This is a genomic window from Bradyrhizobium sp. 521_C7_N1_3 (assembly GCF_052075975.1).
GTDB lineage: Bacteria > Pseudomonadota > Alphaproteobacteria > Rhizobiales > Xanthobacteraceae > Bradyrhizobium > Bradyrhizobium japonicum.
This window is the reverse complement of the sequence record NZ_CP197232.1, coordinates 7,029,086-7,085,244: the sequence shown is the minus strand read 5'-3', so window position 1 is coordinate 7,085,244 and position 56,159 is coordinate 7,029,086. Positions and strand designations below refer to the sequence as shown.

General features: G+C 64.8%; 52 protein-coding genes and 1 pseudogene (2 of these 53 running past the window's edge). 36 read left to right on the top strand and 17 right to left on the bottom strand.

All coding sequences use genetic code 11. From position 1 onward, the window contains the following. Together AB7008_RS33550 and AB7008_RS33545 are read right to left on the bottom strand one after the other, a co-directional pair. On the bottom strand, positions 1–230 hold the 5' portion of the coding sequence (locus tag AB7008_RS33550; RefSeq protein WP_028148535.1) for a universal stress protein. It extends 196 nt beyond the left edge of the window; the window shows 230 of its 426 coding nt (coding positions 1–230); it begins with the start codon at positions 228–230; the stop codon falls past the left edge of the window. 59 nt (positions 231–289) lie between these two features. Further along, positions 290–826 (bottom strand): SixA phosphatase family protein, encoded by a 537-nt coding sequence (locus tag AB7008_RS33545; RefSeq protein ID WP_038956013.1) that lies wholly within the window; start codon positions 824–826, stop codon positions 290–292. 93 nt (positions 827–919) lie between these two features. Between AB7008_RS33545 and AB7008_RS33540 the strand changes: the two genes are divergently transcribed. The 9 genes from AB7008_RS33540 (at position 920) to AB7008_RS33500 (ending at position 14,600) form a co-directional block, all read left to right on the top strand. After that, on the top strand, positions 920–2,377 hold the full coding sequence (locus tag AB7008_RS33540; RefSeq protein WP_441260171.1) for an NAD(P)/FAD-dependent oxidoreductase: 1,458 nt from the start codon (positions 920–922) through the stop codon (positions 2,375–2,377). Between the two features lie 86 nt (positions 2,378–2,463). Then, on the top strand, positions 2,464–2,976 hold the full coding sequence (msrB, locus tag AB7008_RS33535; protein WP_028148532.1) for a peptide-methionine (R)-S-oxide reductase MsrB: 513 nt from the start codon (positions 2,464–2,466) through the stop codon (positions 2,974–2,976). A gap of 290 nt (positions 2,977–3,266) precedes the next feature. Continuing rightward, positions 3,267–5,543, top strand: coding sequence for a flagellar hook-basal body complex protein (locus AB7008_RS33530; RefSeq protein ID WP_028158305.1), 2,277 nt, complete (start codon positions 3,267–3,269; stop codon positions 5,541–5,543). Between the two features lie 34 nt (positions 5,544–5,577). Then, positions 5,578–7,461: a flagellar hook-associated protein FlgK gene (flgK, locus tag AB7008_RS33525; RefSeq protein ID WP_441260170.1), complete on the top strand. Its 1,884-nt coding sequence runs from the start codon at positions 5,578–5,580 to the stop codon at positions 7,459–7,461. A gap of 20 nt (positions 7,462–7,481) precedes the next feature. Then, positions 7,482–9,356, top strand: coding sequence for a flagellar protein (locus AB7008_RS33520; protein ID WP_028158307.1), 1,875 nt, complete (start codon positions 7,482–7,484; stop codon positions 9,354–9,356). Positions 9,357–9,427: 71 nt separating this feature from the next. Beyond that, entirely contained in the window at positions 9,428–10,210 is a 783-nt protein-coding gene (locus tag AB7008_RS33515) for a hypothetical protein (protein WP_304490554.1), read from the top strand. Beyond that, complete coding sequence (locus AB7008_RS33510) at positions 10,200–11,849, top strand: hypothetical protein (RefSeq protein ID WP_304490553.1); 1,650 nt, start codon at positions 10,200–10,202, stop codon at positions 11,847–11,849. The genes AB7008_RS33515 and AB7008_RS33510 overlap by 11 nt, the downstream gene beginning before the upstream one ends. Position 11,850: 1 nt before the next feature. Then, positions 11,851–13,104 carry an ATP-grasp domain-containing protein gene (locus AB7008_RS33505; RefSeq protein WP_441260169.1) on the top strand — a complete coding sequence of 418 codons (1,254 nt, stop codon included), beginning with the start codon at positions 11,851–11,853 and terminating at the stop codon, positions 13,102–13,104. Next, a complete protein-coding gene (locus AB7008_RS33500; protein WP_441260168.1) occupies positions 13,101–14,600 on the top strand; it encodes a pyridoxal phosphate-dependent decarboxylase family protein in 1,500 nt (499 codons plus the stop codon). Before AB7008_RS33505 ends, AB7008_RS33500 begins: the two co-directional genes overlap by 4 nt. 79 nt (positions 14,601–14,679) lie before the next feature. Here AB7008_RS33500 and flbT read toward each other — a convergent pair whose 3' ends face one another. After that, positions 14,680–15,105, bottom strand: a complete 426-nt coding sequence (gene flbT, locus AB7008_RS33495) for a flagellar biosynthesis repressor FlbT (protein ID WP_014493988.1) — start codon at positions 15,103–15,105, stop codon at positions 14,680–14,682. A 323-nt stretch (positions 15,106–15,428) separates the two neighbouring features. Here flbT and AB7008_RS33490 point away from each other — a divergent pair, with 323 nt between their 5' ends. The 3 genes from AB7008_RS33490 (at position 15,429) to flaF (ending at position 19,543) form a co-directional block, all read left to right on the top strand. Next, positions 15,429–17,033, top strand: coding sequence for a flagellin N-terminal helical domain-containing protein (locus AB7008_RS33490; RefSeq protein ID WP_041954714.1), 1,605 nt, complete (start codon positions 15,429–15,431; stop codon positions 17,031–17,033). A gap of 243 nt (positions 17,034–17,276) precedes the next feature. Continuing rightward, positions 17,277–18,884 (top strand): flagellin N-terminal helical domain-containing protein, encoded by a 1,608-nt coding sequence (locus tag AB7008_RS33485; RefSeq protein WP_028158313.1) that lies wholly within the window; start codon positions 17,277–17,279, stop codon positions 18,882–18,884. A gap of 290 nt (positions 18,885–19,174) precedes the next feature. Further along, positions 19,175–19,543, top strand: a complete 369-nt coding sequence (gene flaF / locus AB7008_RS33480) for a flagellar biosynthesis regulator FlaF (protein WP_014493991.1) — start codon at positions 19,175–19,177, stop codon at positions 19,541–19,543. A gap of 53 nt (positions 19,544–19,596) precedes the next feature. Here flaF and AB7008_RS33475 read toward each other — a convergent pair whose 3' ends face one another. The 4 genes from AB7008_RS33475 to AB7008_RS33460 all read right to left on the bottom strand — a co-directional run bounded on the left by AB7008_RS33475 (position 19,597) and on the right by AB7008_RS33460 (position 22,120). Next, a complete protein-coding gene (locus AB7008_RS33475) occupies positions 19,597–19,959 on the bottom strand; it encodes a hypothetical protein (protein WP_028148520.1) in 363 nt (120 codons plus the stop codon). 159 nt (positions 19,960–20,118) lie between these two features. After that, on the bottom strand, positions 20,119–20,616 hold the full coding sequence (locus tag AB7008_RS33470; RefSeq protein ID WP_304490550.1) for a hypothetical protein: 498 nt from the start codon (positions 20,614–20,616) through the stop codon (positions 20,119–20,121). 11 nt (positions 20,617–20,627) lie between these two features. Then, positions 20,628–20,996: a flagellar assembly peptidoglycan hydrolase FlgJ gene (flgJ, locus tag AB7008_RS33465; protein WP_041954719.1), complete on the bottom strand. Its 369-nt coding sequence runs from the start codon at positions 20,994–20,996 to the stop codon at positions 20,628–20,630. After that, positions 20,996–22,120, bottom strand: a complete 1,125-nt coding sequence (locus AB7008_RS33460; RefSeq protein ID WP_028158318.1) for a flagellar basal body P-ring protein FlgI — start codon at positions 22,118–22,120, stop codon at positions 20,996–20,998. The genes flgJ and AB7008_RS33460 overlap by 1 nt, the downstream gene beginning before the upstream one ends. 270 nt (positions 22,121–22,390) lie before the next feature. Between AB7008_RS33460 and AB7008_RS33455 the strand changes: the two genes are divergently transcribed. Next, complete coding sequence (locus AB7008_RS33455; protein ID WP_248878730.1) at positions 22,391–22,804, top strand: flagellar assembly protein FliX; 414 nt, start codon at positions 22,391–22,393, stop codon at positions 22,802–22,804. A 157-nt stretch (positions 22,805–22,961) separates the two neighbouring features. Here AB7008_RS33455 and AB7008_RS33450 read toward each other — a convergent pair whose 3' ends face one another. Continuing rightward, positions 22,962–23,333, bottom strand: coding sequence for a winged helix-turn-helix transcriptional regulator (locus AB7008_RS33450; RefSeq protein ID WP_027518927.1), 372 nt, complete (start codon positions 23,331–23,333; stop codon positions 22,962–22,964). A 164-nt stretch (positions 23,334–23,497) separates the two neighbouring features. Here AB7008_RS33450 and AB7008_RS33445 point away from each other — a divergent pair, with 164 nt between their 5' ends. Both AB7008_RS33445 and dksA read left to right on the top strand, forming a co-directional pair. Next, complete coding sequence (locus AB7008_RS33445) at positions 23,498–24,109, top strand: NAD(P)-dependent oxidoreductase (protein ID WP_304490549.1); 612 nt, start codon at positions 23,498–23,500, stop codon at positions 24,107–24,109. A gap of 213 nt (positions 24,110–24,322) precedes the next feature. Next, on the top strand, positions 24,323–24,688 hold the full coding sequence (dksA, locus tag AB7008_RS33440; protein WP_008554760.1) for an RNA polymerase-binding protein DksA: 366 nt from the start codon (positions 24,323–24,325) through the stop codon (positions 24,686–24,688). Between the two features lie 295 nt (positions 24,689–24,983). On the opposite strand, the gene AB7008_RS33435 is transcribed toward dksA, so the two are convergent. Further along, entirely contained in the window at positions 24,984–25,382 is a 399-nt protein-coding gene (locus AB7008_RS33435) for a winged helix-turn-helix transcriptional regulator (protein WP_200889985.1), read from the bottom strand. Between the two features lie 97 nt (positions 25,383–25,479). On the opposite strand from AB7008_RS33435, the pseudogene AB7008_RS33430 reads away from it, so the two are divergent. Both AB7008_RS33430 and AB7008_RS33425 read left to right on the top strand, forming a co-directional pair. Beyond that, positions 25,480–26,507: pseudogene (locus AB7008_RS33430) on the top strand (SDR family oxidoreductase). Positions 26,508–26,603: 96 nt separating this feature from the next. Beyond that, positions 26,604–27,383 carry a 2-keto-4-pentenoate hydratase gene (locus AB7008_RS33425; RefSeq protein WP_304490547.1) on the top strand — a complete coding sequence of 260 codons (780 nt, stop codon included), beginning with the start codon at positions 26,604–26,606 and terminating at the stop codon, positions 27,381–27,383. A gap of 147 nt (positions 27,384–27,530) precedes the next feature. Here AB7008_RS33425 and flgH read toward each other — a convergent pair whose 3' ends face one another. From flgH to flgF, 4 genes are read right to left on the bottom strand one after another with little or no spacing between them, the layout of a single operon-like run. Continuing rightward, positions 27,531–28,295, bottom strand: a complete 765-nt coding sequence (flgH, locus tag AB7008_RS33420) for a flagellar basal body L-ring protein FlgH (RefSeq protein ID WP_014494002.1) — start codon at positions 28,293–28,295, stop codon at positions 27,531–27,533. A 3-nt stretch (positions 28,296–28,298) separates the two neighbouring features. Next, complete coding sequence (gene flgA / locus AB7008_RS33415) at positions 28,299–29,438, bottom strand: flagellar basal body P-ring formation chaperone FlgA (RefSeq protein WP_441260167.1); 1,140 nt, start codon at positions 29,436–29,438, stop codon at positions 28,299–28,301. 10 nt (positions 29,439–29,448) lie between these two features. Then, positions 29,449–30,237 carry a flagellar basal-body rod protein FlgG gene (gene flgG / locus AB7008_RS33410; protein WP_028158324.1) on the bottom strand — a complete coding sequence of 263 codons (789 nt, stop codon included), beginning with the start codon at positions 30,235–30,237 and terminating at the stop codon, positions 29,449–29,451. A gap of 16 nt (positions 30,238–30,253) precedes the next feature. After that, positions 30,254–31,015 (bottom strand): flagellar basal-body rod protein FlgF, encoded by a 762-nt coding sequence (gene flgF / locus AB7008_RS33405; protein ID WP_041954734.1) that lies wholly within the window; start codon positions 31,013–31,015, stop codon positions 30,254–30,256. A 381-nt stretch (positions 31,016–31,396) separates the two neighbouring features. Here flgF and fliL point away from each other — a divergent pair, with 381 nt between their 5' ends. From fliL to AB7008_RS33380, 5 genes are all read left to right on the top strand, one after another. Continuing rightward, positions 31,397–31,897, top strand: a complete 501-nt coding sequence (gene fliL, locus AB7008_RS33400; protein WP_441260166.1) for a flagellar basal body-associated protein FliL — start codon at positions 31,397–31,399, stop codon at positions 31,895–31,897. Positions 31,898–31,916: 19 nt separating this feature from the next. Next, a complete protein-coding gene (fliM, locus tag AB7008_RS33395; RefSeq protein WP_014494007.1) occupies positions 31,917–33,119 on the top strand; it encodes a flagellar motor switch protein FliM in 1,203 nt (400 codons plus the stop codon). Further along, positions 33,116–33,562: a DUF6468 domain-containing protein gene (locus tag AB7008_RS33390; protein ID WP_014494008.1), complete on the top strand. Its 447-nt coding sequence runs from the start codon at positions 33,116–33,118 to the stop codon at positions 33,560–33,562. The genes fliM and AB7008_RS33390 overlap by 4 nt, the downstream gene beginning before the upstream one ends. 9 nt (positions 33,563–33,571) lie before the next feature. Next, positions 33,572–34,333 carry a MotE family protein gene (locus tag AB7008_RS33385; RefSeq protein ID WP_014494009.1) on the top strand — a complete coding sequence of 254 codons (762 nt, stop codon included), beginning with the start codon at positions 33,572–33,574 and terminating at the stop codon, positions 34,331–34,333. Positions 34,334–34,996: 663 nt separating this feature from the next. Next, positions 34,997–35,194 carry a hypothetical protein gene (locus AB7008_RS33380; RefSeq protein ID WP_441260165.1) on the top strand — a complete coding sequence of 66 codons (198 nt, stop codon included), beginning with the start codon at positions 34,997–34,999 and terminating at the stop codon, positions 35,192–35,194. A 22-nt stretch (positions 35,195–35,216) separates the two neighbouring features. Here the strand turns inward: AB7008_RS33380 and AB7008_RS33375 are convergent, their stop codons facing one another. Next, entirely contained in the window at positions 35,217–38,594 is a 3,378-nt protein-coding gene (locus tag AB7008_RS33375) for a VCBS domain-containing protein (RefSeq protein WP_441260164.1), read from the bottom strand. A 75-nt stretch (positions 38,595–38,669) separates the two neighbouring features. Further along, positions 38,670–38,924, bottom strand: a complete 255-nt coding sequence (locus AB7008_RS33370) for a hypothetical protein (protein WP_248878720.1) — start codon at positions 38,922–38,924, stop codon at positions 38,670–38,672. Between the two features lie 41 nt (positions 38,925–38,965). Between AB7008_RS33370 and AB7008_RS33365 the strand changes: the two genes are divergently transcribed. The 5 genes from AB7008_RS33365 to AB7008_RS33345 all read left to right on the top strand — a co-directional run bounded on the left by AB7008_RS33365 (position 38,966) and on the right by AB7008_RS33345 (position 45,090). Beyond that, the gene (locus AB7008_RS33365; RefSeq protein WP_248878718.1) at positions 38,966–39,658 is read left to right on the top strand and encodes a FecR family protein; all 693 of its coding nucleotides are present in this window, start codon (positions 38,966–38,968) and stop codon (positions 39,656–39,658) included. Between the two features lie 105 nt (positions 39,659–39,763). Then, a complete protein-coding gene (locus AB7008_RS33360; protein ID WP_441260163.1) occupies positions 39,764–40,576 on the top strand; it encodes a tetratricopeptide repeat protein in 813 nt (270 codons plus the stop codon). A gap of 36 nt (positions 40,577–40,612) precedes the next feature. Continuing rightward, positions 40,613–40,807, top strand: coding sequence for a hypothetical protein (locus tag AB7008_RS33355; RefSeq protein WP_041954745.1), 195 nt, complete (start codon positions 40,613–40,615; stop codon positions 40,805–40,807). A 230-nt stretch (positions 40,808–41,037) separates the two neighbouring features. Then, the gene (locus tag AB7008_RS33350) at positions 41,038–44,772 is read left to right on the top strand and encodes a tetratricopeptide repeat protein (protein ID WP_441260162.1); all 3,735 of its coding nucleotides are present in this window, start codon (positions 41,038–41,040) and stop codon (positions 44,770–44,772) included. 81 nt (positions 44,773–44,853) lie between these two features. Further along, positions 44,854–45,090, top strand: a complete 237-nt coding sequence (locus AB7008_RS33345; protein WP_041954750.1) for a hypothetical protein — start codon at positions 44,854–44,856, stop codon at positions 45,088–45,090. Between the two features lie 211 nt (positions 45,091–45,301). Here AB7008_RS33345 and fliP read toward each other — a convergent pair whose 3' ends face one another. Both fliP and AB7008_RS33335 read right to left on the bottom strand, forming a co-directional pair. After that, entirely contained in the window at positions 45,302–46,060 is a 759-nt protein-coding gene (gene fliP / locus AB7008_RS33340; RefSeq protein ID WP_028158333.1) for a flagellar type III secretion system pore protein FliP, read from the bottom strand. Further along, positions 46,057–47,037, bottom strand: a complete 981-nt coding sequence (locus AB7008_RS33335) for a flagellar biosynthetic protein FliO (RefSeq protein ID WP_441260161.1) — start codon at positions 47,035–47,037, stop codon at positions 46,057–46,059. The genes fliP and AB7008_RS33335 overlap by 4 nt, the downstream gene beginning before the upstream one ends. Before the next feature lie 351 nt (positions 47,038–47,388). On the opposite strand from AB7008_RS33335, the gene flgB reads away from it, so the two are divergent. The 9 genes from flgB to atzF all read left to right on the top strand — a co-directional run. Continuing rightward, positions 47,389–47,793, top strand: coding sequence for a flagellar basal body rod protein FlgB (gene flgB, locus AB7008_RS33330; RefSeq protein ID WP_014494019.1), 405 nt, complete (start codon positions 47,389–47,391; stop codon positions 47,791–47,793). Between the two features lie 94 nt (positions 47,794–47,887). Next, on the top strand, positions 47,888–48,313 hold the full coding sequence (gene flgC, locus AB7008_RS33325; RefSeq protein ID WP_441260160.1) for a flagellar basal body rod protein FlgC: 426 nt from the start codon (positions 47,888–47,890) through the stop codon (positions 48,311–48,313). 16 nt (positions 48,314–48,329) lie between these two features. After that, positions 48,330–48,638, top strand: a complete 309-nt coding sequence (fliE, locus tag AB7008_RS33320; RefSeq protein WP_008142413.1) for a flagellar hook-basal body complex protein FliE — start codon at positions 48,330–48,332, stop codon at positions 48,636–48,638. Positions 48,639–48,778: 140 nt separating this feature from the next. Further along, complete coding sequence (gene fliQ, locus AB7008_RS33315; RefSeq protein WP_014494021.1) at positions 48,779–49,042, top strand: flagellar biosynthesis protein FliQ; 264 nt, start codon at positions 48,779–48,781, stop codon at positions 49,040–49,042. Positions 49,043–49,059: 17 nt separating this feature from the next. Further along, the gene (gene fliR, locus AB7008_RS33310; protein WP_304490537.1) at positions 49,060–49,830 is read left to right on the top strand and encodes a flagellar biosynthetic protein FliR; all 771 of its coding nucleotides are present in this window, start codon (positions 49,060–49,062) and stop codon (positions 49,828–49,830) included. Positions 49,831–49,837: 7 nt separating this feature from the next. Beyond that, positions 49,838–50,917, top strand: a complete 1,080-nt coding sequence (gene flhB, locus AB7008_RS33305) for a flagellar biosynthesis protein FlhB (protein ID WP_028158336.1) — start codon at positions 49,838–49,840, stop codon at positions 50,915–50,917. A gap of 154 nt (positions 50,918–51,071) precedes the next feature. Next, positions 51,072–53,654, top strand: a complete 2,583-nt coding sequence (gene cckA, locus AB7008_RS33300; protein WP_041954759.1) for a cell cycle histidine kinase CckA — start codon at positions 51,072–51,074, stop codon at positions 53,652–53,654. A 218-nt stretch (positions 53,655–53,872) separates the two neighbouring features. After that, a complete protein-coding gene (locus AB7008_RS33295; RefSeq protein ID WP_028158338.1) occupies positions 53,873–54,889 on the top strand; it encodes a Tim44 domain-containing protein in 1,017 nt (338 codons plus the stop codon). A gap of 169 nt (positions 54,890–55,058) precedes the next feature. Next, positions 55,059–56,159, top strand: the 5' portion of a protein-coding gene (gene atzF / locus AB7008_RS33290; RefSeq protein ID WP_441260159.1) for an allophanate hydrolase. The gene runs 285 nt beyond the window's last position; only the first 1,101 of its 1,386 coding nucleotides appear in the window; the start codon lies at positions 55,059–55,061; its stop codon lies beyond the right edge, outside the window.

Below are 56,159 nucleotides of genomic sequence, written 5' to 3'. Positions count from 1 at the left end.
ATGCCTGACTCCCGCGCGACGATGGCGAGCGCTTCCTCGGAGGTCTGCCGCTGCTGCTCGTCGAAATCGGCCGGCACGTATTCGGCGAGCATCACCGGCGTCATCGGCAGCACGTTGAGCAGCCGTATCGATCCGCTCCAAGTCTGCGACAACGTTACCGCGGTCGCAAGCGCCGGCTTGGCCAGATCGGTGTCGGCGAGGTCGATGGGCACGAGGATGGACTTGAACATCTGCGCCTCCCAATTGACCAAGCTGGATCAAGTGGTCGAAACGGCGCGCCCCGCGCGTCTCAACCCGATCGAAGCAGCTTGGGGCTGACGAACAGCACCAGTTTGCCGCGGCGGTAGGCCACGTCACCCCAATCCTTGACGTCAAAGTCGAAGATCGCAAGCCCCGACGTGGGCAGATTGTGAGCTAGCGCCTTGGCGCCGGCCGGATCGCCGCCCCCCATCAGCATCAGCGCGGCCTCGTGCATGCCGGGATTGTGGCCCACCAGCAGCAACTGCTTCGGGTTGGCCGGAACGGTTGCAGTGCGAATGGATTCCAGGATCTGGGCGGGATCGGCGCCGTAGAGTTCGGGCAGGACCTCCACTTGCGGCGCCGCGACGCGGTCCTTCATCGTCTCCCAGGCAATGTCCCAGGTCTGCCGGGCCCGGACGGCGTGCGACACCAGCACGGCCTTGGGGAAGGGGGGATGGGTGGCGAGCCAATCCCCGATCTGCGCCGCGTCCTTGTGGCCGCGGTCGTCGAGGCGACGATCCTGGTCACGGCCGCTCGGCGCGTCAGTCTCGGTCTTGGCGTGACGCAGCAGCATCAAACGGCGCATGGCATTCTCGAATCGTTACGCGTCCAGAATAATCTACAGGCGCCGGTTGAGGACAAGGTGACAAGGGCCCGATCGGTCCTTTAAGAAAACGACATGAGCGAGACTTTCACAAGCGTGTCCCAGGAAGAAGCCGGCTTTCGTGAACGCACGCGACTGTCGTTTGATCTTGATGCCGACATCTGCGTGATCGGGGCCGGGCTTGCCGGGCTCTCCATCGCGCTGGAGGCAGCGCGGCTCGGAGCCAGCGTCGCGGTGCTCGAGGGCCGCCATGTCGGCTGGAACGCGTCCGGAAACCAGCTCGGCACCGTGCTGCCGGGCTTTGCGCTGCCCCTCGCCGATTTGATCGAGCGCATCGGCTTCGAGGACGCGCGCGAATTGTGGACGCTGGCGAAGGAGGGCGCCGAGTTCGTCCGGGCCAACGCCACCGAAGAGAACATGCCCGGCATTGGCCCGAGCGATGGCGTGCTGGAGGTCTCCAACGTCGATGCCGGCGACCGGCTGATCAGCCGGTTGCAGATGCTCCACGAGGATTTCGACACGGAGGTCGAGGGCTGGCAGGTGGATCGCGTCCGCGAGGTGCTCAAGACCGACCGTTACTTCCACGGCGTCTATTATCCCCGGGCGTTCCAGCTCGACGGCCGCAAATATGTGCACGGCCTCGCAGCGCTGGCGCGGCGGGCGGGAGCGCGCATCTTCGAGGAGACGCCGGTCGTCAGCATCGATCATTCCGGCATCCGCAAGCGCATCGTCACGCCCTCGGCGCGGCTGCGCGCCACCCACATCGTGCTCGCCGGCAACATCCACCTCGGCGCGCCCTTGAGGCGCCTGTCGGAGACGCTGCTGCCGGTCTGGCGCTATGCCGGGATTACCGCGCCGCTCGGCGAGCGCGTGCACGAGATCGTGGCGTTCAAGGGATCGGTGATGGATTCCGACGGGGTCGACCATTTCCGTGTCGTCGACGGCGACCGCCTGATGTGGGAAAGCCCCGAGACCACCTGGGCCGTGCGTCCGCAGCGCTTTGCGGGCGCGGTCAGGCGGCGGATCAGATCGATTTTCCCCGAGTTCGGCGATGTCGAGATTACCGACATGTTTGGCGGCGCCACCGGCCAAACCGTGCACGGCATGCCGCAGATCGGCCAGTTGCGCAAAGGCCTGTGGGTGGCAAGCGGGTTCGGCCGCCAGGGCATGAACACCTCGGCCATGGCTGGGCAGCTGATCGCGCGCAGCATTTTGTGGGGCGACGACCGCTGGAAGCTGTTCTCGCCATTCGAGCTGGTCTGGGCGGGCGGCACGACCGGACGGGTCGCGGGCCAATTGGTGGGAGTTTGGGGCAGGGCGAGTTCCGCCGCCGCAGGCTCGCTCGCCCGCTACCGCGAGCGTGCCCGGGTCAAGGACCGGGAACGCGAGGCGCGGCTGGCCGAAGCCAACCGGGCCGCCGGTACCGGTCCTCGCCGTCCGCCGCCGGGCGTCCGGCCGCGGCCGGCCCCTCCGCCGAAACCTGCCGCCGAGGGCGTGGAACCGGCTCCGCAGGGCGACCCCGTCTCGCAATAAGTTGAGAAAAACCCCGCCCGGACGTGTAACGTCGGCCGTTAGAGCCCGTATCTCAGGGCGTGGACTCCCCGCGCACGGAGAATGAGATGTTTGATCGCCGCATCCTGCTGACGACTGTTGCCGGCCTGTTCGGCCTTTCGGCCTTCCGCTGGCTGAGAGGAACGCCTGCCGAGGCCGGAGAGAAGGCCACGCAAAAATTCGAGATCGAGAAGACGGACGCCGAGTGGCGCGCTCAACTCACACCGCAGCAATATGAAATCCTCCGCAAGGAGGGCACCGAAAGGCCGGGCTCCAGCCCGCTGCTCAAGGAGCACCGCAAGGGCATCTTCGCCTGCGCCGGCTGCGACCTGCCGTTGTTCTCGTCCGAGACCAAGTTCGAGAGCGGCACGGGTTGGCCGAGCTTCTACCAGCCGATCGAAGGCAATGTCGGCAAGACCGAGGACCGCACCTTCGGCATGGTGCGCACCGAAGTGCATTGCCGGCGCTGCGGCGGCCATCTCGGCCACGTCTTCGACGACGGTCCGAAGCCGACCGGATTGCGCTATTGCATCGACGGTTTCGGGCTGGTCTTCCACCCGGCCGCCGCGTCGGCCACGTAGCTTTTCTCCTCGTCATTCCGGGGCGGTCCGCAGGACCGAACTCTGGTGCGCAATTGCGCACCTGAGAATCTCGAGGTTCCGGATTCGATGCTGACGCATCGCTCCGGAACGGCAATCGCCCCGGCAATTGTTGCCGGCCCGGCAATTGTGCCCCGGTCATCGGACCCGGGCTTTCCCATTCAAGTCATTGATTTCCCGAGAATACCCGCATTGGCATAGCCCTTGCGACTGTCTCTTCCGACTGCGGCCATGGTCGACCGGCCGCCGAGATCGGATCTGGAGACAAAGTTATGGGTATCTTCGATGCAATGAACACCTCGGTGGGTGGCCTGCAGGCGCAGTCCTACGCGCTGCAGAACATTTCCGGCAACATCGCGAACTCATCCACCACCGGTTACAAGGGCATCGGCACCAGCTTCGTCGATCTCATTCCCGATGCCTCGGTGCCGAGCAAGCAGGTCGCGGGCGGCGTGACGGCCAACGCCAAGGCCACCATCACCACGCAGGGTACGATCTCATCCTCCTCCGTCGCGACCAACATGGCGATCACCGGCGACGGCTTCTTCTCGATCCAGAAGGCGACTAGCGTCGTCGACAACTTGCCGCAGTTCAGCGGCGTCACCTACTACACCCGCCGCGGCGACTTCCAGCTCAATTCGAACGGGAATCTCGTCAATGGCGCCGGCTACTACCTGATGGGCGTCACGGTCGACCCCAAGACCGGCAACCCGACCGGCAATGTGGCGTCCGTCCTGAAATTCCAGAACAACTTCATCCCGGCACAGGCGACAACCTCGATCCAGTACGCCGCGAACCTGCCGAGCGTGCCGAACACGGCGGCGAGCTCGACCGCGGCGAGCGGCACGCTGCTGGCGGCCGGCGGCCTGAACCCGTCCGATTTCGCCGCCAACCCGCTGATCGTCGGCACGCCGCCGCCGCCCTATTCGAATGCGACGGTCTCCGGCGCGGCGGCCACCGGCAATCTGCGCTCGGCCTATACGGCGACGACCGCGACTGGCTCGGTCGCACTGCAGGACAACGCTTCGGCGGCGGCAACTGGCAGCACGTCTCTCGATGCCGGCTTGGCCACGCATCTCAACACCAGCCTTCTCACCAACCTGGCCGGCAAGTCGTTGACGGTCAACAACCAGACAATCAACTTCGACAACACCGTCTCGGGCGTCTCGACGGTCGCAGGCCCCCCGGCCGTCACCACGATTGGTCTGAAGTCGCCCACCAGCGCACTGATGTCGGATGTCCTCAACGCGATCGCGTCTGGAGCCGGCGTCCCCACCACCAGCGTGACGCTGACCGCCAGCGGCAACATCCAGATCACGAGCAGCACCACGGCCGACGTGACGATCGGCGGCACTGCGGCAGGATTGCTCGGCGTCAGCAGCGTGACGCGCGGCGGTAACGTGCTGTCCACCCCCGCGATTACGAGTGGTACACAGCTCGGCGGCACCGCGACGCCCGGCGGGCCGGAAGTGCTCTCGACGCCCTTCCAGGTCGGCAACACGATCCAGGTCAATGGCACGGGAGCCGCCAATACGATCACCTTCGTGGCCTCCGGTGCTGTTGCTCCGAACCAGATCAACATCACTGACGACATCGCGACCTTGCTCCAGAGGATCGACACGCTCAGTGGTGCGAGCGGTTCTTCGATCAGCAACGGCGTGATCACCCTGAATACCGGTATCGCCAATCCCACCTTGACGGTGACCAGCAACAACTCCAGCGCCTTCGCCGCACTCGGCTTCACGGCGTCCGTTTCCAAGAACCGCGGCGGTGGCGGCACGGCGGGCACCGGCGGCGTGATCGGCAACGACATCGCCACGTTCACCAAGGAATCGATCAGCGGCGGTGCGGTCACCGCCTACAACGCCGCGGGCACGCCGGTGAACCTGCAGCTGCGTTGGGCCAAGACCGACAGCGCCTCGCTGGGTACCGGCCATTCCGACACCTGGAATCTGTTCTACCAGACCGATCCGAATGCAACCGGCACGACGGTCGGCTGGGTCAACACCGGGCAGGCCTTCACCTTCGCCGCCGACGGCTCGCTGACCTCGCCGAGCGGATCGGGCATCACCATCAACAATGTCAGCGTCAGCGGCCAGTCGCTCGGCTCGGTCGCCTTCAACATGTCCTCGGGCGGGCTGACGCAATATGCCAGCACCAGCGGCGCTGTGACGATCAACACCATCACGCAGAACGGCTACGCCGCCGGTCAGCTCCGCTCGGTTGCCGTCAACAACAGCGGCCTCGTGGTCGGCACCTTCTCCAACGGCCAGAACCTCAACCTCGCACAGGTCTCGCTGTCGCACTTCAACGGCACCAATTACCTCAAGGCCCTCGACGGCGGCGCCTACGCGGCGACCGAACAGTCGGGCACAGCGATCGACGGCGCGTCGGGCAGCATCAGCGGCTCGTCGCTGGAAGGCTCGAACACCGACATCGCTGACGAATTCACCAAGCTGATCGTGACCCAGCAGGCCTATTCGGCCAACACCAAGGTGATCACGACGGCGAATTCGATGGTGCAGGATCTCTTGAACGTGTTGCGCTGATCGGCGCGTGACGTAACCAAAGGCGGCCAGTGATATGGGTTTGAGTTCAGCCCTCGCCAGTGCGATGAGCGGTCTGCGTGCCAACCAGGCCGCGCTCTCGATCGTCTCCTCGAACGTTGCAAATTCGCAGACGCCGGGTTACGTCGTCCAGAGGCCGAACCAGATCGAGGTCTCCACCGGCGATTTCGGCTCGACGGCGATGACGACCGGCGTCAGCCGGGAGCTCGACACCTTTGTGCAGAACCAGCTGCGCACCGAGACCGGCGGCAGCGGTTACGCCGACCAGATGGCCAACATCCTGAAGCAGCTTCAGAGTGTCTATGGCACGCCCGGCAACAGCGGCACGCTCGAAACCGCGCTGAACAATTTCACCACGGCGTTGCAGGCGCTGTCGACCAGCGCGGGCTCGTCGTCGGCGCAGACGGTTGCCCTCGGCGCGGCGCAGGCCCTGGCCCAGCAGCTCAACGTGACCACCAAGGGCATCCAGTCGCTGCGCTCCAATGTTGAGCAGGATCTCGGCACGTCGGCACAGCAGGCCAACGCGGCGATGCAGAAGGTCGCCGACATCAACACCAAGCTCCAGGGCTTGTCGGCAAACGACCCGTCCGCCGCGACGCTGATGGACCAGCGCGACCAGGCCATCAACACGCTGTCGAAATATGTCGACGTTCGCGTCACCACCGACGGTTCGAATCAGGCCAACATCTACACCACCACCGGTATCCAGCTGGTCGGCGCCGGGCTCGCCTCGCAATTCACCTTTGCCTCTGCCGGCGCGCTGTCGGCGACCTCGCTCTACAACAGCGATCCCGCCAAGTCCGGCGTCGGTGCGCTCAACATCAAGCTGCCGAACGGCTCGCAGCTCGACGTCGTCGCCAACAACGTGGTCTCCTCCGGCCAGATCGCGGCCGACCTGAAGCTGCGCGACCAGACGCTGGTGCAGGCGCAGGACCAGATCGACCAGCTCGCCGCGACGATGTCGAGCGCGCTGTCGGACAAGACCACGGCCGGCAGCACGGTCTCGGGCCCGCCGGCCGGATTCGATCTCGACCTTGCCGGTGCGCAGCCGGGCAATACGGTCAACATCACCTACAAGGACACGGCGACCAACACCCAGCGCCAGATCACGCTCGTCAACGTGACCGACCCGGCGGCGCTGCCGCTCCAGAACGCCACCAATGCCAACCCGATGCGGGTGGGCGTCAATTTCTCCGGCGGCATGAGTGCGATCGCCGCTGCACTCAACACCGCGCTCTCAGGCTCGCACCTGACGTTCTCCGCCGCGCCGTCGCCGGCGACGGCCACGACGCTGCGGGTGACCGATGACAATACCGGCCTTGCCCAGGTCAATTCGGCCTCGACCACCAAGACGATCTCGTCGCTGACTTCGGGCAGCCCGCAGCTGGCGGTGTTCACCGACGGCGGGCAGGCGCTCTACACCGGTGCGATCACCGCCTCGGGCTCGCAGATAACCGGCCTTGCCGGGCGCATCGCCGTGAACACGCAGCTGGTCAGCGATCCCACGCGGCTGTCCGTCTACAACACCTCGCCGGTGACGCCCGCCGGCGATACCACGCGCTCGGATTATCTCTATTCGCAGCTCACCAATGCGGTGTTTTCCTATTCACCGACGACCGGCCTCGGCTCGGCGAACCAGCCCTTCACCGGCAGCGTCTCGAACTACCTGCAGCAGTTCCTGAGCATCCAGGCCAACGCATCGACCCAGGCGACCCAGCTCCAGCAGGGCCAGAGCGTCGTGGTCTCGACGCTCCAGGCGAAGTTCGACTCGACCTCCAGCGTCAATCTGGACTCGGAGATGTCGAACCTGATCCAGCTCCAGAATGCCTATGCCGCTAACGCCCACGTGATGTCGGTGGTGCAGAGCATGATGAATACGTTGATCCAGGCTCAAGTGTAACCAGTACAGGGTTCTGAAAGATGTCGATCAGCAGCATCAACTACTCTTCGTCGGTCCTCGGCGCGCAGATCCGCAACATCAATCAGCAGCTCACCGACCTGTCGACGCAGCTCGCGACCGGCAAGCTGTCGCAGAACTATTCCGGGATGGGCACCAACGAGGGCTTTGCGATCGCCGGGCGCTCGCAGCTCTCCAACATCGCCGCCTATACCGACACGATCACGAACGTGAACGTGAACATCAACCTCGCCAATACCGCGCTCCAGTCGCTCACGACGATCCGCAACACGGTGCAGACCGGTTCCGCGAGCACCGCGCAGGATCTCAACGTCAACGGACAGACCGTCGCGCAGAACACGGCCGCATCGCAGTTCGGCTCGATGGTCGGCGTTCTCAACACGCAGTCCGGCAACCGCTATCTGTTCTCCGGGACGGCGTTCAACACGCAGTCGGTTGCCAATGCCGGCGACATCATCAACGGCACGACCACGCAGGCGGGCTTCAAGACCGTCATGGCGGAACGCCAGGCCGCCGACCTCGGTGCCAACGGCATGGGACGGCTGGTGCAGACGCAGCCGACGGCGAGCTCGGTCAAGGTGTCGGAAGACGTCGCGGGATCGCCGTTCGGGCTGAAGATCAAGGCCGTGTCCTCGACGCTGACCGGCGCGACCGTGACCGGTCCGAGCGGCTCGCCGGTGTCGTTCTCGGTCGATCTGAACGGCGTCAACCCGAACGACGGCGACAAGCTGAGCGTTCAGTTCACCTTGCCGGACGGCTCAACCGAGCAGATCGACCTGACCGCGTCCACGGCCACGCCGACGCCGATCGGCAGCTTCGCGATTGACGCGACAACTCCCGGCAACACGGCCGCGAACCTCAATACGGCATTGAACACCGCGATCACGAAGCTCGCCAACACCTCGCTTGTCGCGGCATCCGCGATCACGGCCGGCGACAATTTCTTCAACACCGCAAGCTCCGCCATCGGTGCGCCCGTCAACAACCAGGCGGCCCCGCCGGCGCCGATCAGCGGAGCAACGGCGCTGTCCGGCGCGAGCCCCTCGAATTCGATCTCGCCGGGCTTCGCCGCCGGTGACACCATCACCGTGAACGGCACCACGCTGACCTTTGTCAATTCGGGCGCAACCGGCAACCAGCTCAATGTCGGCGACAGCATCCAGACGCTGATGAGCAAGATCGACCAGATCACGGGCACGTCGAAGCCTTCGACCGTGCATGGCGGCTCGATCACGATCAACACGGACGACGCGGCGAGCCTCAACATCACGACCTCGAACACGGGCGCACTCAACGCGCTCGGTTTCGGCTCGACGCCAGTCACCGCGACGCAGCCGCCATTGCGCGTCGGTTCTTCACCGGCGAGTTCGGCGACGACGCTGGTCAACGGCTCGGCCAATACCGTGAAATGGTACACCGGCAATGACGGGCCCGGCTCGCCGCGCTCCACGGCGATGGCGCGGGTCGATGATTCAGTCACGGTGCAATATGGCGCGCAGGCCAACGAGGACGCGATCCGCCAGCAATTGCAGGCGATCGCCGTGTTCGGGACGTTCTCGACCTCGCCGACCAGCCAGTATGCGGGCGGGCAGGTCTCCGCGCTGAGCCTGCGGGTGACGCAGTCGCTGACGAAGCAGCCCGGCCAGCAGCACCTCGAGGACATCCAGACGGACCTCGCGATGGCCCAGAACACGATGAAGGACGCCAGCACGCGCCAGACCCAGGCCAAGGCGCAGCTCCAGTCCATCATCGACCAGGCGGAATCGGCCTCGCCGGACCAGGTGGCGAGCGAGATCCTGTCGCTCCAGAACGCGCTTCAGGCGTCCTACCAGGTCACCTCGAACCTCGCGCAGCTCTCGCTCGTCAAGTTCCTGTAACGGCGCATTAAGACGCCGTTAACCATGCCTCTTTACCTTTTGGTGAGGAGTTGAGCGGGCGGGGGCCGTCGATGTCGGACAAGATGCAGCTGGTGGTGGCCACGCCGTGCTTCGGCGGGCAGGTCTCGAGCATTTATGCGAGCTCGATCTTCGCGCTCCAGCGCGCCGTGCACGGCATGTCCAATCTCGAGCTCAAGGTGCTCTTGCGCGACGGCGATGCGCTGATCACGCGCGCGCGGGCCAATCTGGCCGCGATGTTCCTCGACGATCCAAAGGCGACCCATTTCCTGTTCATCGACGCCGACATCGGCTTCAAGCCCGAACAGGTGTTCCGGCTGATCGAATGCGGCGCGGATGTCGTCGCCGGCTGCTATCCGATCAAGCGGGTCAACTGGGACAAGGCGAGGCGGGCGATCGAGTCCGGCCGCGCGGATGTGCCGGCGGCCGCGCTCGATTATGTGCTCGAGATCGAGGATCCCGACCGCATCGTGGTGGTCAACGGTTTTACCCGCGTGCGCTACGCCGGCACCGGCTTCCTGATGATCCGCCGCCACGTGCTGGAGGCGATGTGCCGCCATCCCAACTATGCCGGCCTGCAATTCTTCCGCGAGCATTCGCACGACACGCTGGCGGCAAGCCAGAACCGCTTCGCGCTGTTCGAATGCATGATCGATCCGGCGACCGGGACGTATCTCTCCGAGGACTTCGCCTTCTGCAAGCGCTGGACCGACATCGGCGGCGAGATCTGGGCCGACATCGAGAGCTCGCTGGATCACGTCGGGCCGTCGGTGTTCCACGGCGAGATCGCCTCGCAATTCGCAGCCGCGCCCGCGGCAGCTGCCGATGCGGCGTGAGCCTTCCGGGATGAGCGCCGGCGCATCCGGTCTGTCAGTCCCCGAGCGCACATTCGACGGCGGCTCGCGCTACCGCCTGCGCGATCTCTTCACGCCGCTGGACACGCTTCTCGTCTCCGGCGGAGATCCGCGGCTGGCGCTCGACGCTGGGGATCGCGTCAACGCCTATGGCTGTGCGGCCTCGCCGGAACCGGAGATCTGGAATTTCGCCTCCTCGACGGCATCGACGATCTCCCAATTCGCCTATGACCGCGCCGCGCGGGCGCGCGAAGAGCTGATGCACAGGTGCCTGTTCGACGAGGTCGAGATCGCCTTCGATGCGCGCTGCGAGGGCATGCGCGAGGAGTTGCGCGGCCATCTCCAGCTCTCGCCGCGCGTCGACGTCGTGTTCTCGCCGTCTGGCACCGATTCCCAGCTTCACGCCCTGTTCCTGGCGCGTGCGGTGCTCGGCGCCCCGCCAGTGACGATCGTGGTAGGCGCCGACCAGACCGGTAGCGGCACGGCCCATACCGCGCGCGGTCACCACTTCAGCTCCATGACGGCGAGCGGCGTTGCCGTGCGTAAGGATGGCGCGGTTGCCGGGCTCGCCGGCGCCAGTGTGCCGTTGCCGCTGCTTCGGACCGGGCCGGGGATCGCGATGCGCGCCGACGCCGATGCCGCGGTGCTGGAGGCGATCGAAGCGACGATCGCGCAAGGTGCGCCCGTGCTGCTTCAGATCATGGATTCCTCGAAGCTCGGCTGGCGCGCACCGAGCGTGGCCTGTCTCGACGAGATCGCGCGGCGCTGGCCGCGCAAGGTTCAGGTCGTCGTCGACGCCTGTCAGGCGCGGCTCGGCCGCCGCCGGCTGCGCTCCTATCTCGACCGCGGCTACATGGTGCTGATCACCGGCTCGAAATTCTTCGGCGGCCCTGCCTTCAGCGGCGCGTTGCTGGCGCCGAAAGGGTTTTCGCGGTCGCTCGACCGCATTGAGGGGATCGCGCCGGGCTTCTTCGACTATGCCGGTCGCTGCGATTGGCCGAAGGCCTGGACGGCGTTGCGCTCACGCTTCGAGCGCCGGCCGAATTTCGGACAATGGCTGCGCTGGGAGGCGGCGCTCGCGGAGATCGGCAGCTACTACGCCGTGCCCGGAGCTTTCCGCGTCAGGGTGCTGGCCGAGCTTGCCGCCGGCATCGACAGCATGATCGCGCTGTCGCCGTCGCTTCAACCCGTTCCAACGGCGACCGAGATGACTGCCGGGGACGACGAGGAGTTCGCGCACGCCACGATCTTTCCGTTCATGCTGCTGCGCGACGGCAAGCCGGTCTCGATGGCCGAGACCGGCGCCGTCCATCGGGCGCTGCGGCGTGACCTGAACGACGAGATCAGCGGCAGCTCGGCGGACCGGGAGGTCGCCGTTCAGCGCAGCCTGATCGGTCAGCCGGTCCGGCTGGAGCGGTCGGGCGATGCGCCGCAGGCCGTGCTGCGCCTCTGCGTCGGCGCCCGGCTCGTGACCGAGGCCTGGTCGCCGGATATGGCGCAAGCGCAACGCAATGTGCAGCACCTGCTCGATCGTATCGCCCATGTCCTGGTGAAGATCGAGCTGCTGCTTGACCGCGGCGCAGCCGCAACCGCGCCGGAAAAGTCCGCGTTCGAGGTATGAGATGCAGCATCCAGTTTCCGCGCCGATCGGCGTGACCGTGCCGAACTATGCCGACCGCATCGGCTTTGCGCAGCTGACGCGCCAGGCCTTCGAAGGTGTCGATCTGCAGCCATTGCGCGATCAGCTCGTCACGCGGATCACGGAAGGAGCCGCGCACGCGGGCGAAGGCCTTGACCTATCGCTGATCGTCCAGCTACTCGGCGACAAGGCGGCGGGGCTGGCGATCCAGTCGGAGGTGCTGACCTTCCATCAATTGTTTCGCACGCCCGCTGCGGCTCCAAGGCCCGGCTTGCGCGTGCTTGCGCTAGCGGCCGACATCGACATGGGCGGCAACACGCCGATCGAATTCCTGCTCGAAGGCTCCGATTTCGAGCTGCTGACGCTCTACGTGACCAAGGATGTCGGCTTGCCTGAAACGTTGCCCGATCACGACGTTGCCATCGTGGTCGCATCCGATTCCGAGGAATGCCGGGAAACGCTGGCCTTGATCGAAAAGGCCGCACCGCACTGGCCGCGTCCGCTGCTCAATCGCCCCGATCTCATCGGCAGCCTCGATCGCGACAAGCTGTATCGGCTGCTGGCGGGCATCCCCGGTCTCGAGATTCCATCGACCATCCACGCGACGCGCGCGCAATTGACGGATCTCGCGCAGGGCCGGATCGCTTGCGAGGACATCGCCGGCGAATTGCGCTTTCCGATGATCGCGCGGCCGCGCGGCACGCATGCCGGTGTCGGGCTCGCGAAACTCGACGATGCGCCGGCGCTCGCGGCCTATCTCGCCGAGCGCGAGGAACAGGATTTCTTCGTCGCGCGCTTCGTCGATTATGCGAGCCCCGACGGACTCTACCGCAAATATCGTCTCGCGATGGTCGACGGCAAGCCCTACGCCTGCCACATGGCAATCGCCGATCGCTGGGACATCTGGTATCTCAACGCCTACATGGCATTCAGCGAGGAGAAGCGGGCTGAAGAGGCCGTCTTCATGCTGGACTTCGACCACGCCTTCGCCGTGCGCCACAAGACCGCACTCGACGAGATGAGCCGGCGAGTCGGTCTCGATTATTTCATCGTCGATTGCGCCGAGAACCAGGACCGCGAGCTGCTGGTCTTCGAAGCCGACAACACCGCCGTCGTGCACAACATGGATTCGCCGGTCGTGTTTCCGTACAAGCCGCCGCAGATGCGCAAGATCTTTGCCGCGTTCACGGCGATGCTGTCGCGGCACGCAAGAGAAGGCAAGGCAAGCGCAGCATGAACGAGATCATCCGCAACGCGCAAGGCTCCGTCGCGCAGGCTTCGCTCGATCCGCAGGACTGGAGCGGATTTCGCACGCTCGCCCATCGCATGCTGGACGAGGCGATCGACGGCATCGCCAATGTCCGCGCGCGGCCGGTATGGCAGCCGATTCCCGACGGCATCCGCGCGGCATTGAACGCCGACGTGCCGCGCGAGGCGAGCGACCTTGCCGATGTCTATCGCGAATTCGCCGAGCATGTCGCGCCCTATGCGACCGGCAACGTCCATCCCGGGTTCATGGGCTGGGTGCATGGCGGCGGCACCGCGGTCGGCATGCTCGCGGAGATGCTCGCAGCCGGCCTCAATGCCAATCTCGGCGGACGCGATCACATGCCGATCGAAGTCGAGCGCCAGATCGTCGCGTGGATGCGGCGCCTGTTTGATTTCCCGGAGAGTGCGAGCGGCATCTTCGTCACGGGCACGTCGATGGCCAATTTGATGGCGGTGCTGGTGGCGCGCACGAGCGCGCTCGGTACGCCGGCGCGGCAGCACGGCGTCGGCAATGACGGCGCGCTGCTCACGGCCTACACGTCGCAGGCGGCGCATGGCTGTGTCTCCAGGGCGATGGACATTGCCGGGCTCGGCACCGATGCGCTGCGCAAGATCGATGTCGATGCCGATCATCGCATCGACGTCGATGCGCTGCGCGCGCAGATCGCTGTCGACCGCGAGGTCGGCTTCAAGCCGTTTCTCGTCGTCGCATCCGCCGGCACGGTCGATATCGGTGCGATCGACGACCTCAAGGCCATCGCTGAACTGTGCCGCGAGGAGAGAATCTGGTTTCACGTCGATGGCGCCTTCGGGGCGCTCGCGATCTTCTCGCCCGAGCTCGCGCCCATGCTCGGCGGCATCGAGCTCGCCGATTCCATTGCGCTCGACTTCCATAAATGGGGGCAGGTGCCCTACGACGCCGGCTTCCTGCTGGTGCGCGACGGCGAGCTGCACCGGCAGGCCTTTGCGCAGCCGGCGGCCTATCTGCGCCGCGAGGCGAGGGGGCTTGCGGCGGGCGCGGTCTGGCCCTGCGATCTCGGACCCGACCTGTCGCGCGGCTTCCGCGCGCTGAAGACCTGGTTCACGCTGAAGACGTTCGGCACCGACCGGCTGGGCGCGGTGATCGCGCGAAGCTGCGCGCTGGCGAAATATCTGGAGACGCGCGTGCTGGCCGAGCCGCGGCTGGAATTGCTGGCGCCGGTGAACCTCAACGTCGTCTGCTTCCGCTACCGCGCCGACGATGCGGTCAATCGCGAGATCGTCGCCGATGTCCAGGAGTCCGGCGTTGCGGCGCCCTCGAGCACGACGCTGGACGGCAGGTTCGCGATCCGCGCTGCCATCGTCAATCACCGTACCGACGAGACGGACATCGACGCGCTTGTGGCTGCGGTGCTGGAGTTCGGCGCGCGGCGGACCGGCGACGGTCTGATCGAGGTCGAGGCGCCGCCGCTGGCGGCGCAGTGACCAGGAACGCAGGCGAAACGACAACGGCCCCGGAGATGATCCGGGGCCGTTGTCATTTGGGTAGGCTGATGCGCGCCGATCAGGCGGCCGAGCTGACGTTGCCCTTGGGATGCGTCGCTTGGTACTGGTCCCGCAGCTTCTCTTCATAGGCGATCAGCTTGCGGGCATCCTTCAGCGCGCGGTAGAGATCGCCGCTCATGATGTTGTTGTTGATGCTTTCGATGATCGGCCAGGCGCTCGGCACCGCAGTGATGATGTCGCGCACCAGGTTGAAATAGGTGCCGTGCTGGCTCTGCGGATCCGGCGAGATGTACATGAGCTGGACCGCGAGATAGACGAGCTTGGCCGGCGTGTCGGCGGTCTCCGGCGTGAGGATGTCGCGCTCGCGCAGGATCGGCACGTTCTCGCCGTCGATCAGGAGGCGGGCGCGCTGGTCGGTGTTGGTGATCACCGAATTGCCGACGATGATGCGTTCGTGCGGTTTGAGCTCAACCTTGAGAGCCATGCCTGTTCTCCATCAACCCTTTTACAACGATCCGTCGCGGCGTTCGTGCGATGAGGGCGATCGTTCGTGATTTGGGGCCGATCCTTGCGCAACATGGTTAACAGGTCGTAAACGACGGCGGCGGGGACGGAAAATGCAACAATTTCAAGGCCGATATTGGCATGTCCAGCCGTCTGCCGCGGCCTCGAAGCGCGCTTTCAGCGTCGCGGCGGAAAAAGTGCGGGTTTCATTTCACGGATTGTTAGAGGCTTGGACGCACGGTCCGGCGGTCGTCTGATCAATTTTGGTCAGATAGGACGCGTAGCTACCAGAAAGGTAACAGTATGTCCGTCGTTCTCTCCGCATCGGTTCGCCAGAACCTGCTCTCCCTCCAGGCCACCGCCGACCTCCTCGCCACCACCCAGTCCCGTCTGTCGACTGGCAAGAAGGTGAACTCGGCTCTCGACAACCCCACCAACTTCTTCACCGCCCAGGGCCTCGACAACCGCGCCAGCGACATCGGCAATCTGCTCGATGGCATCGGCAACGGCGTGCAGGTGCTCCAGGCTGCCAACACCGGCATCACCTCGCTGCAGAAGCTGGTGGACAGCGCCAAGTCGATCGCCAACCAGGTGCTGCAGAGCCCGACGGGCTACTCCACCAAGTCGACCGTGACTTCGACCGCCATCACCGGCGCGACCGCCAACAACCTGCTGGGTACCGGTTACACCAACAACACGGTCGCCGGCACTGCCGTGCTGAACGACAACACCGGCACCGCGGCCAACATCACGGCCTCCACCCAGCTGGTCGGTACCGCCGGTGCGACTTCCGACAACCTCAGCACCGCCATCACCAACGGCTCGGTCCTGACGGTCAACGGCAAGACCATCACGTTCTCGACCGCGCAGACTACCTCGACCACGGACACCGCCGGCAACGTCACCATCGGCATCGGCACGGGCAGCACCTTGACGGTGCAGAGCGTGCTGACTGCGATCGACGGCATCACCGGCACCGGCACCGCCTCGACCGTCGCGGCTGGTAAGCTCACGCTGAGCACCGGCACGACCTCGGATCTCACAATCGCGGGTTCGGGCAACGTGCTCGCCGCGCTCGGTCTCTCCGCCGGCACCACCGCCCGCGTCCCGCCCGCCATCTCGGGCCAGACGCTGACGATCGCAGCCACCGGCGGCGGCACGCCCACCAGCATCACCTTCGGCACCGGCACCGGCCAGATCTCGACGCTGAACGGGCTCAACTCGGCGCTGGCGGCCAACAACCTGCAGGCCTCGATCGACTCGACCGGCGTGATCTCCATCACGACCACGAACGACGCGGCCTCCTCGACGATCGGCACGCTCGGCGGCTCGGCCTTTACTGCCACCGGTCCGTTCCACAGCGCTGCCATCGGGGCTCCGGTTGCCGATCCGACCTCGCAGAGCCAGCGTGCAGGCCTGGTCGCGCAGTACAACAACGTGCTCGCGCAGATCAACACGACCGCGCAGGATGCCTCCTTCAACGGCGTCAACCTGCTCAACGGCGACACGCTGAAGCTGACGTTCAACGAAACCGGCAAGTCGACGCTGAGCATCACCGGTGTGACCTTCGACACCGCGGGTCTCAACATCTCGTCCCTCACCTCGGGCACCGACTTCCTGGACAACGCTTCGGCCAACAAGGTCCTGACCTCGCTCAATGCCGCCAGCAGCACGCTGCGTTCGGAAGCATCGACGCTGGGTTCGAACCTGTCGGTCGTGCAGATCCGCCAGGACTTCAACAAGAACCTGATCAACGTCCTGCAGACCGGTTCGTCCAATCTGACGCTGGCCGACACCAACGAGGAAGCGGCCAACAGCCAGGCGCTGTCGACCCGCCAGTCGATCGCGGTCTCGGCGCTGTCGCTGGCCAACCAGTCGCAGCAGAGCGTGTTGCAGCTCCTGCGCTGATACGCGGCGAAAACGTCAAACAAGGCATCACGGCGGGGCTTTTGCCCCGCCGTTTTTTTGCGCGTGATGCCGCGTGAGCCGGGTTTCAGGGAACCCTGACCGGTTAATACCTTGTTAACCCTGTGGCTTAAGCCGCCATTAACCTTAATTTAAAGGAGTGCGCCTAGAACTAGACAAAAGCCCATTCGCCAGACCGGCGGGCTCCGATTCGTACGCGTCGCGCTCCAAGAGGAAGATCTGCCAATGTCCAACATCGTTCTCTCGGCATCAGTCCGCCAGAACCTGTTGTCGCTGCAGTCGACAGCCGACCTGCTCGCTACCACGCAGGAACGTCTTGCAACCGGCAAGAAGGTCAACACGGCGCTGGACAACCCGACCAACTTCTTCACCGCACAGGGGCTCGACAATCGCGCCAGCGACATCAGCAATCTCCTGGATGGCATCAGCAACGGCGTGCAGGTGCTGCAGGCCGCGAACACCGGCATCACCTCGCTGCAAAAGCTGGTCGACAGCGCCAAATCGATCGCCAGCCAGGTGCTGCAGAGCCCGACGGGGTACTCGCCCAAATCCAACGTGACGGCGGCCGCGGTCCCCGGTGCGACCGCCAACAACCTGCTGGGCACGGCATACACCAACAACACGGTCACCGGCACCGTCGTCAACAATGACGATACGAGCGGCGCGGCGCCGATCACGGGCGCGACCAAGCTGGTCGGTACCGCCGGTGCGGGTTCGGACGATCTCGGTACGACGATCACCAACGGTTCGGTCCTGACTGTCGACGGCAAGACGATCACCTTCTCGACCGCGCAAACCACCTCGACCACCGACTCCTTCGGCAACGTCACGATCGGCATCGGCGCCGGCAGCACACTCACGGTGCAGTCGGTACTGAGCGCGATCGATGGCATCACGGGTACGGGCACGGCCTCGACCGTTTCCGGCGGCAAGCTCGTGCTCAGCACCGGCACGAGCCAGGATCTGGCGATCTCCGGCTCGGGCAACGTGCTCACGGCGCTCGGCCTCACTGCCGGCACCACCGCTCGCGTTCCGCCTCCGCTCAGCGGCAAGACGTTGACGATCGGTGCGACCGGCGGCGGCACCGCCACCAGCATCACCTTCGGCGCCGGCGTCGGGCAGGTTTCCACGCTCAATCAGCTCAACGCGGCGCTGGCGGCGAACAACCTGCAGGCGACGATCGACACGACCGGTCATCTCAACATCGTGACCTCCAACGACTCGGCGTCCTCGACGATCGGCGCAATCGGCGGCACGGCCGCGGCGAGCGGCCAGCCCTTCTATGGCCTGATCGCGCAGGCGCCCACCGTCGACCCCGACTCGCAAGCCACGCGCGCCAATCTGGTCGGGCAGTACAACAACGTGCTCGCGCAAATCAACACCACGGCGCAGGACTCTTCCTACAACGGCGTGAATCTGCTGAACGGCGATACGCTCAAGCTCGTGTTCAACGAAACCGGGCGTTCGACGCTGAACATTCAGGGCGTCACCTTCAACGACGCCGGCCTCAACCTTGCTGCCTTGACCTCGGGCGTTGATTTCCTGGACTCGAAATCGGCGAACGCCATTCTGACTTCGCTCAACTCGGCCAGCACCACGCTGCGCGCCGAGGCGTCGACGCTCGGTTCGAACCTGTCGATCGTGCAGATCCGTCAGGACTTCAGCAAGAACCTGATCAACGTGCTGCAGACCGGCTCATCGAGCCTGACGCTTGCGGACACCAACGAGGAAGCGGCCAATAGCCAGGCGCTCTCGACGCGCCAGTCGATCGCAGTCTCCGCGCTGTCGCTCGCCAACCAGTCGCAGCAGAGCGTGCTTCAGCTCCTCCGCTAAGCGCGACGCTGACGTACACGATGAGTCGTTCAACGGCGAAGCCTAGGCTTCGCCGTTGTTTTGAGCGAGATCGCTAACTGTCGATTAGCTCAGATCAGCGCATGATGGATGCAATCGTTTACAGTGCGCGCACTCGGATTTAGCCTTGAGGTGAAGATGGATGCCGCGACCAGTAATTGTCCGGAGATCGTCGGCACTCTCACGTAAGCAAATCTTAAGCGGTGCTGCCTAGGGTTGGGAAAGAAATCCTTAAGCCTGTACAACGGGCGAGGAAACCTTCAGGGTGATCGATGTCGAGTTCTGCTGCTTCGGCCTACGCGCGTGTAGCCACGACTACTGCGTCTCCTCGCGATATCGAGGCGCAGACGCTCCTGAAGGCCGCCAACAAGCTGCAGGACGCCATCAACAGCGCCGATCCCTTCAACGAGCAGACGACGCAGGCGTTGATGTTCAACCGCAAGCTCTGGACCATCTTCCTGAGCGAGGCGATGCGCGACACCAATCCGCAGCCGCTCGATGTTCGGCAGAGGATCGCCAACATCAGCGTGTTCGTGCTGAGCCAGACTGCGGCGCTGCTGATGAGCCCGCAGCTCGATCACTTCCGCCCGCTGATCGAGATCAATCGCAATATCGCCGCCGGTCTTTCGGGACGGTCGTAACGCGACCGGTTCGAACGACCTCGTTACGGCCGTCGCGACCCGCGGCGTGAACGTCAGGCGCTGCGATCGGTGCTGAGTGGACGCGGGGGCTCGGACTTCATGTCCAGGGCGTGGAAATAGGCCCGGCGCCGCAGCATCGCTTCGTCCGGAAACTGATCGACAACCGCATCGGTCCTTTCGTTCACGACCTGGAACACGAAGGATGCGGCGGGCTGGTTGAATACGACCTGGCGTGAAACGCTGTCGTTGGTGCTCTGCAGATCATTGCGCGCAGCCGCGCTGGTATCGCTCGCGGCGACCGTCTGGCTCACCGGCAAATCAGTTTGCACGGCCTCGTTCGCCGCCGCATTGGACGTCGTTATGATCTGCACGGGGGCCGGTATCCCCACCGGCCTGATGCTGAAATCTGTACTCATGGCAGCCTCCTGGTTGCCTCGTCTGAGTCAAATCCCAACCCCTCTCAATACGCAACCATTGAACACCAGGATTGAAGACCGGGTAAGGAAACGTGACTAACCGCGCGACGATATCGCCGCGCGGTTTTTCGTAAAATTGCAGGGAGTTTTCGCGCGCCCTCAGAGCGAGCGACTGACCGCGAGCGGGGTGATGTGACGCGGGCTCGGAGCCGCGCGGCGTCCCGCCGCCGTGTAGGTGTTGGGCACGTTGCGCTTCTGGATCTCGGCGTTGACGCCGCGCACCACGCTCTCGGAGACCGCGTGTGCGGTCGCGAGCACGGTGAGATTGACCTGGAGCATCGCGCGGAACGCGTCGTGGTGCCGATGCAGCGTCGAGAGCAGCTCGGGCGCGGATTTCGCGAGCTGGGCCTGGTTCGTCTTCAACTCGCTGACGGCGCTGACATAGTTGCGCGACAGCTCCTGCTTCTTGCTCTCCAGCGTCATCGCTTCGCGGACCTGGCCGGCGCGAACGAGCTCGGTCTCGCGCTCGACCAGTCCGAGCAGGGCGTTCATCGCATCCATCAGCTGCTCGGCGACCTTGCGCGCCTCGGCGTTGCCGGGTGCGGTGTTCGGGCGCTGCGCTTGCACCGGCTGACGTGAGGCGTTGAAGTGGTTCATCTCGGTTGACCTTATGCCGTGCGGATCGTTTTCGCCTGCTGCATGACGAGGGTGCGGTAGACTTCGGTGGCGACGCCGACGCCGCCCGCCTTGGCGAAGTTCTTGGAATATTGCTCGGTCAGCATCGAACGCCACACGCCGGTGCCCGGGGTGTCGCCGAACGGGCCTTCGCCCTTCAGGCCCGAGGTCATCTGCGAGAACATGCTGTTGAGGAACATCGCCTCGAAATCGGTGGCGGTCTTCTGCGCCTTGGCCTGCTGCTGCGGCGAGACCTTCTGCAAGGCGGCGGCAAGCTCGAAGTCGGGCCGGCCGTTGCGGCTCTCCACCGAGAAGGCCGAGGAGGTGACGACGTGCGGGGTGTTGATCATGCTGGTCTGCATCACATCACCTCGATGTCGGCTTCGATCGCGCCGGCGGCCTTGATCGCCTGCAGGATGCTGATGAGGTCGCGCGGGCCGATGCCGAGGCCGTTGAGACCGTCGACGAGCTGCTGAAGCGAGACGCCGTCCTTGACGAGGGCAAGCTTCCTACCGTCCTCGGTGACGCTGACGCCGGTGCGCGGCGTGACCACGGTGCGCCCGCGTGACAGCGGGTTCGGCTGGCTGACCTGCGGGCTCTCGGAGATGGTGACGGTGAGGTTGCCTTGCGCCACCGCGACGGTGGCGACGCGAACGTCGCGGCCCATCACGATGATGCCGCTGCGTTCGTCGATGACGATCTTGGCGGCGAGATCAGGATCGACCTGGAGCTGCTCGATCTCGGTGAGGAAGGCGACGACGTTGCCCTTGAACTCCGGCGGGATCGCAAGCTGCACCGTCGAGGGATCGATCGGTTCGGCGGTCTTGACGCCGAGATAGTCGTTGATCGCGGCCGCGATCCGCTTGGCCGTGGTGAAGTCGGCGTTGCGCAGCGCGAGCCGCACGTTCGGCAGCCGATTGAGCGCGAACTCGATCTCGCGCTCGATGATGGCGCCGTTGGCGATGCGGCCGACGGTCGGAACGCCGCGCACGATTTTCGCCGCTTCGCCCTCGGCCTGGAAACCGGAGATCGCGAGCGAGCCCTGTCCGACCGCGTAGACGTTGCCGTCGGCGCCGAGCAGGGGCGTGACCAGCAGGGTGCCGCCGCGCAGATCCTTGGCGTCGCCAAGCGCGGAGACAGTGACGTCCATGCGCGTGCCCTGGGTGGCGAACGCCGGCAGATTGCCCGTGACCATCACGGCGGCGACGTTGCCGGTGCGGATGGTGGCGCCGCGGATGTTGACGCCCATGCGCTCGAGCATCGCTTGCAGCGACTGCTTGGTGAAGGGGATGTTGTTGAGCGTGTCGCCGGTGCCGTTGAGGCCGACGACGAGGCCGTAGCCGATGAGCTGGTTCTGCCGCACGCCCTCAATATTGGCGAGGTCCTTGATGCGCGATGTCGCGCTTGCAGACGTGACCGAGAGCGCCAGCGCTGACAGCGCGGCGCAGGCCACCCCAACAATCCTCACCCAACGAACGCCTGGCATCCTCTGCTCCCCGAGGCTCCTCACATCTCGGACCATCCACGACACTCCCATGACGAGCTGGTCCGACGCTTTCCTTGCGAGCGCTGTGCCAACGCGGGGCAGCGGGGTTACGCGATTGAATAGGTTGAATAAACCTGTTTCCACCGGTGTCAGGGAGCGTTCTCCCTGAGGAGCGAAACTGCCGCCTGTCGGCAGATTTTGCCGGGCCGTTTACGTGCCGTTAACCATAAGACGGCGAAGGTGACGGCATCGATCACCCGGATTCCTGCGATGCGCATCTACGGACCGAACGGCACCACGCTTGGTACGCCGGCCAGCCAGACCAGGCGAACGAGCTCCGGCACCTTCGTGCTGCCCGACACCTCGTCGGCGCAGGAGACGCGGGGTGCTGCCGCACCGAAGGCCGCCGCGAACATCGACGGGCTGCTCGCACTGCAAGGCATCGAGGAAGATCCGGTCGAACGCCGCAAGCGCTCGGTCGCCCGCGGCAGGACCGCGCTCGACGTGCTCGACGATCTCAAGATGGGACTACTGTCCGGCAATCTCGACGCCTCGACCGTGATGCGGCTGCGCGATGCCGCGGCGAACCTGAAATCGTCCTCGGGCGACCCTGGTTTGGATTCCGTGCTGTCCGAGATCGAGCTGCGGGTCGAGGTCGAGCTGGCGAAGGCCGGGCAGGCTTAGTCGGGCAGGCTGTCGTCGCCGGGCTTGACCGGGCGACCCAGTATTCCAGAGACAGTCGTTATTGAATCGCGAGGCCGCGGCGTACTGGATGCCCTGGTCAAGCCGGGGCATGACAGCGGAGTTTGGCGTGGCGAGCAGCGCACTCTCGAGAGAGTGCCTACGCCGCTTCGTCCTTCAACTGCGCGTCGTAGCGCCGCTGGGCGGCGAGCACGTCTTTCAGATTCTGCTCGGCCCAATCGCGCAGGGGATCGACGGCGGCCGCGAGCGTCACGCCGAGCTGCGTGATCGAATACTCCACCGTCACCGGTACGGTTGCGATGGCGTGACGCTTGATCAGGCCGTCGCGTTCGAGCGACTTGAGAACCTGGCTCAACATCTTCTGCGAAATGCCTTCAATCGTTCGGCGCAACTGATTGAAGCGCATCGGCTCCTCGCGCAGCAGCAGCAGGATCAGCACCGCCCATTTGTCGCCGACGCGGTCGAGGATCTGGCGCGTGGGGCAGTTCGCTGCATAGACGTCTGGCTTCATCGTCAACTCCTCACGATCCGTTTGGCCCCTTGCCGGCTCGCGCGCCGGTGACGGGTCCCGGTTACTCTTGCGTAATCAGGTAAGCACAAAGTGCTCTCTTAACACCAGCATCCTTTGCGATATCTAGTAACTGTTAGTTACCAAACGAAGCAAAGGAACCTTCCATGAAAATCGCAGTCGCCGGCGCCTCGGGCCGGGCCGGGTCGGAGATCACCAAGGAACTGTCGCGACGCGGCCATGCGGTCACGGCGATCGCCCGGAACCCCGAGAAGATCGCGCCCCTGCCGAACGTCACGCCCACGAAGGGCGACGTGCTCGACCAGGCTGGCCTTGCCAGATTGTGGGCGGGGCATGACGTCGCCGTGAGTTCCGTGCACTTCCTGGCCAGCGACCCTCTCAAGCTGATCGGCGCGGCGAAGGAGTCCGGCGTTGGTCGCTACCTCATTGTCGGCGGTGCCGGCAGCCTGGAAGTCGCTCCCGGCGTCAAACTGGTTACAACCCCCGGTTTTCCCGCCCAATACAAGGCCGAAGCGGAGGCGGGCGGGGCTTTCCTTGACCTGCTGCGACAGGAAAAGGACCTGAACTGGACCTTCATCTCGCCGTCGGCCCTCTTCATCGAGGGCGAGCGAACCGGCAAGTTCCGGCTCGGGACCGATCAGCTTCTCGCAGATGCGAACGGAAAAAGCTGGATCAGCTTCGCCGACTACGCCATTGCGCTCGCCGACGAGATCGAGCGGCCGGCCCATCTAAGGCAGCGTTTCACGGTCGGTTACTAGGCCTTCGGCCGCCCCCGGGCTCTCCAGGATAAACCTTCCTGTGCAAGGGCTTGGGGGCGCTAACCGAACGATCAGGGAAATATTGTCTGTCACATGAGGCCACTATATAAGCCCGGCTTAACGGACCCGTTTCCGTTGCGAGTCGTTGCTTAGACAGATAGGCCGCCCTTGGAAAAGTTGAAAAACTACCGACCGACCGAAAAAGAGCCTTTCATGAACGACCGGCAGAAGGAGTACTTCCGTTTGAAGCTCCTCGCCTGGAAGGATGAGATCCTCAAAGAGTCCAAGCTCACGCTGCAGGCTCTGCAGGAGGAGAACGTGAACCACCCCGATCTCGCCGATCGGGCATCGTCCGAAACCGACCGCGCCATCGAACTCCGCGCCCGCGACCGCCAGCGCAAGTTGATCGCCAAGATCGACGCCGCGCTCCAGCGTATCGAGGACAACACCTACGGCTATTGCGAGGACACCGGCGAGCCGATCTCTTTGAAGCGGCTCGAAGCCCGGCCCATCGCAACGCTCTCGGTGGAAGCGCAGGAGCGCCACGAGAAACGCGAGAAGGTCTACCGCGACGAATAGAGTCCGAGCCGCAGCGATGCGGCTCTTTATTTTTGGGCCCACGGTGCAGCTTGAGCGCCGTGACCAGCGTTTTGTCTGCCGCTTGCCGTGATGCGCATCAGCGCAGGCGCGATCACGAAAAATGAATCGCGATCAATGGGCTAGAGTCACTTCCTCCGAGCTCACGTAAGTTCGGATGAGGAACAGCCTTCACTTCAGGTGCGGGAGGTTTTGCGAGTCGCATCAACGAGATCGACTCGAATGCTGAGGCACCGACCCGGCAGCTTCACATCGCTGCAATCAGGCTTGGCTGCAATCAGGCTTGCTGCGACGCCACAAGGCGCGCATCGCCATAAAGACTGGACCAGCTCAATATTTCCTTAAACGCCGGCAACAGGCCGTAGGCTGCATCCGTCAACTCGTACTCGACCCTCAAGGGTTTCTCCGCGACGACGGTTCGCGACACCAGGCCGTCTCGCTCGAGCTCGCGCAGCTGCGTGGTCAGCATGTGCTGGGTGATGCCACTGATCGCTCGCCGCAACGCACCGAAGCGAACGGCGCCGTTCATCAGCGCGAACAGGATCTCCAGCTTCCACTTGCCGCCGAGTGCATGGATGGCGCGCTTGAAGTCGGCGAGCAGGGCAGGGTCGGCGCTGCAATCGCAATCGCCGTCGCAAACGCTGGTCAGGTTTTCCATACCGGTCTCGAAATCCATTCTACTTGTTCCCCTGGGAGATAGTGACCAGATGCGGCCTTGAGCAGGGCGGCGGAACCCAATTCGCCGGCTCGCGCAACGAGTGGGAGTTTGGGCAATGAGCACCGTTCTGGTCACCGGCGGGTCCGGCTTCGTCGGCATCCACGTCGTCCTGCAACTTCTGGCCGCCGGCCATCAGGTGCGGACCACGGTGCGCCGCCCGGACCGGCAGGCCGACGTGCTGGCGATGTTGCGCGAGGGTGGAACTGCGTCGCCGGAAAGCCTGTCCTTTTTCACCGCCGATCTCACCGCGGACGACGGCTGGCGCGAGGCAGTCGCCGGCTGCGATTGCGTGCTCCATGTCGCCTCGCCATTGTCGACCAGTGTTCCCAAGGACGAGAACGAGATGATCATCCCGGCCCGGGACGGCACGCTGCGGGTGCTGCGTGCCGCACGCGAGACCGGCGTCAGGCGGGTCGTCATCACCTCGTCGCTGGGCGCGATCGGTTACGGCCATCCGGCGCGCGACAGGCCGTTCGACGAGACCGACTGGACCAAACTCGACGGCGCCGACGTGCAGCCCTACATCAAATCCAAGACGCTGGCCGAGCGGGCGGCCTGGGATTTCGTTACGCGCGAGGGTGGTGGGCTCGAACTGTCCGTCGTCAATCCCGCCGGCATTTTTGGCCCCGTGCTAGGGCCGGACTTCTCCGGCTCGATCGAGATCGTCAAATCGCTGCTCGACGGAGCCATGCCGGCGGTGCCGCGGGTCTATTTCGGCGTGGTCGACGTGCGCGACGTGGCCGATTTGCACCTGCGCGCGATGACGGCGCCCGAAGCGAAAGGCGAGCGCTTCATCGCGGTCTCCGGTGAGACGATGTCGATCCTCGATATCGCCAGGGTGCTGCGGCGGGAACTCGGACCCAGGGCGCGCCGGGTTCCGCGGCTCCAGGCCCCGGATTGGCTGGTGCGGCTGGCCGCGAACCGGATTCCGCTGCTGCGCGCGGTCGTGCCGATGCTTGGAAGGGTTCGGCATTCCACCGCGCCAAGGCGAGGTCGCTGCTCGGCTGGCAGGCCCGTTCCAACACTGAGGCGATCCTCGCGACGGCCGAGAGCCTGATCCGGCTCGGTCTCGTCAAGGGCTGAGGGCGGCTTTGGGCCATCCTTTGGCCCGCGCTTGTCACGCCCCGGCGGGGATGCTGAAGTGCCGACCTCAATTGCGTAGTGTGGGAGCCGGCGCCGATGGACAAGATTCTCAAAGCCGCAAAGGCGATTGCGCTCGCGCGCCGTAACCGCGCGCCGCTCGCGGCCCTGGACCATCCGCCCGCCGACGAGGCCGAGGGCTATCAGGTCCAGCGCGCGCTGCACGATCTGCTGCTGCCGCATATCGGACCCCTGGTCGGTTACAAGATCGGCTGCACCAGCCAAGTGATGCAGGACTATATCGGCATCCCGCATCCCTGCGGCGGCAGCGTGTTCCAGAAGGGCGTGCACGAGAGCGGGGCCAAGCTCGCGGCTGCCGACTATGTCCGCGTCGGCGTCGAGTGCGAGATCGCGGTGCGATTGAAGCGCGATCTCGCCGCCGGCGAGGCGCCGTTCACGGCCGAATGGGTCGGCGAGGCCGTCGAGGCCTATCATCCCGCGATCGAGATCGTCGACGACCGCTATGTGAAGTGGGAAGCGCTGGGCGCGCCGACGTTGATCGCCGACGATTTCTTCGCCGCCGGCTGCGTGCTGGGTGAGGCGGTGCCGCGCTCGTCGGTGCCGGACCTGAAGGCGGTCAAGGGCCGCGCCATCGTCAATGGCGAAGAGGTCAGCCACGGCACCGGCGCCGACGTGCTCGGCCATCCCCACAACGCGCTCGCCTGGCTCGCCAACCACCTCTCCGCCGAAGGCAAGGGTCTGCACGCGGGGCAACTCGTGCTGACGGGGAGCCTGGTGAAAACGCTGTGGCTGAAGGCCGGCGACAAGGTGCGGATGGAACTCGACGGGCTGGGGACGGTCGAGGCGGAGTTTACGTGAGGCTGCTACGGCAATCCCCGCCGTCAGTCGTCCCAATCGGCTTTACAAAATACATGCGGCCTCCGGCAGGGGAGCTACCGGAGGCCGCGTAGTACATCGTCGTTCGCGCCTAGGTTCGCGAACACGATGTGGGAGCTCGGGAGAGATTTAGAAGGGCAGCAGCACGTCCATGACTTGCTGGCCGTAGCGCGGCTGCTGCACGTCCATGATCTGGCCGCGACCGCCGTAGGCGATGCGGGCCTGCGCGATCTTGGAGGAATCGATGGTGTTGTCGCTCTGGATGTCTTCGGGGCGGACGATACCGGCGACGATGAGTTCGCGGATCTCGTAGTTGACACGGATCTCCTGCTTGCCCTCGACCACGAGGTTGCCGTTCGGCAGCACCTGGGTGACGACGGCCGCGACGTTGGTCTGCAAGGCCTCCGTGCGATTGACCGAACCCTTGCCGTCGCTGGCGGCGGTGGAATCGGCGGTGAGGATGCGGCCGGGCAGGATCTTGAGCGGCTGCGTGATCGTCTGGGCGCCGATGAAGTCGCTGATACCCGAATTTTCCGAATTGGTGCGGCTGCGCTGGGTCTCGTTGGCGATGTTGGCCTTGTCGGTGATGTTCACGGTCACGGTCAGGAGGTCGCCGACATGGGTCGCGCGCTGGTCCTTGAAGAAGGCGCGGCTGCCGTTGCGCCACAACGAGTTCGGATTGTAGGAGGCGACTTCCGGCTTCGGCATCGGCATCTGCACCGGCTTGTAGCCGGGCTGCGTCGTCGGATTGTCGATCGCCGACAATTTCGGTTGCTCGCCGATCTGCGACAGGCGGTCGATCGAGGAGCAGCCGCTCGCCAGCGCGCAAACTGCCAGCAGCAGACCAGAGATCGCGACGCGACGAAGACGGGAAGCCGAACTGAACGTGGACATGACTTACTCTGACTTGGCTGGAGCTTGCGGGGCGCGAGTTTGCGGGATCTGGGCTTGGGCGACTTGAGCCTGCGATGCGGGGGCCTGGACCAGGTTCCGGACCAAAGCTGCAGTGTCGACGGGTGCGGGTGCTTCGTCGCGCTTGAGCGAGGAGGTCTGCTCGACCGCGGGCGCCATCGGCGCGGACTGGCTCGCGCCCTGGACCGTCACTTGGCCGCGGCCGGTGACCACGCCGGTCAGCGTGCGCTTGGTCTGCAGGTTGAGCACGCTGACGGTGTCGCCCTCGGCGCCGCTCTCGATCGCCTTGCCACGCGTGGTGAGGTAAATCCCGGGGACCTGGTAGATGACGGTGACGCTTTGGTCGCGCGACACGAAGTCGGGCTTGACGATGTCGGCGACGCGGATCGGCATGCCCGCCCGCATCGGCCGGCGCAGCTGCATGCCGATGCTACGGTCGCGCGAGGCGGGCTCGCCGGTGACCTCGGCCTTGGGCCGGCGCTCCAGCGCGATGTCGGAGGACTTCAGGAGATCGGCGCGGTCGATGTCGCGCGTCAGCACGGCCACTTCCACCGTCTCGATCGCGGTGCCGGTGAAGCGCAGCTTGGTCGGCGCCGGATTGCTGTCGTTGTTGATCTCGAAGACGATGTCGAAACGGCCGTTGCGGGCGTCATAGCGGGTGGCGACCGGCTGGAGTGCGCCGGTGTTGGAGGCATCGAGCCGCATGTCGGCGACGCCGCGGTCGAACGTGACGGCGATGTTGGCGGCTTCCCCAAGGCCGAAGCGGCGCTCGAGCGCCGAGGCCACCGCGGTTTCGAGGTCCTTGTTGGCGAGCGTGCGGGCGAGGCGGGTGACCTGGACTTCCTTGATGTCGCCGGTCATCACGCCGATCACCTGTTTTGCGCGCAGCACCGACAGCACATGCGCGACCGGCAGCGCGCCGGTGGTGCCGAGATCGGGCGAGCGGTAGACCGGGATCAGCGCGGCCGAGCCGGCATTGTCGATGAGGTCGCCAACCCGCACCACGTCCGAGGTCACGGTGACGCTCGCGCGCAGCGTCGGCGCTGCGATGACATCGTCGGCGGCCTGCGCCGGCAGCGCCAGCAGCAGGAGAGCGGAGATCGCGGCGAGGGTGGTGCGGATCATCGTCATTACCTCAGCGGAACAGCGCCGTGGTCGATTGCATCATCTGGTCGGCGGCGCTGATGACCTTGGCGTTCATCTCGTAGGCGCGCTGCGCAGCGATCAGGTCGCTCATCTCCGAGACGACGTCGACATTGGCCTGCTCCAGGCTGCCCTGCGTGACCTTGCCGTAGCCTTCGGTGTTCGCGGTGCCGTCCTGCGGCGGGCCGGAAGAGGGCGTCTCGACGAACTGATTGTTGCCGACGGGCTGGAGGCCCGCCTTGTTGATGAAGCGGGTCACACCAATCTGGCCCTGAACGGCCGACGTCGACGAACCCGGCAGCGTCACCGAGACCTGGCCCTGCTCGTTGACGGCGAGGCCGGAGGCATTGTTCGGGATGGTGATGGTCGGCTGCACCGGGTTGCCCTGCGCGGTGACAACGCGGCCCTGGTTGTCCATCTGGAAGGTGCCGTCGCGGGTGTACTGGAAGGTGCCGTCGGGCATCAGGATCTTGAAGAAGCCTTCGCCCGAGATCGCGAGGTCGAGGTCGTTGCCGGTCTGCGACAGTGTGCCCTGCGTCATGCTGCGCGGCGTGCCGACGGTCTTGACGCCGCCGCCGATGTCGACGCCGACAGGCACGATGGTGCCCTGGTCCGAGGCCTGCGCGCCGACGCGGCGGACGTGCTCGTAGATCAGGTCCTGGAACGCCGCCGTCTGCTTCTTGAAACCGGTGGTGCGCAGGTTGGCGATGTTGTTGGAGATGACCTGGACGTTGAGTTCCTGGGCCGCCATTCCGGTCGCAGCGGTGTGGAGCGCTTGCATGTCAGTGATCCCCTAATCAGGCCGGAACGTCGGCGAGCTTCTCGATCGCCGATTTGTGGAGGTCGCTCTGCTGCTGGAGCAGGTTGGCGATGGCGGTGTAGCTGCGCATGACTTCGACCATGCGGCTCATCTCGCCGACCGAGTTGACGTTGGACTTCTCGATGTAGCCCTGGCGCACTGTCGACTTGGTGGCGGCCTGCGGGGTCGCGGAGCCGACGTCGTAGAGGTTGGCGCCGAGCTTGGTCAGCTTCGCCGCATCGTCGAACGCAGCCATGCGGATCTTGCCGCGGATCGAGTCGGTCTTGGCGGTGCCCTCGATCACCGTGACGGTGCCGTCGGGCGCGACATTGATGTCGTGGTCGGTGGGCTGGAAGGTGATCGGGCCGCCGGTGCCGAGCACGAGGCTGCCGTCGGAGGTGACGAGCTGGCCGGTGTTGTTGAGCGAGAATTTGCCGTCGCGGGTGTAGCGTTCGCCGCCATTGGCCTGCACTGCGAAGAACGCGTTGCCGTCGATCGCCATGTCGAGCGGGTTGTTGGTCGGCTCCATCGGCCCCTGGCCGACGTCGCGGAAGGTGCCGCGGTCCTGCACATAGGAGACCCGGCGGTCGGACGCGATGAAATTGTCCTCACGCGCGTTCGAGTTGAGAAACTCCTCGAACAGCGAATGGTCGGCCTTGAAGCCGTTGGTGTTGGCATTGGCGACGTTGTTGGCGATGACATCCATCTGCCGTTCCAACGTCATCTGCCGTGACAAGCCGATCAGAAGCGCGTTCTGCATCGGAAATCTCCCCTGAGTGAGCCTGCCACCTCGCTCTCCCAAGCGCCTTGGCCGACCCGTGAACGAGACCGCCGGGTTCTCCCAAACCCTCCGGCCTCGGTCCTCTCTCAGCGAAAGCCGTGCCAACTCAGAAAATTGTGTAATTTCAGTATCTTGTCGATTTTTGAGTGGCCCGGAGAGGCGGCAGAAAGGTTCTGTTAGCCATGTTTGCCCGGCAGATTTTTCCTAGTGGAGGCCCAATCGAAAGATTCCGTTAACCATTATTACCGTAGCGTTTGCGTGTAAGAGGAGCGCACTGCGCTGGGGCATTTGTATCGCGTCACTGTCTGCCAGGAGGCTTCGCTCTTTCGACCCCTTATGAGATGAGCGAGCCTATCGACCATGGCAGACAATGATGCGGAGGGCGGCGCAGCCGTCGAAGGCGCGGAAGCCGCTCCGCCGAAGAACAAGCTCAAGCTCATCATCATGGCAGTCGGCCTGCTCGCCGTCCTCGGCGGCGGTGCCGCGACCTGGTTCTTCTTCTTCCGTCATGGCGACGACGAGCATCACGCCGAGGCGGCGCCGCCGCCGAAGCCGCCGGCCTTCGTCGACGTGCCCGACATCATGGTCAACCTCGCCGGCGCGCCCGGTGAGCGCGTGCAATATCTGAAGCTCAAGATCGTGCTGGAGCTGAAGGAAGAGAAGCAGATCGAGGCGATCAAGCCGACGATGCCGCGCGTGACCGACATCTTCCAGACCTATGTGCGCGAGCTGCGCTCCTCCGACCTCAACGGGTCCGCCGGCGTCTTTCGCCTCAAGGAAGAGCTGACCAAGCGCGTCAACGCGGCGGTTTCCCCGATCCAGGTCAGCGCGGTGCTGTTCAAGGAAGTCGTGATCCAGTGAGCATGACGGGCTAGGGATCATGGCAGGCACCGACCAACCAGACCAGGATGCAATTGCCGCCCAATGGGAGGCCTCGCTTGATTCCGAGGATCCCGCGGAGGCCGCGAAGGCTGCTGCCGAAAACGAACTATCCGAGACCATGGCCCTGCAATGGGCGGCCATGGTCGAGGACGGCAGCCGCGATCTCGGCGCCGGCAAGAATTCCGGCGAGCGGGTGCTGTCGCAGGAGGAGATCGACAATCTTCTCGGCTTCGCGGTCGGCGACGTCACGCTCGACGACCATTCCGGCATTCGCGCGATCATCGATTCGGCGATGGTCTCCTACGAGCGTCTGCCGATGCTCGAAATCGTCTTCGACCGCCTGGTGCGGTTGCTGACGACCTCGTTACGCAATTTCACCTCCGACAACGTCGAAGTCTCGCTCGACCGCATCACCTCGGTGCGTTTCGGCGACTACATGAACTCGATCCCACTGCCGGCCGTTCTCTCGGTGTTCAAGGCCGAGGAGTGGGAAAACTTCGGCATGGCGGTGGTCGATTCGAGCCTGATCTATTCGATGATCGACGTGCTGCTCGGCGGCCGCCGCGGCGCGAGCCAGCTCCGCATCGAGGGCCGGCCCTACACCACGATCGAGACCGAGCTGGTCAAGCGGCTGGTCGAGGTGGTGCTGGCCGATGCCGAGCAGGCGTTCCGGCCGCTGTCGCCGGTGACCTTCACGATCGACCGGCTCGAGACCAATCCGCGTTTCGCCGCGATCAGCCGTCCCGCCAATGCCGCGATCCTGGTGCGCCTGCGCATCGACATGGAAGATCGCGGCGGCAACATCGAGCTGCTGCTGCCTTACGCGACCATCGAGCCGATCCGGGGCGTCCTGCTCCAGATGTTCATGGGCGAAAAATTCGGCCGCGACACGATCTGGGAGGGCCATTTCGCCACCGAGATCAACCAGGCCGAGATCGCGGTCGATGCCGTGCTCTACGAGGCCGAAATCCCGCTCAAGCAGCTGATGCGGCTCAAGGTGGGCGACACCCTGCCGCTCGACATGCGCGCGGATGCCAATGTGACCGTGCGTTGCGGCGACGTCACTCTGACCGAGGGGCGGATGGGCCGGGTCGGTGACCGCGTCGCGATACGGGTGACGAAACCCCTGCGCAAGCCAAGTACGACACTTGCGATGTTCGAGAAGGTCGACGAGCAGAACAAGATGATGGAGGCCCCATGAACCACTCCCTGGGAATGGCGATCGAGACGCTGGTGGCTATCCTGCTGATGCTGACCATCGTCTACTGTGTCATGCTCAACAAGCGGCTGACGCGGCTGAAGGCGGACGAGCATTCGCTGAAGGCGGTCATCGGCGAGCTGATCACCGCCACCGAGATCGCGGAGCGCGCGATTGGCGGGCTGAAGCTCGCGGTGCGGGACGTCAACGAGAACCTCGGCAGCCAGCTGGCGGCGGCGACGCAGATGTCGGACCAGCTCTACAAGCAGCTCGGCGAAGCCGACAACGTGGTGCGGCGCCTGTCCAAGATCGCGATCGCCGCGCGCCCTGCGGCGAGCCCGGAAACGGCCGCGGTGCCCGCGGCCAAGCCCTCATCGGCGAAGGCGGTGGCGGCTGCGGCCGAAGCCTTCTCCGAGCGCCGACGATCCAATGGCCTTGCGGCATAAAGTCATGGTATGAAATCCTTTCGTAACATCCGCGTCATTCCGGTCGTCCTGGTCGCCGTCGCAGGGCTCGCCACGCTCAAGGTCGTGGGCCTCGTGATCAATGGCGGCTATGTCTTCGACTACCAGCCGAGCCAGATCAAGAAATCCTGGGCGCAGGAGAATCTGAACTTTCCGACGGGGCGGGAAGATCCCGATATCACGGGATCTACCCACGGCGCGCCGAAGGAGGCGCCGAAGCCCGCCGCGCCCGAGACCAAGCCCGAGGGCACCGTGGTCAAGATGGACGAGGCCCAGCCGCAGGTCTCGGCCTCCGAGCGCGCGATCCTGGAACGCTTGCAGGCGCGCCGCCAGGAGATCGAGTCCCGCCAGCGCGAGATCGACATCCGCGAGAGCCTGCTCAAGTCGGCCGAGAAGCGCATCGAAAACAAGGTCGAGGAGATGAAGGCGGTGGAATCCCGCATCTCCGCGACCCAGGCCGAGCAGAAGGCCGCCGAAGCCCAGCGCATGAAGGGCCTCGTGACCATGTATGAGGGCATGAAGCCCAAGGACGCCGCACGGGTGTTCGACCGGCTCGAGATGGGCGTGCTGATCGAGATCGCCTCGCAGATCGCGCCGCGAAAGATGTCGGACATCATGGGCGTGATGTCGCCGGAGGCCGCCGAGCGGCTGACGGTCGAGATGGCCCGCCGGGCCAATGGCGGCGGCGATCAATCGGCTGCGGCCGGCGATCTCCCCAAGATCGACGGCAAGCCGACGCAAAAGCCGAATTGAAGGCTCCGGAGGCGCGGCGCGCTGCGGCAGCCTGCGCGTAATCGCGCGGTCGTTCGGCCTGTACGCGGCTAGACGCCTTGCGTGTCTAGTGCGCGAACCGCTGTTGAACCCTGGGACCCGTCGCGCTCGGCGGCTTCTCGACGGGAAGGAGGGTCTCGCAGTGCTGCCTGATCAGCGCAGCCTTCGTCGTGCGAGTCACGAGATGAAGGGTGCTGTGGCAGCAAGAGCACTCGTATACCTTTAGTGCATAGCCCCGTGCGATTGGAAAGACGGCTACGACCGTTCTCGCCTGGCTACATACAATGCAGTTGGCTTCTCCGCTCATTGATTGCTCCCCCAAAAAAGTTGACCAATCGCATTCGCATCGCAATGATCACATTTGATTCAGAGTCGTTGATGGACCGCAACACCTCTGAGGTTGTGCGAGCCTACTTGGCAACCAAGTACGCAGATCAAACGCGCCGGGGAGTGGGGTGATCGCCGCGAGCTTGACGTCTTTGCCGCACGAAGCTCGTCGGCTCGCGTTGCAGATGCAGCTGAAGCAAGCGGCATCTTCTGAGGCTGCGATGAGTTGACGCGTGCAACTGTGAACTGGAGTACAGTGGTGCTGGAGAGTTCGTCCTAGGCTCCCGCCATCGGCAAGCAGCCGCGCTGGCGGAAGCCATGAATTACTCGTCCGTAGCAGAACGCGCAATCGAAGCCGTCAATCGGCTGCTCATCGCAGCGATGACGTTGGCCTGGACATCCGCGCTTGACCATCAGCATGCATTGCCGCCGCAAGACGAAGGTGGCGACACTGACGATGCTTGTCCCGAGCGGGACGGCTCCGCCGCATCGGATGGCGCGGGAAAACAACACTGAAGATCCGGTTGCCCTGCGGACATCACACGATCAGATCGTGCGGCACGTGGGCGTGAGCTAAGCCTGCGCCGTGAACCGGATCAATATGCGGCGGGGACGGTTCAGGCATCGACGCCGTCCTGAATCCGTGGGCGACGCCAGCATGTTCGTGATGACCGGACGGGTCCGAAGGATCGTCCAATCCTGTGCTGAGCTCTGAATGGTGGCCATGCAAAGCGCCATCCCTGATGGCGTAGGGTTCGACCGCCCCGTGCCAGGGCGCGGGCGCAATGTCACCCGAACCGTCAGAGCCGTGCTGCTTGAAATGAAATGAGTCGCCGAAGTGAACCGACGCAACTCGAGGAAGGTCGTTTTCGACTATCGGGTCCCCACGATGATGCTCGCGCAAGTGATTTTCGTGGTGCGACATCTCGATGGAGTCTGGGCCGGACTCGATGCTCGGGTCGACCGTGGACGGTGTGACCGGGCCGCTATCCTTGGCGGCCACACTCTCCCGAGCGGGCTCGAACGGTGCCAACTTGTCGAATACGAACCTATTCTCCGCGACTGCCGTGGGATGAGGCTGGTTGACGGGCTGCACGTGGCTCACCGCGGAGGCCACGTTCTCGCCGGTGGGCGCGTCCGACCGCGTGTTCGCATCGTCGGACTGAACGAACTGGGTGTGCCCGACCCGAACAACCCGATCGCAATCGGCATCGAACCTGCACCCGCTCGCCTTCGCAGCTTGCCCATCTCCGTCGATCAGGGCGGCTCGCTCATGGACGGTTTCGCCCGATGAGAGGCTGGTCGCCGTCGTCGGGCTACCGGTCGCATCATTGTCCGCGCCCGGCTCCAGGTTGGCCGGTTCGGCTGCCATCGCATGACCCGACGTTTCCTGCGCGAGCATGAAATCCGACGTCTGGACGGTGGAGAAGCCATCGAGATGGATTTCCACCAGACTGGAATCGCCGATGCTCAGGCTTTGATCCGTCGGATTGACGTACACGATGGTCTGGTTCGCCGAGCTATCGTAGAGCCAGGCGATCGTATGTGCGGGCACCGTCGTGCTGGAGTGGTCGAGTGCCAGAACGGAGAGGGCGAGCGCGCCGAGCGCCAACAGGTCGCTCCGCTCGGAGTCTGCCTTGAAACCAGAGACGATATCTGGGCGCGCTGCACTGGAATTCGACGTCGAGGCAAAGACGAAATGATCGTCTCTGGAGCCGCCGGCAAGAAGGGTCTGTTCGTGCCCGTCGTGACAGGTGTCGCAACCGCCGTTTGTGCCGATCTTGCCATGATCCGGACTTTCGGTGGAGGCACCGGTGCCATCCGTGCTCGCGTCATGGGTCGTCGCGGCCACCGTCGGACCGGCGGGAAAAGCTCCCGCAGCCGTATTGTGTTCGGGGAGCGCGGCGGCGTGGGGCGGATCGGCGGCATCGAGAGCTGCCGCGTGGCCGAAATGGTCGCGATCGTCGGCGCCGTGGATTGTGATGGCTATGATCTGTTCCGTCCCATCGATGGTCGTGACCGTGAAGGTGTCGGTCAAAGTCTCGCAGGACGGAAGCGCCTGCACGGCACAGTTGGTGGTGTCGAGCGTGTAGGTCCACACACCGGCGGCGGTCATCGTGAAAGTGCCGTAGCCGCCCGCGCTCCGTGTCGCACAAGTGACCGGCGTGAATGTGTTCGGCGCGTTGTCGACGTCGGTGTCAGTCAGTCTGCCGCTCGCCGTCGGCTTGCCGTGTTCCCTGCAATCGGGCTCGGTCACCGAGCCGGTGATGCAGCCGTGGATGATGGCCGGATCGTTCGTGCCGTGGATGGTGATCGTTACCACCTGCGTGGTGCCGTCGATGGTGGTCACGGTGAAGGTGTCGGTTAGGGTGTCGTAGGCGTTCAGCGCCTGCACGACGCAATTGGTGTTATCGAGCGTGTAGGTCCAGACGCCGTCGGCCGTCATCTGGAAGCAGCCGTAACCGTGGTCGCTCGCCCTTGGCGAGGTCACCGGCGTGAAGCTGTCGGGAGTATTGTCGACATCCGTATCTGCAAGCTTGCCGGTCGCGATCGGAGTCCCGGGCTTCCAACATGCGGCTTCCGTCACGGTGCCGGTCGTCGCCCCGGAAATGACGGCAGCGTCGTTGGAGCCGTTGATCGTGATGGTAATCAATTGCGGGGTGCCGCCGATGCTGGTCACCGTGAAGGTGTCGGTCAGCGTCTTGCCGACGTTGAGAGCCTGCACTGCGCTGTTGGATTGATCGAGCGTGTAGCTCCAGACGCCATCGGCGGTCATCGTGAAAGTGCCGTAGCCGTGTGCACTCTTCGTCGGGGAATTGACGGCCGCGAAAGTGTTGATGGGGTCGTCGACGTCGATATCCGAAAGCTTGCCGGTTGTGACGGGTGGGCCGGATACGGCATTGGCGACGCCGCCGGATTCGATTGACGAGCCGGTCGTCGCGCCGGAGATGATCGCCGCGTCGTCGGCCCCGTTGATGTTGATCGTGAAGGCCTGTTGAGCCGAAAGCGACCCGTCGGACACGGTGATCACAAAGGTATCGGTGGTCGGCGTCTTCAGCGCATTGATCGCGCCACTGTCGGGAACGAAAGCATAGGCGCCAGTCGTGCTGTTCAGATAAAGCGTGCCAAAAGAGCTGGTCTTCGATACGTCGTAGATCGCTCCCTGCAGCGCGGTAGCGCCCGTAGCGCCTCCGCTGATGCCGAAAGTCAGCGCGGCGTTGGAGCCGGAGCTGCTGGCGCTGAACGTTCCCGTTGTTGCGGTGAAGACGTCGAACACGACCGTGTCGAGTTCAAGCGGGCCCGAATGCACATTCAAAATCGGCGGCGTCCGCACGGTCGTGATGATGTCGGGCACCGTGACGATGATCGGCTGCAACGGCGGCAGTGCGTTTGGCGCCGAGGGGGCTATGAAATTGATCGGCTCCAGCGGCAGAGATTCGACGAACGGAGGTGTGCCGGACCCGTTCTTGCCAAATCCCTTCGAGAAATTTTCGAGCGCCTCCTGCTGGGCCTCCCGCAGCTCCTCCATGCGCGTGGGGCTGTTGTCGAGCTGATTCACGGTAAGCCCGGAGCCGACCTTGCTCAGCACAACCGTTTGTCCGGGGTCCTCGACGATGATGTGCCGCGGGGTTGATTCCTTGGTCGTGAGTTCGAACGTGCCGTGTGCAAAGTCCTTGTATGTAATCGTATCGTCGTCCAGGAACGTTGCGTTCGGGTCTGCAGCCCTGACCTCTTTGATCATCGAGAAGAGCAATGCCGTGAGCGACAGCATCCCGAAACGGCCGGCAGAGGCTCGCTCATGAGATTGAACAACGGGTACATCAGGAGGATTGCTCTTCGCCGTCTTCACGCGGCGATGCAGGCCCGCAGCGGCTTCGCGCTCGCCCCCGTGCTCTGCAGTGGACGTGACGGCCATTTTTCAACCTCGATTGCCCGAGCGGTCGGCCTCAGGCGTCGCCCTATGCCGCCGCATCTTGGCCAGCTTGCCGCGTCACGCGATCGGGAACAATTTTGTGCCGGCAACCTCAGCCATGGCCGCTAAAAAGTTGTCGTTTCTGAGAATTCCGCCCAGGCTGATCACGGCAGAATTGCTGTCGTTTCGCCCGACGGTACCGCTTTCAGCGCCAAAAGCTGTTTGAAATTGCCTGGCGCGGATAGTGACTCTTTTGGACACGGCGATCAGCCATTCGGAGTACCCCGGAATAACCATTTTGGTTGTCGTGGTTTGCTGTGGCTGGTCTGCCATTATCTCCGATGGCTTTCGCCGGCGCGGTCGGAGCCGTTCGGATGCTCGAGGATCATATCTTCGAAAAGGAGGAAGCCGTGGGCACTCGTGCAACGATTGTTCTCGTGGCAGGTCTCGTCCTTGCGCTGGCCGCCTCGTCACCCGGCCCGGTTCAGGCGCAGGACGATTCTCCGCGGCGTGCTGTGCTGGACTCGTCGTCAAAGCCAATCGGGAAAGTTGTGACAGCCGATGGCTCGGTCATCATCGAGCATGCGGGCGCGGCCATTGTCCAGGCAAACGTCGGGGGCGAACCCATCCAGACGAAGATCGGTGATCTCGTCTATTTGGGCGATTTGGTTCGAACCGGTGCCGACAGTCGGGTCGGCATCAACTTCGTCGATGGAACTTCGTTCAACTTGTCGAGCAACGCCCGCATGACATTGGACGAATACGTCTACGAGCCGGGTGGAAAGTCCAATTCGACAGCCTTCAACCTGACCAAGGGTACGTTCGTTTTTGTTGCCGGCCAGGTTGCGAAGACCGGAGACATGAAGATCGAAACGCCGGTCGCGACGATGGGCATTCGAGGCACCACACCTCACGTCGAAATCTCGGACGACGGAACCACCAAGTTTTCCACTCTGATCGAAGAGGGCAAGGACAAATATACGAAGAAGCCCGGTGCTGCGGGGACACGCCAACCCGAGCAAAGGGCCGAGAAAAGGCTCAATCTGAACATCTGCCGCGGCTGCTAGAGAATTGGTCCGAGCCGGTGCAATCGCCAGATCTCAGAAGATCGGGAGCCTGACATGAAACCAGGATCCTCCGTTGCCGAAGGCGGACTGGCGCTTGTCGTCCTGATGTTGGTCGGCTTGCCGGTCGTGGCCCAAAGCTCCAAGGTGAAGGACAGCTATCTCAGCAATATCGAACTGTGCAACGGAACGGGTGCCGCCTCGCTCGATGCCCGGATCGGTGCCTGCACGACTTTCATACAGGCGCGTCCAGACTCGACGGCGGCTCTGGCAATCGCGTACAACAATCGCGGCAACGCCTACACTGCAAAGGGCGACTACGACAGCGCCATCAGCGATTTCGATCAGTCGATCGCACTCAATCCGACATACGCAAAGGCCTTCAACAACCGCGGCGTGGCTCACTTGAGGAGACGCGAATATGAGCTCGCGATCGAAGCCTTTGATAATGCGATCAAGCTCGATCCTGGCTATGGCGCTGCCTTCGTCAACCGCGCCGGTGCCTACCTGAAGAAAAACGACCATCAGCGCGCGGCGCATGATTACGACGAGGCAATCCGCCTTCAGCCCGCGTCGCGGGCGGCATGGAGCGGACGATGTTGGAGCCGGGCGGTCCTTGGTGCCTCGCGAGAAGCGCTGGAGGATTGCGACAGAGCGCTTCAATCGGGATCGGCCAGCGCTGCCGTGTACGACTCGCGTGGGCTGATCCACCTGAAGATGGGTGAGTTCGGTGCGGCGATCGATGACTACAATTCTGCCCTGCGAGCCGCCCCGGAACTGGCGAGCGCGCTGTTTGGCCGCGGCGTTGCCAAGCTGAAACAAGGCGATGCGATCGGCGGAAAATCTGACATTTCGACTGCAAGGACAATTCAGAAGAACATCGGCGACGAGTTCGCGCGTTATGGCGTCGATTACAACTGAATTGGCCCGGTGAGGCGGAACGAATCGGAGGTGAATATGGATGCAAGGTTCGCGCTCATTCGGGCTCACGACGATAGCATTCGCCGCTATCAGCGGTTGTTGAACACGCCGCTGACGGATCTCGAGCGTGAGTACATCGAGCGCCGAATCTCGGAAAAGCGATTGACCTTGCAGTCAATTCGCGAAGCGCGCGGCAGGTTGAATGCCTTGCCGGCCAATCGCGGGGTGTGATCGGCATCCCTGATGGTGCGGACGACGGGGTGTTAACACCTCCTTAACCACTTGCTCTCCAGATTTCGAAGCACGAACGCCCGAGCCCGCAAGCAGGCGTCGCGACGCACTGTGCCGGGTGAATTCGTCATTACAGCATTAACAAGTCCTTAATTGGCAAAACCTACAGTCGACGGCACGGGCCGGCGCCAGTGCCGGCATGGACCGCCGAATTGGAAGAAACGCCGCCAATGGCGCAGAAGGCTGCCGCTGGATTTATGTCGCGAGCCCGCGCCTTGGCGCGAGGACTGTCGCGTCATGTCCGCAAGGCACCCGTGCTGGCGGCCTGCCTGCTCATCGGCCTCGGTGCGCCCGCCCGCGCCGCCGATGTGGTCCGGGGCGAGGCGACTTTCTCGGCCAGTGGCGGCTTTGCCCGACTGGTGATCAAGCTCGGCGAGGACGTTCCCTCCGAGGTGACGACGGCCGGCTCCATTCTCATCATTCGCTTCGACCGGGCGGTCGACGTTCCTGTCGATCGCGTTCCGGAAGGTGCGCCCGACTACGTCAATTCTGCCCGCCGCGATCCCGACGGCAGCGCCATCCGCCTGTCGCTGGCGCGGCGCGTCACCGTCAACACCATGAATGCGGGCGAGCGCACCTTCATCGATCTGTTGCCGGAGGGCTGGAAGGGGCCGCCGCCAAGCCTGCCCATGGACGTGGTCAAGGAACTGGCCGAGCGTGCGCGTGTCGCCGAACGCGCCTTGCGCGCCCAGCGCGCCGCGGCCGAGACCAAGAAGCGTCCGCAGATCCGCGTGCGCGCCTCGGTGCAGCCGACTTTCGTGCGCTTCGTGTTCGAGATGCCCGACGGCGTCGGCGTGTCCTCCGTGCTCAACGAGCAGAAGCTGACGCTTGCATTCAATGCCGGCCTCAATTTCGATCTGGCGGACGCCGTCGTCGCCGCGCCCCCGAACGTCGCTTCGATCAAGCAGAAGTCCGACATCGACCAGACCAGTGTCGAGATCGCACTGATCGGCGATTCGGACGTGCACTCCTTCCGCGACGAGAAGAATTACGTCGTCGACATCTCCTTCCAGCCCGACAAGGGCAAGACCGCCGCGACGGCTGAGGCGGTGATCGCGCAGGCAAAGCCCGTGGCCCAAAGCCATGGACCGGCTCCGGAAAAGCCGGCGGCCGAGAAGCCGAAGGAGGTCCATCGCGAGATCGCGCCGCCGACGTCCGAGACGATCGCGCGCGAAGCCAAGGTCGAAGCCAAGCCCGAGGTGAAGCCGGAAGCTCCGGCGGCGATGCCGCCGGTCGAAGCACCGAAGCCTGCGCCGGCTCCCGCGGCCGAAGCACCGCGTGCCGCGGAACCGCCCAAGGACGTGTCGAGGCCTGCGGCGCCGGCAACGGAAGCTGTGGTCGCGCCCGTCAAGCCCGCGGTGTCCGAAGTGCCCAAGGAGGTCGTGAAGGAGGCTACGAAAGAGCCGGTCAAGGACAGCGTCAAGGCCGCACCTGCCGAGGCGCCGGCCGCGCCGCAGCCCACCGTGGCCAGCGTCGATGTCCGCCGCGACAGCGATGGCTTGCGCGTGATCTTCCCGCTTCAGGTGGCAACGCCTGCGGCGGCGTTCCGCCGCGGCGATACGGTGTGGCTGGTGTTCGATACGCCGAAGCCGATCGACGTCGAAGCGATCCGCAGCCGGGGCGGTGCGATGATCGGCGAGGTCAGCCGCATGCCGCTCGACAAGGGGCAGGCGGTCCGCATCCGTCTCACCCGGCCGCTGGTCTACTCGCTGACGAGCGAGGAGGTCGGCAAGGAGACCAATTGGCTCCTGACGCTCGCCGACAAGATCCAGGCGACGCCGCTGCCGCTGATGATGTCGCGCAACATCACCGACCCCGCGCTCGCCAATATCGCGATCCCCTTCGCCAATCCGGGCCTGTTGCACAAGCTGACCGATCCCGACGCCGGCGACACGCTCTATGTCGTCACCGGGCAGCGGCCGGTGCGCGGCTTCATCAAGCGGCAGGATCTCGTCGATCTCTCACTGCTGGAATCCGCGCACGGCATCGCGATCCGGCCGAACTCCGACGAAGTCGGCGTCGAGGTCGGATCCGACAAGGTCATTCTCGGCAAGAAGGGCGGACTGACACTGTCGCCGGTCGATATCTCCGCCGAGCGGGCGCCGACCGCGGTGCGGCCGGTCTTCAGTCCGGAAGGCTGGCGCAAGGGCCAGTCGGAGGATTTCTGGACGCGCCAGGGCAGTCTGATCACGGCGATCGCGACCGTCGAGCCGGCGCAGCGTTCGCTGCCGCGGCTCGATCTCGCGCAGTTCTACATGTCGCGCGCGATGTACCACGAGGCCAAGTCGGTGACCGACCTGATGCTGGCCGATCCCCTCAACAAGGAGGAGAGCGGCGCGCTGATCATGCATGCGATCGCGAACATCCTGATCGGCCGGCCAGCGCAGGGCTTGAAGGACCTCGCCAATCCCGTGATCGGTAACAGCCACGATTCCCAGCTCTGGAAGGCGCTCGCCTATGCGCGCCAGGGCAAGTGGGCGGATGCGCGCGAGAAGTTCAAGAACGTCGAATTCGCCATCGCCTCGCTGCCGATCGACATCCAGCGCATCGTGACGATGGAGGCGATGCGCGCCTCGCTCGAGGTGAAGGATTATGCCGGCGCCTCCAAGCGCCGCAGCGAGATCGAGGTGGTCGGCATACCGCCCGAGGCGGCGCCCGGCTTCGCCGTGCTGCGCGGCCGGCTCGCCGAGGCCCTCGGCCACGACAAGGACGCGCTCGACGACTACAAATTCGCGGTCGCCTCGAACGATCGTCAGGCGGCGGCCGAGGCCAAGCAGCTCGAAGTGGCGCTGCGGCAGAAGCGCGACGAGATCAGCAAGGAAGACGCGCTGCGTGAGCTCGAGACGCTGTCGATGACCTGGCGGGGCGACTCGATCGAGGTCAAGACGCTCCAGATGCTGTCGCAGATATATGCCGAGAACGGGCGCTACCGGGACGCGCTCAGGGCGGCGCGCACCGCGACAAGGCTCCAGCCGAACGCCGAGGCCTCGCGTCAGGCGCAGGACCTCGCCTCCGACCTGTTCACGCAGATCTTCCTGGGGCCCAAGGGTGACGAGCTGCCGCCGGTCGAGGCGCTCGGAATGTTCTACGAGTTCCGCGAGCTGACGCCGATCGGCCGCCGCGGCGACGAGCTGATCCGCCGGCTCGCCGACCGTCTCGCCTCGATTGACCTGCTCGACCAGGCCGCCGAGCTGTTGCAGTACCAGGTCGACCATCGCCTCGAAGGCGCAGCCCGCGCCCAGGTCGCCGCGCGCCTGTCCATGATCTACCTCGCCAACCGCAAGCCCGACATGGCGATCTCGGCGCTGCGCGCGAGCCGCATCAGCGATCTCTCCGGCGAGCTGCGGCAGCAGCGGCTGCTGCTGGAGGCGCGCGCGCAAAGCGACGTCGGCCGCCACGATCTCGCGCTCGACATCGTCTCCAACGTTTCCGGGCGCGAGGTGCTCCGCCTGCGCTCCGACATCTTCTGGGCGGCGCGGCGCTGGCGCGAATCCGCCGAGCAGATCGAGCTCTATTACGGCGACCGCTTCCGCGACTTCAAGCCGCTCAACGCGGTGGAGAAGAGCGACATCATCCGTGCCGCCGTCGGCTATGCGCTCGCCGACGATTCGATCGGCCTGTCGCGCTTCCGCGAGAAATATGCGCCGCTGATGAGCGAGAGTGCGGACCGGGTCGCCTTCGACATCGCGAGCAAGCCGGCAGCGTCCTCCAGCGCCGAATTCGCCGAGATCGCCAAGCTCGCCGCCAGCGTCGACACGCTCGACGGCTTCCTGCGCGAGATGAAGCAGCGCTTCCCCGATGCCACCGCCCGCGCGCCGGCCTCGCCGCAAGCCAAGGACGAGGCCGACCACACCGGCTCGCTGCCCACGATCCCCGTCGTGCGACAGATCAAGATGACGCGGTAGGAACCCTGCTACCACAAGGCCTCTCGACAGGTGCCCGTTGAAGCGGCAACCTGCGCGTCTTCATGCCGGGAGAGCGTCGATATGAGCAAGCCTGCCAAGACCGAAGCCGAACTCATCGCCATGGCGCGGGCCGAATTGAAGGTCCATGCCGATGGTCCAGATGACCTCGTCATCTCGATCGTCCGCGACGGCGACGGCTGGGAATTCCGCGCCGATGCAAACCAGGCCGTGAGCGACAAGCCGGGCTTCCCCGAAAGCGTCGCCATGCTGGTGCAGATCGGCGATCACCTCAGCAGGCAGTATGACGTGAAGGGGTAGGGGCGCGCTGTCGACGCCGTCTCACTGTACGCCACGTTCTCGGTGTCATCGCCCGACGTGATCGGGCGATCCAGTATTCCAGAGACCGCAGTGATGAAATCGAAAGGCCGCGGCGTACGCCGCTAGGCTACGTCGGGCCCACAGGGGCGCTCGGCCGGCGTAGCTTCAGCGAAGACGGCAAGCCGGGGCATGACGGCGGATGGAGCGGCAGTTATCCGCCCCCGTAACTCTGCACCAGGCTTCCCGCCACCAGCGACCAGCCATCGACCAGCACGAAGAAGATCAGCTTGAACGGCAGCGAGATGGTTGCGGGCGGCAGCATCATCATGCCCATCGACATCAGCACGGAGGCGACGACGAGGTCGATGATCAGGAAGGGGAGAAACAGCAGGAAGCCGATCTCGAAGGCGCGCTTCAACTCGGAGATCATGAAGGCGGGGACGAGGATGCGCAGCGCGAGGTCATCCGGCGTGGCCGGCGGCGGCTCGCCCGAGAGATCGAGGAACAGCTTGAGGTCCTTCTCGCGCACGTTCTTCTGCATGAAGCCGCGCAGGGGGACGGAAGCGCGCTGGAGTGCGTCCTCGACGCCAAGCTGGTTGGCGACGAGCGGGCGGATGCCCTCGTCGTAGGACTTCTGCAGGACGGGTCCCATCACGAAGAAGGTGAGGAACATCGCGAGCGCGATGATCACCGAGTTCGGCGGCGCGGTCGCCGTGCCCATCGCGGTGCGCAGCAGCGACAAGACGACCACGATGCGCGTGAATGACGTCATCATGATCAGGATCGACGGCGCGATCGACAGCACCGTGAGCAGCGCGATGAGCTGGATCGCGCGCTCGGTGACGCCGCCGCCCCCCTGACCGCCGAGATTGATGCTGATGTCCTGCGCATGCGCAGGCATCGCGAGCGAAGCCGCGGCGATCAGGACAGAAAGAAAAACAACTCTACGCGGGAGGGCCGGCAGCCTCACGAAGACGGCTTCGGACGGCCGAGCAGCGAGGCCATCTCGTCTTCGAGATTTTCAAAGCTGGTCTTCTCCGCGGCCGGCTTTGCGGGCGGAGCCGGGGGGGCCGGCGGTTCGCTGCGTGCGGCGCGGGGCGGCGGCGGCGCGGGCGGCTCGGGCGCAACCGGAGGTGCGACCGTCTCGCCGGCCGGGCGGCGCAGCGCGGCTTCGAGCCGCTGCGCCATCTCGGCGAGATTCTGCTCGGCGTTCGAGGGCGCGGCAGGAGCGGGGGCCGGCGGCGGAACGGGCGGAGCCTGCGGCACGGGCGGGGAAGGCGGCGGCGGGGCCGCGCGCTCGGCCCGCACCGGGGGCACTTTCACCGGCTCGCTCTGCCGCGGGGGACGTGGCATCAGCGGAGGCTCGCTGCGGGCGATGCGCGGCGGAACCGGCTCGGGGCGCGCCTCGCGCTCGGGGCGCGGCGGCAGGATCGGCTCAGCCGGAAAGCCCGCCAGTGGCGGTTCGTTGCGGCGCTCGGCCAATGCGGGAGCGGGCCGGCGTACCTCGTCGGCGAAGGAGGGACGCGGCCGCGGCGGCGGCTCGGGCATTTGCGGTTCGGGATGATCGAGCAGCTCGGGCCGCGGGGCTTCTTCGGTCCAGTTGCTGGTATCGGGCATCGGGGCAAGGCGCGGCGGCTCGGCGGCATTTGAACGCTGCAGAAGCTGGTCGCGGCCGGACGCGGCCCGCACGATATTGGGCTCGACGACGATGTCGGTGGGACCGCCAATCATCAGGAGATGCTCGACATTGTCACGCCGGACCAGCACCAGGCGGCGCCGGCCATCGACCGCGGCGGCATCGATCACGGCAAGCCGGGGCATCCGGCCGCGCTGGGTGTTGGCACCGAGCCGGCTGGTGGCGAATCGGCGAACCAACCATGCGGCGACGCCGATCAACGCCAGAACGACGATGAACGCCACGATGAAGGTGATTGGGCTGCCTTGCATACTTGTCCCCGACAAATGGCGCTTTTCTCGTGCCCATGGTCAGACGCGCCAACCATCGACGTGGGATGCCCCAAAACTGCGATTTCTTAACGTCCCACGGCAAGTTTTGCCGTCCCCAACCCTTAATAACCCATGAATCGCTCGATCCAAAACGACTTCTTGGCCTGTGCATGGCCCGCCAAACGGTTGGGTTAATGCCGCTTTTGGATGCGTAGAATCACGGGGGGCGCAAAGTGGTGTTCCGTCAAGGGACATGCATCGACGCCATCTTTAACCACCTGTTAACCATACACGCGGCAAATTCTGCCTAGCTTCGGGCCTTTGGTCCGAGAGGCGGAAGGAGCCGCAACGATGTCTATCAACGACCTCCCGGAGCTGTCGGCGCTTCGCACCAAGATGCAGTGGCACCAGGAACGCCAGCGCGTCCTGTCCGAGAACGTCTCCAATTCCGATACGCCCAAATTCCGGCCACGCGACCTGGTCGAACCGAAGCTCGACAAGGCGGGGGCGGTCACGGGCTCGATGGGCCCCCTGGCGCTCACCCGCACCAGCGGCTCCCACATGACGCCGTCAGGTGCTGCCTCGGCGTTCGACCAGAACAGGAATGCAGGTTTCGAGACCCGTCCCGCGGGCAACGCGGTCAATCTCGAGGAAGAGATGATGAAGGCCGCCAGCAACCAGATGGACTATGCGGCGGTGACCTCGCTGTATTCCAAGAGTCTGCGTCTGCTCAAGACCGCAATCGGCAAAGGCTAGGGCATGATCCGGAAAAGTGTGCAGCGGCTTTCCCTCGCGACAAACGCGGAGCGTTTGCGCGGAGATCATGCTCAAGAGCTAAGGGAAGCGCATCATGGCGAATGACAGCAGCGACTTTGCCCGCTCGATGGCGATCGCGACCTCCGGCCTGCGCGCGCAGGCCGGGCGCATGCGGGTGATCTCGGAGAACATCGCGAACGCGGATTCGACCTCGCAGACATCAGGCGGCGATCCCTACCGGCGCAAGGTGCCGACCTTCTCCTCCGCGCTCGACCGCACGCTCGACGCGCAGGTCGTCGCCCTCGGCCGGATCAAGCCGGACCAGTCGAACTTCCGCACCAAATTCGAGCCGAACAATCCGGCCGCCGATGCGACCGGCAACGTCAAATATCCAAACGTGAACTCGGTGGTCGAGATGACCGACATGCGCGACGCGCAGCGGTCCTACGAGGCCAATCTCAACATCATCAGTGCGACGCGCCGGATGATCCAGCGCACGCTCGACATCCTCAAGAGCTGAACAGGACATTTGAGCCATGGCATCACCGACAATCGCAGCCAATGCTTATGCCAACCTCGCCCGCGTGCTGGAGAACAGCGGCGCCGGCAAGGGCAGCGAAGCGAGCGGGCAGTCCTTCGCGTCGCTCCTGAAAGACGCCGTCGGCAGCGTCATGGAGTCCGGCCGCAAGTCGGACGCGCAGACGGTGGCGATGGCCGCCGGCAAGGCCAACGTGATGGACGTGGTGACGGCGGTCGCCGACACCGACGTCGCGGTGTCCACGCTGGTCTCGGTCCGCGACCGCGTGATCGCGGCATACGAAGACATCATGAAGATGCCGATCTGATTGATCCTAGTCATTCCGGGGCGCGACGAAGTCGCGAACCCGGAATCCATGGTGCTACCGACGATGCCGCTGGATGGATTCCGGGTTCTCGCTTCGCGAGCCCCCGGAATGACGACAAACAATCGAGAGTGAGAATTCACATGACCGGACCTGAAACCCTCGACGTCGCGCGTGATGCGATCTGGACCATCGTGATCGTGTCGTCGCCGCTGATGGTGGTCGGCCTCGTGGTCGGCGTCGTCGTGTCGCTGTTCCAGGCGCTGACGCAGATCCAGGAACAGACGCTGATCTACGTGCCGAAGATACTGGCCATCTTCGCCACGATGCTGCTGGCGCTGCCGTTCATGGCCGACGCACTCCATTCCCACATGATGCGGATCTCGTCGCGAATCATCGGCGGCTGAGGCACAATGCGCCCGACATGCGCATCGACGTCTCGCTGCTGCCGGCGCTCGCCGCTTCCTTCATGCTCGCCTTCGCCCGGGTCGGTGCGATGGTGATGCTGTTGCCGGGGCTGGGCGAGACCAACATTCCGACGCGGATCAAGCTGGCGATCGCGCTGCTACTCACGCTGATCATCCTGCCGCTGCATCGTAACGCCTACCAGGTCGACATGGGCTCGATCGCGCCGCTGCTGGTTATGATGCTGCATGAGATCGTGATCGGCATCGTGCTGGGGGCGACCGCGCGCGTGACGTTGTCGGCGCTTCAGGTCGCGGGCGCCGTGATCGCGCAGCAGATGGGGCTCGGCTTCGTCACTTCGGTCGATCCGACACAGGGACAGCAGGGCGTGCTGGTCGGCAATTTCCTGACCATGCTCGGGGTGACGCTGCTGTTTGCCACCGACAGCCATCATCTGGTGATCGCCGCGCTGAACGACAGCTACACGATCTTCGCGCCCGGGGAGACCGTATCGAGCGGCGACGTCGCTTCGCTGGCGACGCGCGCCTTTGCCGCCGCGTTCAGCCTGGGCTTGCAGCTTTCCGGACCGTTCCTGGTGTTCGGCCTCGTCTTCAACATCGGGCTCGGTGTGCTGGCGCGGCTGATGCCGCAGATGCAGGTCTATTTCGTCGGCGTGCCGCTGTCGATCTTCGCGGGCTTCCTGGTGCTCGCTGTGGTGCTCACCGCGATGATGGGCACGTATCTCGACTATTTCATCGGTGTCATGCACCAGATGATGCCGCTCAAATAGGTGATCGATGGCAGACGACAACGATCCCGACAGTCAAACAGAAGACCCGACACAAAAGCGTCTCGAAGAGGCGCTCGAACGCGGCGACGTCGCCAAGAGCCAGGAGATCAACACCTGGTTCATGATCGCGGGCGGCACGCTCGTGGTCTCCACCTTCTCGGGCTCGGTGGGCAGCGGGCTGGTGACGCCGATGCGCAACCTGCTTGCTAATTCCTGGATGATCAAGACCGACGGCAGGGCTCTGCTCGCGCTGATGCAGCAGATCGAGGTCGCCGTGCTCGCGGCGGTCGGCGTGCCCCTGCTGATGCTGGTGCTGGCGGCGATTGCCGGCAACGTGCTCCAGCACCGCCTGGTCTGGTCGGCCGAATCCCTGAAACCCAAATTCAGCAAGCTGTCACCGGCCGAGGGCTTCAAGCGCATCTTCGGCAAGCAGGCGGCCGCGAACTTCCTCAAGGGGCTCGGCAAGCTGGTCGTGCTCGGCGCGGTCATGACCGTGGTCCTGTGGCCGGAGCGCCATCGCATGGAGGCGATGGTCAGGCTCGATCCGGCCGCCATGCTGGGCGCCAGCACCAGCCTGACGATTCATCTGCTCGGCGCGGTGGTCGCGGCGCTCGCGATCATCGCCATCGGCGACTATTTCTTCCAGTATCGCAGCTGGTTCCAGCGGCAGAAGATGTCGCTCCAGGAGATCAAGGAAGAGTTCAAACAGTCCGAAGGCGACCCGCACATCAAGGGCAAGCTCCGGCAATTGCGCCAGCAGCGCTCCAAGAAGCGCATGATGGCGGCGGTTCCCAAGGCCTCCGTGATCATCACCAACCCGACCCACTATTCGATCGCGCTGTCCTACGAGCGCGGCATGTCGGCGCCGATCTGCGTCGCCAAGGGCGTCGACAACCTCGCCTTCAAGATCCGGGAGATCGCGCGCGAGCACGACATCCCGATCGTCGAGAACGTGCCGCTCGCCCGCGCGCTCTATGCTACCGTCGAAATCGACCAGGAAATCCCGACCGAGCACTACCATGCGGTCGCCGAGGTCATCGGTTACGTGATGCGGCTGAAGCACGGATTCGGTGCCGGACGCGGATAAAATGCCCGAAAAGTACCGGAAATGGCCGTAATCTGGGAATCAGCATACCTTTCGCCCTTGCTGCCCTTGCGCCTGCGGGTCCGATTCAGGCAGGGAGGACCCCACGCGCCCCGTAGCGCGTTGATTCTCTGCCGACAGGCTGTGCCAGCTTGAAATGACTGCCGAGACCGACCACGACCTCACACGCGAGCCCGTTGCGGCGCACGAGCCGTCGCCGCGCTCGGGCAGCATTGCGCTAGTGCTCCTGGTGGCCGCCGGCCTCGTCGCCGTCGCCGTCGGGCTGATGACGCTCGGGCGCGCGCAGGCGCAGCCCTATATCCTCGGCATCCTCGCCGTGCTGGCGATGGTCGGCCTGTTCAACCTGTTCGCCTTCGCCGCCGGCATCATCCGCTTCGTCGACCGCAGTCTCGACGATCCCGTGATGGGGCGCATTGCCGACCACGCCTTCGACGGCCTGGCCGTGACCGATCCCCGCGGCCACGTGGTCTATTCCAACGCCGCCTATCTGACGCTCACCGGCGCAAGCGGACCGCAGGAGGTGCGGCCCGTGGAGCGCGTCTTCATCGGCAACCCCGACGTCTCCGAAGCCGTGTTCCGGCTGCTCAAGGCCGCGCGCGAAGGAAAACGGCAGCAGGAAGAGGTGCGCATCTCCGGCCATGACGGCAGCCAGGGCCGCTGGCTGCGCATGCGGGTGCGTCCGCTCGGCACCGGGAAGCGCGAGGCGAAATACGCGGTGTGGTCGATCGCCGACATCACCCGCGACCGCGAGCGCCAGGAGGACGTGTTCCAGGAACTCCAGCACGCGATCGAATATCTCGATCACGCGCCCTGTGGCTTCTTCTCGGTCAATCCGGCCGGCGAGCTCGCCTATGTCAACGCGACGCTGGCGAACTGGCTCGACTACGATCTCGCCGAGATCGGCTCGGGCGGGCTGAAGCTCACCGATATCGTCTCCGGCGACGGCGCCTCGCTGCTCACCGCGATCGTGGCGGTGCCGGGCGAGGTGAAGACGGAAGTCTTCGACATCGACCTGCGCATGCGCACCGGCAAGACCATGCCGGTGCGGCTCTATCACAAGCTCGCCTTCGGCGCCGACGGCGCGCCCGGGCCGTCGCGCACGCTCGTCATCAGCCGCGCCCGCGACGAGCGCAGCGATCCCGACCGCGCCGCCGAAGTGCGCTTCATGCGCTTCTTCGACCACACCCCGATGGCGATCGCGACCGTCGACCGCGGCGGCAACGTCGTGCGCGCCAACGCGCGCTACGCCAAGCTCGGGCAGGCCCTCGGGCTCGACAGCGCCAGCAAGTCGATCTTCCGCGCGGTCAATTCGCGCGACCGGCACCTCTTGATCACGGCCATCAACCAGGCCGCGGAAGGCCAGGCCGACGTCGCGCCGGTCGAGGTGGCGCTCGAAGGAACCAAGGAGCGCTGGGGCCAGTTCTTCGTCACGCCGGTGGATGCCGCCGAGAACGACGCCGAAGCCGCCATCGTGCACATGCTCGAGACCACCGAGCGGCGCGCCCTGGAGAACCAGATCAACCAGTCGCAGAAGATGGAGACGGTCGGCCAGCTCGCCGGCGGCATCGCCCACGACTTCAACAACGTGCTCTCCGCCATCATGATGGCGAACGACTTCCTGCTGAACGCGCACAAGCCGACCGATCCGTCGTTCCAGGACATCATGCAGATCAAGCAGAACGCGACGCGCGCCGCGACGCTGGTGCGGCAGTTGCTGGCGTTCTCGCGGCGGCAGACGCTGCGGCCGCAGGTGCTCGACCTCGGCGATGCGCTGTCCGATCTCGCCATGCTGCTGCGCCGGCTGATCGGCGAGAAGGTCAAGCACGAGACCATCCACGGCCGCGACCTCTGGCCGGTGAAGGTCGACGTCTCCCAGTTCGAGCAGGTGATCGTCAACCTCGCGGTGAACGCGCGCGACGCCATGCCCGACGGCGGCAAGCTGATCATCCGCACCGCCAATGTCACCGCGGAAGAAGCGGCCAAGCTCGCCTACAAGGGCATGCCGGCCGCGGACTATGTGCGGATCGAGGTCGCCGACACCGGCACCGGCATCCCCGCCGATATCCGCGACAAGATCTTCGAGCCGTTCTTCTCGACCAAGGAAGTGGGCAAGGGCACCGGCCTCGGGCTCTCCACCGTCTACGGCATCGTCAAGCAGACCGGTGGCTTCATCTACGTGGACTCGGAACCGGGGCAGGGGACTTCGTTCCATATCTTCCTGCCGCGCCATCACGCCGAGCCCGAGGTGCAGGAGCAGCCCGCGGCAGTGGTCGGCGGGGCCAATGGCGCCGCGAAGGAGACCGCACCTGCGGCGGCGGAGGCCAAGCCGCGCACCGATCTCACCGGACAGGGCACCATTCTTCTCGTTGAGGACGAAGAGGGCCTGCGCGCGCTGAACGCACGCGGCCTGCGCTCGCGCGGCTACACCGTGGTCGAGGCCGAGAACGGCGTCGAGGCCATGGAGGTCCTGGAGGAGCAGAGCGGTGCGATCGATCTCGTCGTCTCCGACGTCGTGATGCCCGAGATGGACGGCCCGACGCTGCTGAAGGCGATGCGCGAGAAGAATCCCGACATCAAGTTCATCTTCGTCTCCGGCTATGCCGAGGACGCCTTCGAGAAGAGCCTGCCCGAAGGCCAGCAATTCGACTTCCTGCCAAAGCCGTTCACGCTCAGCCAGCTCGTGGCGGCCGTGAAGGAGACGATGGCAAAGGCGGGATGAGGGCGCACGCTCGTCACGTTCTCCGCAATGACGGGGAAAAAGTGGAATTCGCCTCGTAAACCCGCCGGTAACCCGCGACCGCGGTTCCTCAGCGCTCCCGGCCAAACCCCCGCCAAATATGGGCTTTTGCCACATCCCCGCGACTGAGGGCCGCAGCCATAAGTTCCGAAACCGGCTTCACTTTTCGGGAAGTCTGCCCATCTTAGGAGCACGTCCCCATGCCGGGGATTTGGGAAACGCACATGACTTTCTCGCAACGCTCCCGCACTCTCTTCAAGACCCTCGCCGTCATGCTGGCGCTTGCGCTGCCGACTGCGCTGGTGATTTCGTCCGCCGACGCCCGCGTCGGTGGTGGCATGTCGTCGGGTTCGCGCGGCTCGCGCACTTATTCAGCGCCGCCTTCGACCACGACCGCGCCGGGCTCGACCTCGCAGTTCAACCGGACCTACACCCAACCGGGTGCCGGCATGAACTCGGCTGCGGCTGCGCCCGCGCGCGGCGGCCTGTTCGGCCGCGCCGGCGGCTTCATGGGCGGCCTTGCGGCTGGCTTCCTCGGTGCCGGCCTGCTCGGCATGCTGTTCGGCGGCGGCCTGTTCGGTGGCCTCGGCGGCCTGTCGTCGATCCTGGGCCTGATCATCCAGATCGTGCTCGTGGTGCTCGTGGTGCGACTGGCGATGTCGTGGTGGCAGCGCCGGCATACGCAGCAGGCGGCCTATGCCAATGCTGATGCAGGTGCCGGTCCGGGACCGCAGACGAACTATCGCAGCGGCCTCGGTGGCGGTGGCCTCGGAGGTGGACTTGGTGGCTTCGGCTTCGGCGCCAACAACGCACCGCTCGAGATCAAGCCTGATGACTATGAGGCATTCGAGCGCCTGCTCGGCGATGTCCAGACCGCCTGGTCGAACGAGGACGTGGCCAAGCTGCACACGCTCGCGACGCCGGAAATGGTCTCCTATTTCGAGCAGGACCTCGGCCAGAACCGCGCGCGCAACGTCGTCAACAAGGTGACCAACGTCAAGCTGTTGCAGGGCGACCTCGCGGAAGCCTGGCGCGAAGGCGAGACCGAATACGCCACGGTGGCGCTGCGCTTCGCCCTCACCGACAAGACGCTGGACCGCAACAGCGGCGCGGTTGTCGCCGGCAGCGAGCAGCCGGGCGAGGCGACCGAGATCTGGACCTTCGCCCGCCGTCCGGGCAGCGGCTGGGAATTGTCGGCGATCCAGCAGACCAACTGATCGTACGCGGATTAAGGACAAGGGCGTCGTGCTTCTGCACGGCGCCCTTTTTCTTTGAGCCGCTGATATCCTGATACGGCCGACCATTTTGCGCGAAGCACTTAATTGCTTGTTGCCCGCGCAGAGCTCCCGCAATTTCGCGCCTGCCGGTTAGAGAGGGAGATATTCGGTGAGCCAGTCTGTCGCGCGCTCCAGGACAAATCACGAAACCATTGCCGGGAATTCGTCCCCGCCGCTGGAGGCGATCGAAGCGGCGTATGACCGGATCGAGGCCGAGCGCGACCGCAATTGCTGGATCTATCTCCGCCCGCGGGAGGAGGCGCTCGAAGCATGCCGGAAGCTCGTGGCGCGCGCGCGGACGGGCGAAAATCTTCCGCTGCTCGGCATTCCCTTTGGTGTGAAGGACAATATCGATGTCGAGGGAATGCCGACCACTGCCGCATGCCCGGCGTTCAGCTACACGCCCTGGCATTCCGCGCACAGCGTCGAACGCCTCACCGCGGCCGGCGCAATTTGCCTCGGAAAGACCAATCTCGATCAGTTCGCCACAGGCCTGTCCGGTGCGCGTTCGCCCTATGGCCCCTGCGCGTCGGTTGCCGATGCGCGCTATATTGCGGGCGGCTCCAGTTCCGGGTCCGCGGTCGCCGTGGCGGCCGGGCACGTCGCGTTCGCGATCGGCACCGATACCGGCGGGTCCGGCCGCATACCTGCCGGCTTCAACAACATCGTCGGAATCAAGCCGACCGTTGGGCTGGTGTCATCGCGCGGGCTGGTGCCGAATTGCCCGACGATCGATTGCGTCTCGGTATTCTGCAACACCGTCAGCGACGGCGAGGCGATCATCGAAATCATCGAAGGGTTCGATTTCGAGGATCCCTACAGCCGCTTGCCCAGGGCCTTTTCCTTCGCCACGGGAACGGTGCCATCCTTCCGCTTCGGCCGCATCGCGTCCGCCGATCTCGAATGCTTCGGCATGCCGGAATGCGGCGAGCTCTATGAGCGTGCCTGCGAGCGTTTCACGCAGATCGGGGGAACGGCGATCGAGGTGGACTTCGCGCCGTTCCGCCAGGCCGGCGAGTTGATGTTCAGCGGGCCCTGGGTCGCGGAGCGGCACTCGGCCATCGCTTCGCTGATGGACATCGATTCCGGCTCCCTGCTCGATGTCACGAGGACCGTGCTGGGCTCGGCCGCCGGCTATTCAGCGATCGACACATTTGGTGCCATTCACCGTTTGCACCGGCTTCGCCGCGACGCCGAGGCGATCTTTGCG

What these genes read in the sequence shown, in the direction of transcription:
- AB7008_RS33545 (WP_038956013.1), bottom strand. Translation starts at nt 826, where the DNA reads ATGCGCCGTTTGATGCTGCTGCGTCACGCCAAGACCGAGACTGACGCG.
- AB7008_RS33540 (WP_441260171.1), top strand. Translation starts at nt 920, where the DNA reads ATGAGCGAGACTTTCACAAGCGTGTCCCAGGAAGAAGCCGGCTTTCGT.
- msrB (WP_028148532.1), top strand. Translation starts at nt 2,464, where the DNA reads ATGTTTGATCGCCGCATCCTGCTGACGACTGTTGCCGGCCTGTTCGGC.
- AB7008_RS33530 (WP_028158305.1), top strand. Translation starts at nt 3,267, where the DNA reads ATGGGTATCTTCGATGCAATGAACACCTCGGTGGGTGGCCTGCAGGCG.
- flgK (WP_441260170.1), top strand. Translation starts at nt 5,578, where the DNA reads ATGGGTTTGAGTTCAGCCCTCGCCAGTGCGATGAGCGGTCTGCGTGCC.
- AB7008_RS33520 (WP_028158307.1), top strand. Translation starts at nt 7,482, where the DNA reads ATGTCGATCAGCAGCATCAACTACTCTTCGTCGGTCCTCGGCGCGCAG.
- AB7008_RS33515 (WP_304490554.1), top strand. Translation starts at nt 9,428, where the DNA reads ATGTCGGACAAGATGCAGCTGGTGGTGGCCACGCCGTGCTTCGGCGGG.
- AB7008_RS33510 (WP_304490553.1), top strand. Translation starts at nt 10,200, where the DNA reads ATGCGGCGTGAGCCTTCCGGGATGAGCGCCGGCGCATCCGGTCTGTCA.
- AB7008_RS33505 (WP_441260169.1), top strand. Translation starts at nt 11,851, where the DNA reads ATGCAGCATCCAGTTTCCGCGCCGATCGGCGTGACCGTGCCGAACTAT.
- AB7008_RS33500 (WP_441260168.1), top strand. Translation starts at nt 13,101, where the DNA reads ATGAACGAGATCATCCGCAACGCGCAAGGCTCCGTCGCGCAGGCTTCG.
- flbT (WP_014493988.1), bottom strand. Translation starts at nt 15,105, where the DNA reads ATGGCTCTCAAGGTTGAGCTCAAACCGCACGAACGCATCATCGTCGGC.
- AB7008_RS33490 (WP_041954714.1), top strand. Translation starts at nt 15,429, where the DNA reads ATGTCCGTCGTTCTCTCCGCATCGGTTCGCCAGAACCTGCTCTCCCTC.
- AB7008_RS33485 (WP_028158313.1), top strand. Translation starts at nt 17,277, where the DNA reads ATGTCCAACATCGTTCTCTCGGCATCAGTCCGCCAGAACCTGTTGTCG.
- flaF (WP_014493991.1), top strand. Translation starts at nt 19,175, where the DNA reads ATGTCGAGTTCTGCTGCTTCGGCCTACGCGCGTGTAGCCACGACTACT.
- AB7008_RS33475 (WP_028148520.1), bottom strand. Translation starts at nt 19,959, where the DNA reads ATGAGTACAGATTTCAGCATCAGGCCGGTGGGGATACCGGCCCCCGTG.
- AB7008_RS33470 (WP_304490550.1), bottom strand. Translation starts at nt 20,616, where the DNA reads ATGAACCACTTCAACGCCTCACGTCAGCCGGTGCAAGCGCAGCGCCCG.
- flgJ (WP_041954719.1), bottom strand. Translation starts at nt 20,996, where the DNA reads ATGCAGACCAGCATGATCAACACCCCGCACGTCGTCACCTCCTCGGCC.
- AB7008_RS33460 (WP_028158318.1), bottom strand. Translation starts at nt 22,120, where the DNA reads ATGCCAGGCGTTCGTTGGGTGAGGATTGTTGGGGTGGCCTGCGCCGCG.
- AB7008_RS33455 (WP_248878730.1), top strand. Translation starts at nt 22,391, where the DNA reads ATGCGCATCTACGGACCGAACGGCACCACGCTTGGTACGCCGGCCAGC.
- AB7008_RS33450 (WP_027518927.1), bottom strand. Translation starts at nt 23,333, where the DNA reads ATGAAGCCAGACGTCTATGCAGCGAACTGCCCCACGCGCCAGATCCTC.
- AB7008_RS33445 (WP_304490549.1), top strand. Translation starts at nt 23,498, where the DNA reads ATGAAAATCGCAGTCGCCGGCGCCTCGGGCCGGGCCGGGTCGGAGATC.
- dksA (WP_008554760.1), top strand. Translation starts at nt 24,323, where the DNA reads ATGAACGACCGGCAGAAGGAGTACTTCCGTTTGAAGCTCCTCGCCTGG.
- AB7008_RS33435 (WP_200889985.1), bottom strand. Translation starts at nt 25,382, where the DNA reads ATGGATTTCGAGACCGGTATGGAAAACCTGACCAGCGTTTGCGACGGC.
- AB7008_RS33425 (WP_304490547.1), top strand. Translation starts at nt 26,604, where the DNA reads ATGGACAAGATTCTCAAAGCCGCAAAGGCGATTGCGCTCGCGCGCCGT.
- flgH (WP_014494002.1), bottom strand. Translation starts at nt 28,295, where the DNA reads ATGTCCACGTTCAGTTCGGCTTCCCGTCTTCGTCGCGTCGCGATCTCT.
- flgA (WP_441260167.1), bottom strand. Translation starts at nt 29,438, where the DNA reads ATGATCCGCACCACCCTCGCCGCGATCTCCGCTCTCCTGCTGCTGGCG.
- flgG (WP_028158324.1), bottom strand. Translation starts at nt 30,237, where the DNA reads ATGCAAGCGCTCCACACCGCTGCGACCGGAATGGCGGCCCAGGAACTC.
- flgF (WP_041954734.1), bottom strand. Translation starts at nt 31,015, where the DNA reads ATGCAGAACGCGCTTCTGATCGGCTTGTCACGGCAGATGACGTTGGAA.
- fliL (WP_441260166.1), top strand. Translation starts at nt 31,397, where the DNA reads ATGGCAGACAATGATGCGGAGGGCGGCGCAGCCGTCGAAGGCGCGGAA.
- fliM (WP_014494007.1), top strand. Translation starts at nt 31,917, where the DNA reads ATGGCAGGCACCGACCAACCAGACCAGGATGCAATTGCCGCCCAATGG.
- AB7008_RS33390 (WP_014494008.1), top strand. Translation starts at nt 33,116, where the DNA reads ATGAACCACTCCCTGGGAATGGCGATCGAGACGCTGGTGGCTATCCTG.
- AB7008_RS33385 (WP_014494009.1), top strand. Translation starts at nt 33,572, where the DNA reads ATGAAATCCTTTCGTAACATCCGCGTCATTCCGGTCGTCCTGGTCGCC.
- AB7008_RS33380 (WP_441260165.1), top strand. Translation starts at nt 34,997, where the DNA reads ATGAATTACTCGTCCGTAGCAGAACGCGCAATCGAAGCCGTCAATCGG.
- AB7008_RS33375 (WP_441260164.1), bottom strand. Translation starts at nt 38,594, where the DNA reads ATGGCCGTCACGTCCACTGCAGAGCACGGGGGCGAGCGCGAAGCCGCT.
- AB7008_RS33370 (WP_248878720.1), bottom strand. Translation starts at nt 38,924, where the DNA reads ATGGCAGACCAGCCACAGCAAACCACGACAACCAAAATGGTTATTCCG.
- AB7008_RS33365 (WP_248878718.1), top strand. Translation starts at nt 38,966, where the DNA reads ATGCTCGAGGATCATATCTTCGAAAAGGAGGAAGCCGTGGGCACTCGT.
- AB7008_RS33360 (WP_441260163.1), top strand. Translation starts at nt 39,764, where the DNA reads ATGTTGGTCGGCTTGCCGGTCGTGGCCCAAAGCTCCAAGGTGAAGGAC.
- AB7008_RS33355 (WP_041954745.1), top strand. Translation starts at nt 40,613, where the DNA reads ATGGATGCAAGGTTCGCGCTCATTCGGGCTCACGACGATAGCATTCGC.
- AB7008_RS33350 (WP_441260162.1), top strand. Translation starts at nt 41,038, where the DNA reads ATGGCGCAGAAGGCTGCCGCTGGATTTATGTCGCGAGCCCGCGCCTTG.
- AB7008_RS33345 (WP_041954750.1), top strand. Translation starts at nt 44,854, where the DNA reads ATGAGCAAGCCTGCCAAGACCGAAGCCGAACTCATCGCCATGGCGCGG.
- AB7008_RS33335 (WP_441260161.1), bottom strand. Translation starts at nt 47,037, where the DNA reads ATGCAAGGCAGCCCAATCACCTTCATCGTGGCGTTCATCGTCGTTCTG.
- flgB (WP_014494019.1), top strand. Translation starts at nt 47,389, where the DNA reads ATGTCTATCAACGACCTCCCGGAGCTGTCGGCGCTTCGCACCAAGATG.
- flgC (WP_441260160.1), top strand. Translation starts at nt 47,888, where the DNA reads ATGGCGAATGACAGCAGCGACTTTGCCCGCTCGATGGCGATCGCGACC.
- fliE (WP_008142413.1), top strand. Translation starts at nt 48,330, where the DNA reads ATGGCATCACCGACAATCGCAGCCAATGCTTATGCCAACCTCGCCCGC.
- fliQ (WP_014494021.1), top strand. Translation starts at nt 48,779, where the DNA reads ATGACCGGACCTGAAACCCTCGACGTCGCGCGTGATGCGATCTGGACC.
- fliR (WP_304490537.1), top strand. Translation starts at nt 49,060, where the DNA reads ATGCGCATCGACGTCTCGCTGCTGCCGGCGCTCGCCGCTTCCTTCATG.
- flhB (WP_028158336.1), top strand. Translation starts at nt 49,838, where the DNA reads ATGGCAGACGACAACGATCCCGACAGTCAAACAGAAGACCCGACACAA.
- cckA (WP_041954759.1), top strand. Translation starts at nt 51,072, where the DNA reads ATGACTGCCGAGACCGACCACGACCTCACACGCGAGCCCGTTGCGGCG.
- AB7008_RS33295 (WP_028158338.1), top strand. Translation starts at nt 53,873, where the DNA reads ATGCCGGGGATTTGGGAAACGCACATGACTTTCTCGCAACGCTCCCGC.